This window comes from Gordonia prachuapensis (assembly GCF_036350515.1).
In the GTDB taxonomy this organism is placed as follows: Bacteria; Actinomycetota; Actinomycetes; order Mycobacteriales; family Mycobacteriaceae; genus Gordonia; species Gordonia prachuapensis.
In genome coordinates this window covers 1-57671 of record NZ_JAZDUE010000006.1, presented here as the reverse complement: position 1 = coordinate 57671, position 57671 = coordinate 1, and the positions used below count along the sequence as shown (strand labels likewise).

53 protein-coding genes and 1 pseudogene (1 of these 54 running past the window's edge) are annotated in these 57671 nt (G+C 66.8%); 43 read left to right on the top strand and 11 right to left on the bottom strand.

Annotated features, from left to right (window positions below):
- From hisD to V1Y59_RS08435, 25 genes are all read left to right on the top strand, one after another.
- Window positions 1–875: the 3' portion of a histidinol dehydrogenase gene (gene hisD / locus V1Y59_RS08555; RefSeq protein WP_330504402.1), read on the top strand. 466 nt of this gene lie to the left of the window's left edge; the window shows 875 of its 1341 coding nt (coding positions 467–1341); its start codon lies beyond the left edge, outside the window; it ends in the stop codon at window positions 873–875.
- Window positions 872–2011 (top strand): histidinol-phosphate transaminase, encoded by a 1140-nt coding sequence (locus V1Y59_RS08550; RefSeq protein ID WP_330504401.1) that lies wholly within the window; start codon window positions 872–874, stop codon window positions 2009–2011. The genes hisD and V1Y59_RS08550 overlap by 4 nt, the downstream gene beginning before the upstream one ends.
- A complete protein-coding gene (gene hisB / locus V1Y59_RS08545; RefSeq protein ID WP_330504400.1) occupies window positions 2008–2634 on the top strand; it encodes an imidazoleglycerol-phosphate dehydratase HisB in 627 nt (208 codons plus the stop codon). The genes V1Y59_RS08550 and hisB overlap by 4 nt, the downstream gene beginning before the upstream one ends.
- Window positions 2634–3278 (top strand): imidazole glycerol phosphate synthase subunit HisH, encoded by a 645-nt coding sequence (gene hisH / locus V1Y59_RS08540; protein ID WP_330504399.1) that lies wholly within the window; start codon window positions 2634–2636, stop codon window positions 3276–3278. Before hisB ends, hisH begins: the two co-directional genes overlap by 1 nt.
- A complete protein-coding gene (locus tag V1Y59_RS08535) occupies window positions 3275–3604 on the top strand; it encodes a hypothetical protein (RefSeq protein WP_330504398.1) in 330 nt (109 codons plus the stop codon). The genes hisH and V1Y59_RS08535 overlap by 4 nt, the downstream gene beginning before the upstream one ends.
- Window positions 3597–4340 carry a bifunctional 1-(5-phosphoribosyl)-5-((5-phosphoribosylamino)methylideneamino)imidazole-4-carboxamide isomerase/phosphoribosylanthranilate isomerase PriA gene (priA, locus tag V1Y59_RS08530; RefSeq protein ID WP_330434772.1) on the top strand — a complete coding sequence of 248 codons (744 nt, stop codon included), beginning with the start codon at window positions 3597–3599 and terminating at the stop codon, window positions 4338–4340. The genes V1Y59_RS08535 and priA overlap by 8 nt, the downstream gene beginning before the upstream one ends.
- Before the next feature lie 44 nt (window positions 4341–4384).
- Window positions 4385–5233 (top strand): inositol monophosphatase family protein, encoded by an 849-nt coding sequence (locus V1Y59_RS08525; RefSeq protein ID WP_431309131.1) that lies wholly within the window; start codon window positions 4385–4387, stop codon window positions 5231–5233.
- Entirely contained in the window at window positions 5230–6003 is a 774-nt protein-coding gene (gene hisF, locus V1Y59_RS08520) for an imidazole glycerol phosphate synthase subunit HisF (RefSeq protein WP_330504396.1), read from the top strand. The genes V1Y59_RS08525 and hisF overlap by 4 nt, the downstream gene beginning before the upstream one ends.
- A complete protein-coding gene (gene hisI, locus V1Y59_RS08515) occupies window positions 6003–6395 on the top strand; it encodes a phosphoribosyl-AMP cyclohydrolase (RefSeq protein ID WP_330504394.1) in 393 nt (130 codons plus the stop codon). The genes hisF and hisI overlap by 1 nt, the downstream gene beginning before the upstream one ends.
- A 37-nt stretch (window positions 6396–6432) precedes the next feature.
- On the top strand, window positions 6433–6612 hold the full coding sequence (locus V1Y59_RS08510; RefSeq protein ID WP_062393159.1) for a tautomerase family protein: 180 nt from the start codon (window positions 6433–6435) through the stop codon (window positions 6610–6612).
- Window positions 6609–8195, top strand: a complete 1587-nt coding sequence (locus V1Y59_RS08505) for an anthranilate synthase component I (protein ID WP_330504393.1) — start codon at window positions 6609–6611, stop codon at window positions 8193–8195. Before V1Y59_RS08510 ends, V1Y59_RS08505 begins: the two co-directional genes overlap by 4 nt.
- On the top strand, window positions 8192–9064 hold the full coding sequence (locus V1Y59_RS08500; RefSeq protein WP_330504392.1) for a TIGR02234 family membrane protein: 873 nt from the start codon (window positions 8192–8194) through the stop codon (window positions 9062–9064). The genes V1Y59_RS08505 and V1Y59_RS08500 overlap by 4 nt, the downstream gene beginning before the upstream one ends.
- Before the next feature lie 77 nt (window positions 9065–9141).
- The gene (trpC, locus tag V1Y59_RS08495; protein WP_330504391.1) at window positions 9142–9960 is read left to right on the top strand and encodes an indole-3-glycerol phosphate synthase TrpC; all 819 of its coding nucleotides are present in this window, start codon (window positions 9142–9144) and stop codon (window positions 9958–9960) included.
- Between the two features lie 46 nt (window positions 9961–10006).
- A complete protein-coding gene (gene trpB, locus V1Y59_RS08490) occupies window positions 10007–11326 on the top strand; it encodes a tryptophan synthase subunit beta (protein ID WP_330504390.1) in 1320 nt (439 codons plus the stop codon).
- Window positions 11323–12147, top strand: a complete 825-nt coding sequence (gene trpA / locus V1Y59_RS08485) for a tryptophan synthase subunit alpha (protein WP_330504389.1) — start codon at window positions 11323–11325, stop codon at window positions 12145–12147. The genes trpB and trpA overlap by 4 nt, the downstream gene beginning before the upstream one ends.
- 64 nt (window positions 12148–12211) lie before the next feature.
- The gene (lgt, locus tag V1Y59_RS08480) at window positions 12212–13705 is read left to right on the top strand and encodes a prolipoprotein diacylglyceryl transferase (RefSeq protein WP_330504593.1); all 1494 of its coding nucleotides are present in this window, start codon (window positions 12212–12214) and stop codon (window positions 13703–13705) included.
- A gap of 211 nt (window positions 13706–13916) precedes the next feature.
- Window positions 13917–18488, top strand: coding sequence for a glutamate synthase large subunit (gltB, locus tag V1Y59_RS08475; RefSeq protein ID WP_330504388.1), 4572 nt, complete (start codon window positions 13917–13919; stop codon window positions 18486–18488).
- Window positions 18481–19986: a glutamate synthase subunit beta gene (locus tag V1Y59_RS08470; RefSeq protein ID WP_330504387.1), complete on the top strand. Its 1506-nt coding sequence runs from the start codon at window positions 18481–18483 to the stop codon at window positions 19984–19986. The genes gltB and V1Y59_RS08470 overlap by 8 nt, the downstream gene beginning before the upstream one ends.
- A gap of 83 nt (window positions 19987–20069) precedes the next feature.
- Window positions 20070–21503, top strand: a complete 1434-nt coding sequence (gene pyk, locus V1Y59_RS08465; RefSeq protein ID WP_330504386.1) for a pyruvate kinase — start codon at window positions 20070–20072, stop codon at window positions 21501–21503.
- Window positions 21504–21787: 284 nt separating this feature from the next.
- Window positions 21788–22663 carry an acyl-CoA thioesterase gene (locus tag V1Y59_RS08460; RefSeq protein WP_330504384.1) on the top strand — a complete coding sequence of 292 codons (876 nt, stop codon included), beginning with the start codon at window positions 21788–21790 and terminating at the stop codon, window positions 22661–22663.
- Between the two features lie 75 nt (window positions 22664–22738).
- A complete protein-coding gene (locus V1Y59_RS08455) occupies window positions 22739–23221 on the top strand; it encodes a hypothetical protein (RefSeq protein WP_330504383.1) in 483 nt (160 codons plus the stop codon).
- 96 nt (window positions 23222–23317) lie between these two features.
- Window positions 23318–25225, top strand: coding sequence for an ABC transporter ATP-binding protein/permease (locus V1Y59_RS08450; RefSeq protein ID WP_330504382.1), 1908 nt, complete (start codon window positions 23318–23320; stop codon window positions 25223–25225).
- 143 nt (window positions 25226–25368) lie between these two features.
- Complete coding sequence (locus tag V1Y59_RS08445) at window positions 25369–27204, top strand: AMP-dependent synthetase/ligase (RefSeq protein WP_330504381.1); 1836 nt, start codon at window positions 25369–25371, stop codon at window positions 27202–27204.
- 111 nt (window positions 27205–27315) lie between these two features.
- Window positions 27316–27744, top strand: a complete 429-nt coding sequence (locus tag V1Y59_RS08440; RefSeq protein WP_330434799.1) for a DUF6325 family protein — start codon at window positions 27316–27318, stop codon at window positions 27742–27744.
- Window positions 27745–27809: 65 nt separating this feature from the next.
- Window positions 27810–28118, top strand: a complete 309-nt coding sequence (locus tag V1Y59_RS08435; protein ID WP_330434801.1) for an SHOCT domain-containing protein — start codon at window positions 27810–27812, stop codon at window positions 28116–28118.
- A 6-nt stretch (window positions 28119–28124) separates the two neighbouring features.
- Here V1Y59_RS08435 and V1Y59_RS08430 read toward each other — a convergent pair whose 3' ends face one another.
- Entirely contained in the window at window positions 28125–29762 is a 1638-nt protein-coding gene (locus V1Y59_RS08430; protein ID WP_330504380.1) for an MFS transporter, read from the bottom strand.
- Between the two features lie 200 nt (window positions 29763–29962).
- On the opposite strand from V1Y59_RS08430, the gene V1Y59_RS08425 reads away from it, so the two are divergent.
- Genes V1Y59_RS08425 through V1Y59_RS08415 form a run of 3 tightly spaced genes read left to right on the top strand, consistent with a single transcriptional unit; the run spans window position 29963 to window position 32362 of the window.
- The gene (locus V1Y59_RS08425; RefSeq protein ID WP_330504379.1) at window positions 29963–30217 is read left to right on the top strand and encodes a BatC protein; all 255 of its coding nucleotides are present in this window, start codon (window positions 29963–29965) and stop codon (window positions 30215–30217) included.
- Between the two features lie 10 nt (window positions 30218–30227).
- Window positions 30228–31475: a cupin domain-containing protein gene (locus V1Y59_RS08420; protein ID WP_330504592.1), complete on the top strand. Its 1248-nt coding sequence runs from the start codon at window positions 30228–30230 to the stop codon at window positions 31473–31475.
- On the top strand, window positions 31472–32362 hold the full coding sequence (locus V1Y59_RS08415; RefSeq protein WP_330504378.1) for a ferredoxin family protein: 891 nt from the start codon (window positions 31472–31474) through the stop codon (window positions 32360–32362). Before V1Y59_RS08420 ends, V1Y59_RS08415 begins: the two co-directional genes overlap by 4 nt.
- 2 nt (window positions 32363–32364) lie before the next feature.
- On the opposite strand, the gene V1Y59_RS08410 is transcribed toward V1Y59_RS08415, so the two are convergent.
- Window positions 32365–34500: a glucose PTS transporter subunit IIA gene (locus tag V1Y59_RS08410; protein ID WP_330504377.1), complete on the bottom strand. Its 2136-nt coding sequence runs from the start codon at window positions 34498–34500 to the stop codon at window positions 32365–32367.
- 230 nt (window positions 34501–34730) lie between these two features.
- Between V1Y59_RS08410 and V1Y59_RS08405 the strand changes: the two genes are divergently transcribed.
- Complete coding sequence (locus tag V1Y59_RS08405; protein ID WP_330504376.1) at window positions 34731–35135, top strand: YchJ family protein; 405 nt, start codon at window positions 34731–34733, stop codon at window positions 35133–35135.
- A gap of 3 nt (window positions 35136–35138) precedes the next feature.
- Here the strand turns inward: V1Y59_RS08405 and V1Y59_RS08400 are convergent, their stop codons facing one another.
- Window positions 35139–35765: a DUF2461 domain-containing protein gene (locus tag V1Y59_RS08400; protein WP_330504375.1), complete on the bottom strand. Its 627-nt coding sequence runs from the start codon at window positions 35763–35765 to the stop codon at window positions 35139–35141.
- Between the two features lie 136 nt (window positions 35766–35901).
- Between V1Y59_RS08400 and V1Y59_RS08395 the strand changes: the two genes are divergently transcribed.
- The gene (locus V1Y59_RS08395) at window positions 35902–36564 is read left to right on the top strand and encodes a phosphoribosyltransferase (RefSeq protein ID WP_330504374.1); all 663 of its coding nucleotides are present in this window, start codon (window positions 35902–35904) and stop codon (window positions 36562–36564) included.
- A gap of 16 nt (window positions 36565–36580) precedes the next feature.
- Here the strand turns inward: V1Y59_RS08395 and V1Y59_RS08390 are convergent, their stop codons facing one another.
- Window positions 36581–37081 (bottom strand): hemerythrin domain-containing protein, encoded by a 501-nt coding sequence (locus V1Y59_RS08390; RefSeq protein WP_330504373.1) that lies wholly within the window; start codon window positions 37079–37081, stop codon window positions 36581–36583.
- Window positions 37082–37185: 104 nt separating this feature from the next.
- Here V1Y59_RS08390 and V1Y59_RS08385 point away from each other — a divergent pair, with 104 nt between their 5' ends.
- Together V1Y59_RS08385 and V1Y59_RS08380 are read left to right on the top strand one after the other, a co-directional pair.
- On the top strand, window positions 37186–38805 hold the full coding sequence (locus V1Y59_RS08385) for an SLC13 family permease (protein ID WP_330504372.1): 1620 nt from the start codon (window positions 37186–37188) through the stop codon (window positions 38803–38805).
- A gap of 107 nt (window positions 38806–38912) precedes the next feature.
- Window positions 38913–39347, top strand: a complete 435-nt coding sequence (locus V1Y59_RS08380) for a DoxX family protein (RefSeq protein WP_330504371.1) — start codon at window positions 38913–38915, stop codon at window positions 39345–39347.
- A 23-nt stretch (window positions 39348–39370) separates the two neighbouring features.
- Here V1Y59_RS08380 and V1Y59_RS08375 read toward each other — a convergent pair whose 3' ends face one another.
- Entirely contained in the window at window positions 39371–39964 is a 594-nt protein-coding gene (locus V1Y59_RS08375; RefSeq protein WP_330504370.1) for a hypothetical protein, read from the bottom strand.
- Between the two features lie 550 nt (window positions 39965–40514).
- Between V1Y59_RS08375 and V1Y59_RS08370 the strand changes: the two genes are divergently transcribed.
- Window positions 40515–41291: a glutamine amidotransferase gene (locus V1Y59_RS08370; RefSeq protein WP_330504369.1), complete on the top strand. Its 777-nt coding sequence runs from the start codon at window positions 40515–40517 to the stop codon at window positions 41289–41291.
- A 50-nt stretch (window positions 41292–41341) separates the two neighbouring features.
- Here V1Y59_RS08370 and V1Y59_RS08365 read toward each other — a convergent pair whose 3' ends face one another.
- On the bottom strand, window positions 41342–41764 hold the full coding sequence (locus V1Y59_RS08365; RefSeq protein WP_330504368.1) for a DUF1801 domain-containing protein: 423 nt from the start codon (window positions 41762–41764) through the stop codon (window positions 41342–41344).
- A 4-nt stretch (window positions 41765–41768) separates the two neighbouring features.
- Window positions 41769–42209 carry a MarR family winged helix-turn-helix transcriptional regulator gene (locus tag V1Y59_RS08360; protein ID WP_330504367.1) on the bottom strand — a complete coding sequence of 147 codons (441 nt, stop codon included), beginning with the start codon at window positions 42207–42209 and terminating at the stop codon, window positions 41769–41771.
- A 60-nt stretch (window positions 42210–42269) separates the two neighbouring features.
- Here V1Y59_RS08360 and V1Y59_RS08355 point away from each other — a divergent pair, with 60 nt between their 5' ends.
- On the top strand, window positions 42270–43187 hold the full coding sequence (locus V1Y59_RS08355; protein WP_330504366.1) for an alpha/beta fold hydrolase: 918 nt from the start codon (window positions 42270–42272) through the stop codon (window positions 43185–43187).
- Between the two features lie 4 nt (window positions 43188–43191).
- On the opposite strand, the gene V1Y59_RS08350 is transcribed toward V1Y59_RS08355, so the two are convergent.
- On the bottom strand, window positions 43192–45783 hold the full coding sequence (locus V1Y59_RS08350; RefSeq protein WP_330504364.1) for an AMP-binding protein: 2592 nt from the start codon (window positions 45781–45783) through the stop codon (window positions 43192–43194).
- A gap of 280 nt (window positions 45784–46063) precedes the next feature.
- On the opposite strand from V1Y59_RS08350, the gene V1Y59_RS08345 reads away from it, so the two are divergent.
- The 7 genes from V1Y59_RS08345 to V1Y59_RS08315 all read left to right on the top strand — a co-directional run bounded on the left by V1Y59_RS08345 (window position 46064) and on the right by V1Y59_RS08315 (window position 53281).
- A complete protein-coding gene (locus V1Y59_RS08345; RefSeq protein ID WP_330504363.1) occupies window positions 46064–46354 on the top strand; it encodes a hypothetical protein in 291 nt (96 codons plus the stop codon).
- Window positions 46351–47175, top strand: a complete 825-nt coding sequence (locus V1Y59_RS08340; RefSeq protein ID WP_330504362.1) for a hypothetical protein — start codon at window positions 46351–46353, stop codon at window positions 47173–47175. Before V1Y59_RS08345 ends, V1Y59_RS08340 begins: the two co-directional genes overlap by 4 nt.
- A 58-nt stretch (window positions 47176–47233) precedes the next feature.
- Window positions 47234–49156, top strand: a complete 1923-nt coding sequence (locus tag V1Y59_RS08335) for a fumarate reductase/succinate dehydrogenase flavoprotein subunit (RefSeq protein WP_330504361.1) — start codon at window positions 47234–47236, stop codon at window positions 49154–49156.
- A 37-nt stretch (window positions 49157–49193) separates the two neighbouring features.
- Window positions 49194–49940, top strand: a complete 747-nt coding sequence (locus V1Y59_RS08330) for a succinate dehydrogenase/fumarate reductase iron-sulfur subunit (RefSeq protein ID WP_330504360.1) — start codon at window positions 49194–49196, stop codon at window positions 49938–49940.
- A gap of 174 nt (window positions 49941–50114) precedes the next feature.
- Entirely contained in the window at window positions 50115–51488 is a 1374-nt protein-coding gene (locus V1Y59_RS08325; RefSeq protein WP_330504359.1) for an ammonium transporter, read from the top strand.
- The gene (locus V1Y59_RS08320; RefSeq protein WP_330504358.1) at window positions 51489–51707 is read left to right on the top strand and encodes a hypothetical protein; all 219 of its coding nucleotides are present in this window, start codon (window positions 51489–51491) and stop codon (window positions 51705–51707) included.
- 71 nt (window positions 51708–51778) lie between these two features.
- Complete coding sequence (locus V1Y59_RS08315) at window positions 51779–53281, top strand: amino acid permease (RefSeq protein ID WP_330504357.1); 1503 nt, start codon at window positions 51779–51781, stop codon at window positions 53279–53281.
- Here V1Y59_RS08315 and V1Y59_RS08310 read toward each other — a convergent pair.
- Window positions 53274–53897, bottom strand: a complete 624-nt coding sequence (locus V1Y59_RS08310; protein ID WP_330504356.1) for a GNAT family N-acetyltransferase — start codon at window positions 53895–53897, stop codon at window positions 53274–53276. The two genes, V1Y59_RS08315 and V1Y59_RS08310, sit on opposite strands and share 8 nt — an antisense overlap.
- A 237-nt stretch (window positions 53898–54134) precedes the next feature.
- Window positions 54135–54707: a TetR/AcrR family transcriptional regulator gene (locus V1Y59_RS08305; protein ID WP_330504355.1), complete on the bottom strand. Its 573-nt coding sequence runs from the start codon at window positions 54705–54707 to the stop codon at window positions 54135–54137.
- 117 nt (window positions 54708–54824) lie between these two features.
- Between V1Y59_RS08305 and V1Y59_RS08300 the strand changes: the two genes are divergently transcribed.
- Window positions 54825–56093 (top strand): oxygenase MpaB family protein, encoded by a 1269-nt coding sequence (locus V1Y59_RS08300; RefSeq protein WP_330504354.1) that lies wholly within the window; start codon window positions 54825–54827, stop codon window positions 56091–56093.
- 157 nt (window positions 56094–56250) lie between these two features.
- Window positions 56251–57416: pseudogene (locus V1Y59_RS08295) on the top strand (IS256 family transposase).
- A 103-nt stretch (window positions 57417–57519) separates the two neighbouring features.
- Here V1Y59_RS08295 and V1Y59_RS08290 read toward each other — a convergent pair.
- The gene (locus V1Y59_RS08290; RefSeq protein WP_330504590.1) at window positions 57520–57654 is read right to left on the bottom strand and encodes an IS3 family transposase; all 135 of its coding nucleotides are present in this window, start codon (window positions 57652–57654) and stop codon (window positions 57520–57522) included.
- Window positions 57655–57671 lie beyond the last annotated feature (17 nt).

Here is a 57671-nt window from a genome sequence, read left to right as displayed (position 1 = left end):
TCGTCATCGCCTCGCCGCCGCAGAAGGAGTTCGGCGGGTGGCCGCACCCGACGATCCTCGCCGCCTGTGCGCTGCTCGACGTCGACGAGGTGTGGGCGGTCGGTGGCGCCCAGGCCGTCGCACTGCTCACCTACGGCGGTGCCGACACCGACGCCGCGGATCAGCCCGGATCGGTGCTCGATCCGGTCGACCTCATCACCGGACCCGGCAACATCTACGTCACCGCCGCCAAACGACTCTGCCGCGGGGTGGTCGGCATCGACTCGGAGGCCGGCCCCACCGAGATCGCGATCCTCGCCGACGACAGCGCCGATGCGGGCATCCTCGCCTCCGATCTGATCAGCCAGGCCGAGCACGACGTCCTCGCCGCATCGGTCCTCGTCACCGACAGCGCCGCACTGGCCGACGCGGTCGACGCGGCACTCGACGAGCAGGTGGCCGCCACCAAGCACCGTGAACGCGTGACCACCGCGCTGTCGGGCAAGCAGTCCGGGATCGTGCTCGTGGACGACCTCGACGCCGGCCTCGCCGTCGTCGACGCCTACGCCGCCGAACACCTCGAGATCCAGACCCGCGATGCCGCCACGGTCGCCGACCGCGTGCACAACGCCGGCGCGATCTTCGTCGGCCCGTACGCCCCGGTGAGCCTCGGCGACTACTGCGCCGGGTCGAATCACGTTCTGCCGACCTCGGGTTCGGCGCGGTTCGCATCCGGGCTGTCGGTGCAGACCTTCCTCAAGGGTGTCCACGTCATCGACTACGACGAGGCCGCCCTGCGCGACGTCGCCGACCACGTCGTGACCCTCGCCGATGCGGAAGACCTTCCGGGACACGGTGATGCCGTGCGTCAGCGATTCGTCGGGGGACGGGCGTGAGCACTCCGCAGACCGTGGTCCCCGGGCTCGGCGTGACCATCGACGACCTGCCGTTGCGTGAGAACCTGCGGGGCAAGAGTCCCTACGGTGCACCGCAACTCAAGGTCGCCGTGGTGCTCAACACCAACGAGAATCCGCATCCGCCGTCGGAGGCGTTGATCGCCGATGTCGCGGACTCGGTGCGTGCCGCCGCCGCGGAACTGCACCGCTACCCCGACCGCGACGCAGTGGCGTTGCGCGCCGACCTCGCCGAGTACCTCACCGAGGCGACCGGGGTGCAGCTCACCACGGAAAATCTGTGGGCGGCAAACGGTTCCAACGAAATCCTGCAGCAGCTGCTGCAGACCTTCGCCGGGCCGGGACGCAGCGCACTGGGGTTCGTGCCGTCGTATTCGATGCACCCGATCATCTCCGACGGCACCGACACCACCTGGCTGCACGCGGTGCGGGCGTCCGATTTCTCGCTCGACGTCGACTACGCGGTCGCCGAGGTGACCAATCGGCGGCCCGACGTCGTCTTCGTGACCTCGCCGAACAATCCCACCGGCGGATCGATCGGCAACGACGAGCTGCGCGCCATCGTCGAGGTGGCACCCGGCATCGTGATCGTCGACGAGGCCTACGGCGAGTTCTCCGACCAGCCCAGCGCGGTCGAACTCATCGACGAGTACCCGACGAAGGTCGTCGTCAGCCGCACCATGAGCAAGGCCTTCGCGTTCGCCGGCGGCCGGCTCGGGTATCTCGCGGCATCACCGGCCATCGTCGACGCGTTGCAGCTCGTGCGGCTCCCGTACCACCTGTCGGTGCTCACGCAGGCGGCCGCGCGAGCGGCGCTCCGCCACCGCGACGACACCCTGGCCGGCGTGGCCGCGATCATCGCCGAACGCAAACGGGTGGCCGCCGAACTCGACGCACTCGGGTACCGGGTGATCGACTCCGACGCGAACTTCCTGCTGTTCGGCCGATTCCGGGACGCGCCGGCCACCTGGCAGCGCTACCTCGACGACGGCGTGTTGATCCGCGACGTCGGAATCGCCGGACATCTGCGTGTCACCATCGGACTGGCGACCGAGAACGACGCCTTCCTCGACGTCAGCCGCACCCTGGCCGCAACCGACCTGGAGAAGACTCAGTGACCACCACGACCGCACCCCGCATCGCGCGCGTCGAACGCACCACCAAGGAGTCGTCGATCACCGTCGAACTCAACCTCGACGGCACCGGCGTCACCCAGATCTCCACGGGCATCGCGTTCTTCGACCACATGCTCACCGCATTCGGTCAGCACGGCAGTTTCGACCTCACCGTCGAGGCCACCGGCGACGTCGAGGTGGAGGGACACCACACCATCGAGGACACCGCCATCGTCCTCGGCCAGGCGCTCGGCGAGGCCCTCGGCGACAAGAAGGGCATCCGTCGCTTCGGGGACTGCTTCATCCCGATGGACGAGACCCTCGCGCACGCCGTCGTCGACGTCTCCGGGCGGCCCTACTGCGTCCACACCGGCGAACCCGAGCACCTGCTCACCGCGGTCATCGGCGGGTATCCCGGCGTGCCGTACTCGACGGTGATCAACCGCCACGTCTTCGAGTCGATCGCGCTCAACGCACGGATCGCGTTGCACGTGCGCGTGCTCTACGGCCGCGACCAGCACCACATCACCGAGGCGGAGTTCAAGGCCGTCGCACGGGCCTTGCGCGCCGCCACCGAACGCGACCCGCGGGTGGCCGGCGTGCCGTCGACGAAGGGAGCTCTCTGATGGCGGGCGCTCCCGCGGTCACCATCCTCGACTACGGCTCCGGAAACCTCCGATCGGCGCAGCGGGCGCTGGAGCGCGCGGGCGCCGACGTCACCGTCACCGACGACCGCGACACCGCGATCGAGTGCGACGGCCTGGTGGTCCCCGGCGTCGGTGCCTTCGCCGCCTGTATGGAAGGCCTGACCGCGGTCAAGGGTGAACGCATCATCGACCACCGCCTCGCCGGCGGACGCCCCGTCCTCGGGATCTGCGTGGGCATGCAGATCCTGTTCGAACGCGGCGTCGAGTTCGGTGTCGAGGCCGACGGCTGCGGCGAGTGGCCGGGCACGGTCAGTCGGCTGCCCGCGCCCGTGCTGCCGCACATGGGGTGGAACACCGTGCAGGCCCCGGCCGAATCGGTCCTGTTCGACGGCCTCGACGCCGACACCCGCTTCTACTTCGTGCACTCCTACGCCGCGCAGAGCTGGGAGATGGACAACGACGGAACGCCCTTGGCGGCACCGAAACTCACCTGGTCCCACCACGGCGGACCGTTCTTGGCCGCGGTGGAGAACGGGGTCCTCGCCGCCACCCAGTTCCATCCGGAGAAATCCGGCGACGCCGGGGCCCACCTGCTCCGGAACTGGGTGCGGTCGCTGACATGACCGCCGACGGGCCGCGATTCTCCTTCGGCAGGCTCGTGCTCTTCTCACTGGGCGCGGGCGTGCTGGTGCTCGTGGTGTCGATCCCGATCATCCTGCTGGTGGCGCAGTGGTCACCGGTCGCAGGCCTCGTCGTGGCACTGATCGCCGTGTTGGCGATGGTCGCCGCGATCGGTACGGTGTCTCGCCGGATGATCTCGACCGCCGAACGGGAGATCCTCGCCGCCCGTGCAGCCGAGGAAGACGCGGCACATCAGCAGCCACCGCCCCACGAACCCGGCACCCACAAGGTCGAACCGACAGACAGGAACACTCCCACCGATGGGTAACACCCTTGAACTCCTTCCGGCCGTCGACGTCGCCGACGGCCAGGCCGTTCGCCTCGTGCAGGGCGCGGCGGGCACCGAGACGTCCTACGGCTCACCCCGCGACGCGGCCCTGGCCTGGCAGACCGACGGTGCCGAGTGGATTCATCTGGTCGATCTCGACGCGGCGTTCGGTCGTGGCAACAATCGTGAGCTGCTGGCAGGTGTCGTCGGAGAACTCGACGTGAAGGTCGAACTCTCCGGCGGCATCCGCGACGACGACTCGCTGGCCGCCGCACTGGCGACCGGCTGCGCACGGGTGAACCTCGGAACCGCTGCCCTGGAGAACCCCGACTGGTGCGCACGCGCCATCGACCGCCACGGAGACCGGATCGCGGTGGGCCTCGACGTCATCCGCGACGGCGAGTCGTACCGCCTGCGCGGGCGTGGCTGGGTCACCGACGGCGGAGACCTGTGGGAGGTGCTCGAGCGCCTCGACCGCGACGGCTGCGCCCGATACGTCGTCACCGACGTGTCCAAGGACGGAACCCTCGGCGGACCCAACCTCGACCTGCTCGCCGAGGTCGCCGCCGCCACGTCGGCGCCCATCGTCGCGTCCGGAGGCGTGTCCGCGCTCGACGACCTGGTGGCGATCGCCGGCCTCGTGGATCGGGGAGTGGAGGGTGCCATCGTCGGCAAGGCCCTCTACGCCGGCCGCTTCACGTTGCCCGACGCGCTCGCCGCCGTCGCCGCATCGTGACTGACCGCGCCCCCATGAACCGCGCCCCGATGAACCAGGCCCTCATGAATCACACCGAACTGCTCCAGACCGCGGGTGACATCCTCGACTCCGCCGTCGACGACTTCGTCGCCGGTCTCGGGGCGCCCAGCGCCGTGGCGAAGGGCGCCACCGACTTCGCCACCCAGGTCGACCTCGACCTCGAACGCCGCATCGCCACCGAACTGGTCGAACGCACCGGAATTCCGGTCCACGGCGAGGAGTTCGGCGGCCCGTCGGTCACCGAGGGCACGGTGTGGGTGCTCGACCCGGTGGACGGCACCTACAACTACTCGACGGGTATGCCGCTGGCCGCGATCCTCCTCGGTCTCCTCGTCGACGGCGAACCCGTGCTGGGACTGACCTGGCTCCCGCTGCTGGGACGACGATTCGCCGGACACGTCGACGGACCGCTCCTCGTCGACGGCCACCCGGTGCCCCCGCTGGATCGCCTCGACCTGCAGGCCGGGGTCATCGCATACGGTCCGTTCAACGCCGCATCGCAGGGTCGCTATGCCGGCGCCCGACGTGTCGACGTGGTGCGCGCGCTCAGCTCACGGATCGCGCGGCTACGGATGACCGGCAGCACCGGCGTCGACATGGCCTACACCGCCGCCGGCGTGTTCGGCGGCGCCGTCGCATTCGGCCGGCACGCCTGGGACAACGCGGCCGGGGCGGCGCTGGTGCGGGCCGCGGGCGGTGTGGCGACCGACCTCGGCGGAACCCCGTGGACCGCGACGTCGACATCGCTGGTGTGTGGCGCACCCGGATTGCACGAGGAGCTGATGGCGGTCATCGGAGACGTCGTCGGCGACGAATGGGGCACCGCGCCAACACAACCCGGAACAAACGAGGCGACAGGAGGGCGACCATGACTGTGGCGGTACGCGTCATCCCCTGTCTCGACGTCGACGCCGGTCGCGTGGTGAAGGGTGTCAACTTCCAGAACCTGCGCGACGCGGGTGACCCCGTCGAGCTGGCCGCCCGCTATGACGCCGAAGGCGCCGACGAACTCACCTTCCTCGACGTCACTGCGTCGAGCTCCGGTCGCGCGACGATGATCGACGTCGTCACACGCACCGCCGACCAGATCTTCATCCCGCTCACCGTCGGCGGCGGCATCCGCACCGTCGACGACGTCGACACGATGCTGCGGGCCGGCGCCGACAAGGTCGGCGTCAACACCGCGGCCATCGCCCGACCGGATGTGCTCGCCGAGATGAGCCGACGATTCGGGTCACAGTGCATCGTGCTGTCTGTCGATGCGCGGACCGTGCCCGAGGGCGAGCCACCCACCCCATCCGGGTGGGAGGTCACCACACACGGCGGTCGCCGCGGCACCGGCATCGACGCGGTCGAGTGGGCCGTTCGGGGCCAGGAGCTGGGGGTGGGGGAGATCCTCCTCAACTCGATGGACGCCGACGGCACCAAGCAGGGCTTCGACCTGCGGATGCTCACCGCGGTCCGGGCGGCTGTCGACGTCCCGGTCATCGCCAGCGGTGGCGCCGGCGCGGTCGCCGACTTCGCGCCCGCCGTGCAAGCCGGAGCCGACGCGGTGCTCGCGGCGTCGGTCTTCCACTTCGGTGAACTCACCATCGGCGACGTCAAGGCGGCGATGGCGGACGAAGGGATCACGGTGCGCTGATGGCCCTCGACCCCGAACTCGCCGCCCGCCTCAAACGCAACGAGGACGGACTGTTCGCCGCCGTCACGCAGGAACGCGGCACCGGGACGGTGTTGATGATGGCGTGGATGGACGACGCCGCCCTGGAACAGACCCTGACCACCCGCCGGGCCACCTACTACTCGCGGTCGCGACAGCAGTACTGGGTGAAGGGCGAGACCAGCGGCCACACCCAGTACGTCCACGACGTCCGTCTGGACTGCGACGGCGACACCGTCCTGCTCGTCGTCGACCAGACCGGCGCGGCGTGTCACACCGGCAATCACAGCTGCTTCGACACCCCCTCGTTGTTGCCGGTCACCGGCGACCCGACCCCGGGTATCGGTTCGAACCCGGGCGACGCGCGAGAATGAAGTCCGGCCCACGACCAGAAAGGCGGTGACGGCGCACATGCCCCTCATCCAGATCTCGCAGACACCCGGCCTCTCCGACCGGGTCAAGCGCGAGACCATCGCGGCGGTGACCGACGCCTATGCCAAGGCGACCGGAAAGAACCCGGACTCGGTGTGGGTGACGATCACCGAGGTGCCCCGCCAGCAGTGGGGCGTCGGCGGCGAGCCGCTGGGATGAGTGCCGCCGGAAAGAGTGCGCCCGGCACCCACGCCGGCCAGACCACGCTCGAGGAGTTCCTCGATCTCGCGGCCGACCATCGGGTGGTCCCGGTGACCCGAAAGGTGCTGGCCGACTCCGAGACACCGTTGTCGGCCTACCGCAAGCTGGCCGGCGACCGCGAGGGCACGTTCCTCCTCGAGTCGGCGGAGAACGGGCGATCGTGGTCGCGGTGGTCGTTCATCGGGGCGCGTTCGCCGTCGGCCCTGACCGTCGTCGACGGCCAGGCCCGCTGGTGGGGTGAGGTGCCCAACGGTGCACCGGTGGGAGGCGACCCGCTGCAGGTCCTCGCCGAGTCGCTGGAGCTGCTCGCCACCGACCCGTTTCCCGACATGCCACCTCTGACCGGTGGGTTCGTCGGATTCTTCGCCTACGACATGGTGCGCCGGCTGGAACGCCTCCCCGAGACGACCGTCGACGACCTGGGCCTACCGGACATGATGATGCTGCTGGCGACCGACCTCGCCGCGGTCGACCACCACGAGGGCACCATCACCCTCATCGCCAACGCGGTCAACTGGGACGGCTCCGACGACCGCGTCGAGGAGGCCTACGCCGACGCGGTTGCCCGACTCGACCGCATGACCGACGCCCTCGCCGCACCCGCCCCGTCGACCGTGTCCCACTTCGACCGGCCCGCGCCCGACTACTCGGCACAACGCACCCTGGCCGAGTACAGCGACATCGTGACCGACCTCGTCGGCGACATCGAGGCCGGCGAGGCGTTCCAGATCGTCCCGTCGCAGCGCTTCGAGATGGCGACCGACGCCGACCCGATCGACGTCTACCGGGTGCTGCGCGCCTCCAATCCGAGCCCGTACATGTACCTGCTGCGCATGCCGGGCGCGTTGGGTTCGGGTCCGGTCGGCGGCGGGCCGTTCACCATCGTCGGTAGCAGTCCCGAGGCGCTGGTCACCGTCGCGGACGGGGTCGCGACCACGCACCCGATCGCGGGTACCCGCTGGCGTGGCGCCACCGAAGAGGAGGATCAACTCCTCGCCAAGGGCCTCGTCGAGGACGACAAGGAGAACGCCGAGCACCTGATGCTCGTCGACCTCGGCCGCAACGACCTCGGTCGGGTGTGCCGGCCCGGGACGGTGAAGGTCAGCGACTACCGCCACGTGGAGCGCTACAGCCACGTCATGCATCTGGTGTCGACCGTCTCCGGCACGCTGCGCGACGACAAGCATGCGCTCGACGCCGTCACCGCGTGCTTCCCGGCGGGCACCCTCACCGGAGCGCCGAAGGTGCGGGCCATGGAACTGATCGACGAGCACGAACTCACCCGGCGCGGCCTGTACGGCGGCATCGTCGGCTACCTCGACTTCGCCGGGGACGCGGACACGGCCATAGCGATCCGGACCGCGCTGATGGCCGACGGACGCGCGTTCGTGCAGGCCGGCGGCGGGGTCGTCGCCGACAGCGAACCCGAGTACGAGTACAACGAGGCCCGCAACAAGGCCACCGCCGTACTCAACGCCGTGGCCGCGGCAGGCACCATGCGCCGGGTCGGTTCGGCCGACGAGTCGGCGGCGTCGCGATGACCGCGTCAGACGATCCGTCCGCATCGGGATCCGTGGCCTCCCCGACGGTCTCCGAAGCCGCCACGAAGTCCTACCTGCGCCGGCGTCAGATGCTCGCCGCGGTCCTGTTGGCGGCCTCGGCGCTGGCCTTGTGGTCGGCGTCGCGGCTGGTCTGGTGTCGTGTCCTCGCCTCGGACGGACTGGCACCGCCGCGCACGTTCGAGGTCAAGGGCGCCGACTGGAGTCCATGGCTGACCCCGCTTGCCCTGGTCCTGCTCGCCGCCATCCTCGCCGCCTTCTCGATCCGCGGGTGGGGTCTGCGGCTGCTCGCCATCCTCATCGCCGCCGCCGGCGTGTTGTCGGCGATCCCGGCGCTGTCGTTGATCATCGACGGGGCCGAATCGGGTTACGCCGCCGAGGCCGCCGAGATCCCCGGGCGGTTCCAGCCCTTGCTCATCACGACCAACTCCTGGGCCGCCGCGGTCGTCCTCGTGGGCGCGGTGTGCGCCGTGATGGCCGGGATCCTGCTCCTGCGGGTCGCGGGCGGCGCCTCCGGGATGTCGTCGAAGTACCAGACACCCGGAGCGCGACGCGCGGAACTCGAGCGCCAGATCTTCGCCGAACACGAGCGGCGCACGGCCACCCGATCGGACGCGGCCGGGACCGACGGACATGAGGCCGGCACGACCGGGTCCGACCCGAACGGGGCTGCCGACCGCGACACCGCTGCGACGCCGGCGGCCGCCGACGGTAACGAAGAACCCACGACCAACGAACGCATGATGTGGGACGCGTTGGACACCGGAATCGATCCCACCGACGTCGACGATTCCTCCGGCCCGGACGCCACACCCGATGACCCCGAACCGCGCCGCGAACACGGTGCCTGATCGGCCAACCCGAACACAGCCCAGATCCGGCGCCGGTCTACCCTGAGAACACACGAACACCGAAAGGGGGCCACTGCGTGAGTACGCCGACTGTCCTCGACTCCATCATCGAGGGAGTGAGAGCCGACGTTGCCGCGCGTGAGGCCGTCGTCGACTATGCGGCCGTCAAGGCGGCCTCGGCCAAGGCCCCTGAGGCCAAGGACGCGATGGCCGCCTTGCGTCAGCCCGGCATCGGTGTGATCGCCGAGGTCAAGCGGGCGAGCCCGTCGCGTGGCGATCTGGCCGCGATCGGTGATCCCGCCGAACTCGCCAGTGCCTACGAGGCCGGCGGCGCGCGCATCATCAGCGTCCTCACCGAGGAGCGTCGCTTCCGTGGTTCGCTGGCCGACCTCGACAGCGTGCGCGCCGCGGTGAACATCCCGGTGTTGCGCAAGGACTTCATCGTCGGGCCGTATCAGATCCACGAGGCCCGTGCCCACGGCGCCGACGTCATCCTGCTGATCGTCGCGGCCCTCGAACAGAACGTGCTCGCCGCCCTGCTCGACCGCACCGAGAGCCTCGGCATGACCGCCCTGGTCGAGGTGCACACCGAGGAGGAAGCCGACCGCGCCCTGGAAGCGGGTGCGTCGGTGGTCGGCGTCAACGCCCGCAACCTCAAGACCCTCGAAGTGGACCGCGACTGTTTCGCCAGGATCGCGCCCGGTCTGCCCACCCAGGTGATCCGAGTGGCCGAGTCCGGGGTGCGCGGCACCGCCGACCTGCTCGCCTACGCCGGCGCCGGCGCCGACGCGGTCCTGGTCGGGGAGGGCCTGGTCACCAGCGGTGACCCGCGCGCCGCGGTCTCCGAGCTGGTCACCGCGGGTACCCACCCGTCCTGCCCGAAACCGGTTCGCTGACGGCCGTTCTCCGTCCCCCGAACCCGCTAGCGACGACGAGAGAACCGTGACCGCGAACACCGACAGCTCAGGCGTCAGCACCTACCCGGCCGCGAGCGCCGGCCTTGCCTCCCGCACGTCCATCGAACCCGACCAGGGTGGTCATTTCGGCGTCTACGGCGGCCGGCATGTCCCGGAAGCGCTGATGGCGGTGATCGACGAGGTCACCACCACCTACGAGAAGGTCCGCGCCGACGACGACTTCCTCGCCGAACTCGACCGGCTGCAGCGCGACTACACCGGTCGGCCCTCGCCGCTGTACGAGGCCGTGCGGCTGCGCGAGGCCGCCGGCGGGGCCCGCATCTTCCTCAAGCGCGAGGACCTCAACCACACCGGTTCGCACAAGATCAACAACGTCCTCGGGCAGGCCCTGCTCGCGCAGCGGATGGGCAAGTCGCGGGTCATCGCCGAGACCGGGGCCGGTCAGCACGGGGTCGCGACGGCGACGGCCTGCGCGCTGCTCGGCCTCGAATGCGTTGTCTACATGGGCCGGGTCGACACCGACCGTCAGGCGCTCAACGTCGCCCGGATGCGGCTGCTCGGCGCCGAGGTGATCGCCGTCGACAACGGTTCGGCCACCCTCAAGGACGCCATCAACGAGGCGATGCGCGACTGGGTCACCAACGCGCACAACACCTATTACTGCTTCGGCACGGCCGCCGGGCCGCACCCGTTCCCGACGATGGTGCGCGATCTGCAGCGCGTCGTCGGTCTCGAGGCCCGCGCCCAGATCGTCGAACAAGCCGAACGTCTGCCCGACGCCGTCGTGGCCTGCGTCGGCGGCGGCTCCAACGCCATCGGCATCTTCCACCCGTTCATCGACGACCCCGACGTGCGCCTGGTGGGCTACGAAGCTGCCGGCGACGGCGTCGAGACCGGACGGCACGCAGCCACATTCACCGGTGGGACGCCGGGCGCCTTCCAGGGCGCCTACTCCTATCTGCTGCAGGACGAGGACGGCCAGACGATCGAGTCGCACTCGATCTCGGCCGGACTCGACTATCCCGGCGTCGGCCCTGAGCACGCCTACCTCAAGGACACCGGCCGAGCCGAGTATCGGCCGATCACCGACTCCGAGGCCATGGATGCGCTGGCTCTGTTGAGTCGGCGCGAGGGCATCATCCCGGCCATCGAATCCGCACACGCGGTCGCCGGCGCGCTGAAGCTCGGTCAGGAACTGGGCGAGGGGGCGATCATCGTCGTCAGTTTGTCCGGCCGCGGCGACAAGGACGTCGACACCGCCGCCCGATGGTTCCACCTGTTCGACAAGCCGCCCTCACAGGACGAGGCCGCGGCCGGAGGCGAGCAGACAGGGGAGACGACATGAGCGCCGCGCCGATCGCCAAGACCGCGCCCTCACGGCTGGGGCCGACCTTCGCGCGTTGCCGCGACGAGGGCCACAGCGCCCTCATCGGATATCTGCCGGTCGGATACCCCACGGTCGACGAGTCCGTCGACTTCTTCCGGACGATGGTGGCGGCCGGCTGCGACATCATCGAGGTCGGCGTGCCGTACTCCGACCCGGTGATGGACGGCCCGACCATCCAGGAGGCCGCCGACACCGCGCTCAGCAACGGTGTGCGGGTGCGAGACGTGATCACCGCCGTGGCCGCGATCGCCGACGCCGGCGGGCAGGCCGTCGTGATGAGCTACTGGAACCCGATCCTCCAGTACGGAGTCGACCGCTTCGCGCGTGATCTGTCCAACGCCGGCGGAGCCGGCATCATCACCCCCAACCTGATCCCCGAAGAAGGGGCCGCCTGGCATGCGGCGTCGGACGAGCACGACCTGGACCGCATCTACCTGATCGCGCCGTCCTCGACCGAGGAACGCCTGGCGATGACCGTCGATGTCTCGCGGGGCTTCATCTATGCCGCATCCACCATGGGTGTCACCGGAGCACGTGATGCCGTCTCCGACGCCGCGCCGGAACTCTGTGCCCGGGTCCGCGCCCACTCCGACATCCCGATCGGCGTGGGGCTCGGGGTACGCAGCGGCGCCCAGGCGGCGGAGATCGCTGGCTATGCCGATGGTGTCATCGTGGGGTCCGCGCTGGTGAGCGCTGCCAAGACCGGCACCGACGCCTTGGGATCGCTGGTCGCCGAACTGGCCGACGGGGTACGCTCTCCGGCGCCGGCGGCACCCTGATCTCCGACGTCTCACCGTCGGCTAGGGTGGCAGCGTGACGGTGCCGACACCCCTTGCTGGGCCGATGATCGACGGAACGACACATTCGACAGCGGCCATTCTGGCCTACATCCCCAGCCCTCCCGAAGGGGTCTGGAATCTGGGTCCGTTCCCGATCCGCGCGTATGCGCTGTGCATCATCGCCGGAATCATCGTCGCCGTCTTCTGGGGCAATCGTCGCTGGAAGGCCCGCGGAGGCCAGGAGGGTGAGGTCCTCGACGTCGCGATCTGGGCGGTCCCGTTCGGTTTGATCGGCGGTCGGCTGTATCACGTCGCCACGGATTGGCAGACCTACTTCGGTGACGGTCCCAAGGAGCCGATCGATGCGCTCAAGATCTGGGACGGCGGTCTCGGCATCTGGGGCGCCGTGGCTTTCGGTGCGCTCGGCGCATGGATCGGGGCGCGTCGGCACGGCATCAAACTGCCGCCGTTCGGCGACGCACTCGCCCCGGCCATCCTGCTCGCACAGGCGATCGGCCGTCTCGGCAACTACTTCAACCAGGAACTCTACGGCGCGGAGACCACGCTCCCGTGGGGTCTGGAGATCTACGAACGGGTCGACTCCAGCGGGTTCGCCGATCCGGGCCTGATCGCGGGCACATCCAACGGGGTCGTCGTCGCGGTCGTCCACCCGACGTTCCTCTACGAGATGCTGTGGAACATCTTCGTCGTGATCGTGCTGGTCCTCGTCGACCGGTACTTCCGCATCGGGCACGGCCGTTTGTTCGCTCTCTACGTCGCCGGTTATTGCGTCGGACGGTTCGGCATCGAGCTGATGCGGACCGACCCGGCGACCCACATCTTCGGCACCCGCATCAACGTGTTCACGGCCGTGTTGGTCTTCGCCTGCGCGGCAGCCTACTTCGTGCTCGCCCCGCGGGGGCGTGAGCAGGGGCTCTCGATCTATCACCCGGAGCGCGCAGCGGAGCTGGAAGCGCTCGGCGCGATCGGGTATGTCGACGACCGCGAGGACGGGCCGGACCACGACGTCGAGGCCGAGGCGCAGGCCGCCGGCCGGACCTCGAGCGCCGCAGAGGCGGCGCTCGCCGCCGCGATCGCCCGCCACACCCCCCGCGACGCGCAGGGCGAACCCCTCGAATCGTCGAGTTCCTCCGACGCGTGGGTGCTCGAATCCGACACCCCCGATGCCGACGGAACCCCGGATGACGCCGACGGCACCCCGGATGACGCCGACGGCACCCCGGATGACGCCGACGGCACCCCGGATGATGACGCCGACGGAACCCCGGATGATGACGCCGACGGAACCCCGGATGATGACGCCGACGGCACCCCGGATGATGACGCCGACGGCACCCCGGACGATGACGCCGACGGCACCCCGGACGATGACGCCGACGGCACCCCGGACGATGACGCCGACGGCACCCCGGATGATGCCGACGGCACCCCGGATGATGCCGACGGCACCCCGGATGATGCCGACGGCACCCCGGATGATGCCGACGGCACCCTCGATGACGCCGACAGCACCCCCGACGACACCGACCGCACCTAGCGCCACCCACGTCACCGGAATCACACCACCTCCGGCATCGATCGCCTCGCAGTAGACGGCATTGCCTGATTCGGTCGGATAGAGTGGTGAATCACGGTGCGCCGGATCAGCCCATCCGACTACAGCCACCGACATTGCTCCACGGGCCAGCGTTGTCCCTGAGGACAATCGAGCATTTGCGATTCGTCAGCGAGTCGAGTGGAGGTTCGAGATGTTGTTTTCAGCGTTGCCGGCCAAGCAGGGGCTGTACGACCCCGCCGCAGAAGTCGATTCGTGCGGCGTCGCGATGGTCACCGACGTGTACGGACGGCGGTCGCATTCGATCGTCGCCGACGGTCTCCTCGCCCTGGAGAACCTGGAGCATCGTGGTGCCGCAGGCGCCGAGGTGAACAGCGGTGACGGCGCGGGCATCCTCATCCAGCTCCCCGACGAACTACTCCGCGCGGTGGTCGATTTCGACCTGCCCGCGCCGACCTCGGCCGGCGAGAACACCTATGCCGCCGGCAACTGCTTTCTCCCGGCGGACCCGGCCCTGCGTGAGCGTGCAATCGAGCGGGTGACCGCACTCGCCGACGACGAGGGGATCACCATCCTCGGATGGCGCGAACTGCCCGTCGACGTCGAGGGTGCCGACATCGGCGAGACCGCGCTCGGCTGCATGCCCTACATGATGCAGTTGTTCGTCACCGTCGATCCGGCCGACGGCGAGCGCCGGATCGGAGGACTCGACCTCGACCGCTTCATCTATCCGTTCCGCAAGCAGGCCGAGCGTCTGACACCGGAGATCGAGGAGGCAGGCACCGGTCTGTACTTCCCGTCGCTGTCGAGCCGCACCATGGTCTACAAGGGCATGCTCACGACGATGCAGCTCCCACTCTACTACGACGACCTGCGCGATGACCGCTGCCACAGCGCGATCGCCATCGTCCACTCGCGCTTCTCGACCAACACCTTCCCCTCGTGGCCGCTGGCCCACCCGTTCCGGTTCGTCGCACACAACGGGGAGATCAACACCGTGCGCGGCAACCGCAACCGCATGCGTGCCCGCGAGGCCCTGCTCGAGACCGATCTCATCCCCGGCGACCTCAAACGCGCCTTCCCGATCTGCACGCCCGACGCCTCGGACTCGGCGTCGCTGGACGAAGTGCTCGAACTGCTGCACCTCGGCGGGCGCAGCGTGCACCACGCCGTGATGCTGATGGTCCCCGAGGCGTGGGAGAACGTGCCGGTGATGGATCCGAAGCGGCGGGCATTCCTGCAGTTCAACGCGTCGCTGATGGAGGCGTGGGACGGTCCGGCGTGCGTTACCTTCACCGACGGCACGGTCGTCGGGGCGGTGCTCGACCGCAACGGTCTGCGTCCCGGTCGGTGGTGGCAGACCCGCGACGGTCGGGTCATCCTCGCCTCCGAGTCCGGCGTCCTCGACATCCCCGTCGACGACGTGGTCGCGAAGGGCCGGCTGGAGCCCGGTCGTATGTTCCTCGTCGACACGCAGCAGGGACGCATCATCCCCGACGAGGAGATCAAGGCCGACCTGATCCACGCCGAGCCCTACGACGAGTGGCTGCATGCCGGCCTGCTCGACATCGCGACGCTCCCCGCGCGCCCCGTCTACAAGCCCAACCACAACACGGTGGTGCGTCGGCAGCTGTCGTTCGGATACACCGAGGAGGATCTGCGCGTCCTGCTCACCCCGATGGCGGCGGCCGGATACGAGCCGCTCGGTTCGATGGGCACCGACACCCCCGTCGCCGTCCTCTCCAAGCGGTCCCGCCTGCTCTACGACTACTTCGTCGAACTGTTCGCGCAGGTCACCAACCCGCCGCTGGACGCCATCCGCGAAGAGATCGTGACCTCGATGGCCCGCGTGATGGGGCCCGAGCAGAATCTGCTGGCGCCGACCGCGGCCTCGTGCCGGCAGATCCTGCTGCACTGGCCGGTCATCGGCAACGACGACCTCGCCAAACTCGTCCACATCAACGACGACGGGGACAACCCGGGCCTGTCGGCGAAGGTGCTGCACGGCCTGTACGAGGTCGCCGAGGGCGGTCAGGGTCTCGCCGACGCTCTCGAGGATCTGCGGATGCGGGCCAGCCAGGCGATCGCTGAAGGCCACACCACGCTCGTCATCTCCGATCGGCACACCGATCGTGAGCATGCGCCGATCCCGTCGCTGCTCGCGACGTCGGCGGTGCATCACCACCTGGTCCGGACCAAGGAACGCACCAAGGTCGCCCTCGTCATCGAGTCCGGCGACGCCCGCGAGGTGCACCACATCGCCCTGCTCATCGGCTTCGGCGCCGCCGCGGTCAATCCCTACCTGGCACTCGAGACGATCGACGACCTGATCGGCGAGGGCGAACTGATCGGTGTCACACCGTCGAAGGCCGCGCGAAACTATCTGGAGGCGCTCGGCAAGGGTGTGCTCAAGGTGATGAGCAAGATGGGCATCTCCACCATCAGCTCCTACACCGGCGCGCAGGCGTTCGAGGCGGTGGGACTGTCCTCGGCGGTCGTCAAGGAATACTTCACCCGGACCGTCTCCCGGATCGAGGGCGTGGGCCTCGACGAACTCGCCGAAGAGGTGCGGATCCGTCACCACCGCGCGTTCCCGGAGAACCCGACCGAGCAGGTCTACCGCCGCCTCGATGTCGGCGGCGAGTACCAGTACCGCCGGGAGGGCGAACTGCATCTGTTCACCCCGGAGACGATCTTCCTGCTGCAGCACGCCACCAAGACCGGTCAGGCGGAGATCTTCCAGAAGTACTCCGACGAGGTCGACAAGCTCTCCCGCGAAGGCGGCACGCTGCGCGGCCTGTTCGATTTCGATCTGTCCGCCCGGGACCCTATCCCGCTCGAGGAGGTCGAGCCGGTCGAGGCCATCATGACCCGGTTCAACACCGGCGCGATGAGCTACGGGTCGATCTCGGCGGAGGCGCACGAGACGATCGCGATCGCGATGAACCGGATCGGTGGACGCTCCAACTCGGGTGAGGGCGGCGAGGACGTCGACCGCCTCTACGACCCGGAACGTCGCAGCGCCGTCAAACAGGTGGCATCGGGACGGTTCGGGGTCACCAGCGACTATCTGACCAACGCAACCGACATCCAGATCAAGATGGCGCAGGGCGCGAAACCCGGTGAGGGCGGCCAACTCCCGGCGTACAAGGTGTATCCGTGGATCGCCAAGACGCGTCATTCCACGCCGGGTGTCGCGCTGATTTCGCCGCCGCCACACCACGACATCTACTCCATCGAGGACCTCGCCCAACTCATTCACGACCTCAAGAACGCGAACAAGGATGCGCGCATCCACGTCAAATTGGTGAGTGCCGTCGGGGTCGGCACGGTGGCCACCGGCGTGTCCAAGGCGCACGCCGACGTCGTCCTCATCTCCGGCCACGACGGCGGAACGGGTGCATCGCCGTTGACGTCGCTCAAGCATGCCGGCACACCGTGGGAGATCGGCCTGGCCGATGCGCAGCAAACGCTCATGCTCAACGGTCTGCGTGACCGCATCACCGTGCAGTGCGACGGCGCCCTGCGTACCGGGCGCGACGTCATCATGGCGGCGCTGCTGGGGGCCGAGGAATACGGCTTCTCGACCGCGCCGCTCATCGTCGCCGGATGCATCATGATGCGTGTCTGCCACCTCGACACCTGCCCGGTGGGCGTGGCCACGCAGAATCCGGTGCTGCGGTCGCGGTTCACCGGGCAGGCCGAGCACCTGGTCAACTTCTTCCGGTTCATCGCCGAGGATGTCCGGAAGTATCTGGCGCAGTTGGGTTATCGCACTCTCGACGAAGCCATCGGGCAGTCGCAGCGGTTGCACACCGACGAGGCGGTGGCGCACTGGAAGAGCAAGGGCCTCGACCTCACGCCGATCTTCCGCAAGTTCGAGGACAAGGGTCCGACGCGGCGCCTCCGCGGCCAGGACCACGGCCTCGACCGTGCCCTCGACCAGACGTTCATCCAGCTCGCCGAGGGCGCCCTCGAAGACGCGCATCCGGTGACGCTGGAACTTCCGGTACGCAACGTGAACCGGACGGTCGGCACGTTGCTCGGCGCCGAGGTCACCCGCCGCTACGGGGCCGAAGGTCTCGCCGAGGACACCATCACCGTTCAACTGACCGGGTCGGCCGGCCAGTCGCTCGGCGCGTTCCTGCCGCCAGGCGTCACCATCAAGCTCTCCGGTGACACCAACGACTATGTCGGCAAGGGGCTATGCGGCGGGAAGATCATCGTCGCACCGAATCCGGACGCATGGTTCATCGCCGAGGACCAGGTGATCGCGGGCAACACCATCCTCTACGGCGCGACCTCCGGCAAGGTGTATCTGCGGGGACGGGTCGGCGAACGGTTCTCGGTGCGCAACTCGGGCGCCACCGCGGTCGTCGAGGGTGTCGGTGACCATGCCTGCGAATACATGACCGGCGGTCGCGTGGTGATCCTCGGACCGACCGGCCGAAACTTCGCAGCCGGTATGTCCGGCGGCATCGCGTACGTGTACGACCTCGACCCCGGCAAGGTCAACACGGCGATGGTCGAACTCCTCCGCCCCGACCCGGACGATCTGCAGTTCCTGCACGACACCATCGCCACCCACACCGAGCTGACCGGGTCGGCCATCGGCGCGTCGATGCTCGCCGACTGGCCACGGCGATGCCTGGCCTTCACCAAGGTGATGCCGAGCGACTACAAACGAGTTCTCGACGCCGCGCGGATGGCAGAAGCCGAAGGGCGCGACGTCGATTCAGCGATCATGGAGGCGGCACGTGGCTGATCCACGCGGATTTCTGGAAGTCGGGAAGAAGGAGTCCAGGTACCGGCCGGTCGGGGAGCGGGTGCAGGACTGGGGCGACGTGTACGCCCATCCCGACAACCCGATGCTCGAGTTGACCGAGGTCTCCGAGCAGGCCCGCCGGTGTATGGATTGCGGCATTCCGTTCTGTCACTCGGGGACTGCCGGCTGCCCACTGGGCAATCTGATCCCGGAGTGGAACGACCTGGTGCGGCGGGGACGATGGGACGCGGCGAGCGCGCGACTGCACGCGACGAACAATTTCCCCGAGTTCACCGGGCTGGTGTGTCCGGCACCGTGTGAGGCGGCGTGCGTGCTGTCGATCTCGGAGGCCACCACCGGCGGCAGTGTCACGATCAAACGCGTCGAGAAGACCATCGCCTACGAATCGTGGGCCGAAGGGATCATCGGTCCCGAGCCGCCCGCGGCCACAACGGGCAAATCGGTCGGCGTGGTGGGTTCGGGGCCGGCCGGTCTCGCGGCCGCGCAGCAGCTCACCCGTGCAGGACACGAGGTGACGGTCTACGAGCGCGACGACCGGCTCGGCGGACTGCTGCGCTACGGCATCCCGGAGTACAAACTGCCCAAGTCCGACGTCGACCGTCGCGTCGCGCAGATGCGTGCCGAGGGCACGGAATTCGTCACGAGCTGCGACGTCGGCGTCGATCTGTCGGTGGACGACCTGCGCTCACGCCACGACGCCGTCGTGCTCGCCATCGGGGCCATGGAGGCCCGCGACAACCCGGTTCCCGGCCGCGACCTCAATGGTGTCCACCTGGCGATGGAGCACCTCGTCCCGGCGAACAAGGAATGTGAGGGTGACGGCCCGACGCCGATCACCGCAGCCGGCAAGCATGTCGTCATCATCGGCGGCGGTGACACCGGCGCCGACTGCCTGGGGACCGCGCATCGCCAGGGGGCCGCCTCGGTGGTGCAGCTCGACTACAACCCGGCGCTCCCGGAGGACCGCGACGACGACCGATCCCCGTGGCCCACCTGGCCGCTCGTGATGCGGACGTCGTCGGCACACGCCGAGGGCGGTGTGCGTAAGTACGAGGTGGCGGTGCAGCGGTTCGTGGGTGACAGCGACGGCAACGTGACCATGATGGTGCTCGCCGAGGTGCAGGTCTCCCGTGAACCCGACGGTCGCCGGGTGGTCACACCCGTCGGCGACGAGTTCGAGATCCCCTGCGACATGGCGCTTTTCGCGATCGGCTTTGCCGGCGTCCGCGGTGGCCCGCTGCTCGACGACCTTTCGTTGGAGCCCAACCGCAGGGGAGTCCTGTCGTGTGGAAGCGATTGGCAGACCGATGCGCCCGGCGTGTTCGTCTGTGGTGATGCGCACCGCGGCGCCTCCCTCGTCGTGTGGGCGATCGCCGAAGGGCGGTCGACAGCTCGGGCCGTCGACGAGTTCCTGATGGGTGGCTCGGATCTGCCGTCGCCGGTCCGGCCGGCAGCTTTGCCGCTGTCGGTGCGGTGACCATTTCGAATCCGACGTGGCGCTCAGGTGACCAATCGTCGCCGGGATAGAGATGGCGTGACAACCGGACTAGAGTGGCTGAAGTGACACGTCGAACAAAAATCGTCTGCACCCTTGGTCCGGCCACGAGCTCGGACGAGAAGCTCAAAGAGCTCGTCGAAGCGGGCATGGATGTGGCCCGGATGAACATGAGCCACGGTAGCCATGAGGTCCATCGCGAGACCTACGCCCGGGTCCGGAAGGCCAGCGATGCCGCCGGCAAGGCCGTGGGTGTGCTCGCCGACCTGCAGGGACCCAAGATCCGACTGGGCAAGTTCCGCGATGACGGAGCGCTGAATGGCCAGGTGATGTGGGAGACCGGTGACGAGGTCCGCATCACCGTCGACGACGTCGAGGGCACCCCGGACCGGGTGTCGACCACCTACAAGCAGCTCGCGGAGGACGCCTCCGTCGGCGACCGCCTGCTCGTCGACGACGGCAAGGTCGGCCTGACCGCGACCGCCGTCGACGGCAACGACGTGGTCTGCCGGGTCACCGAGGGCGGACCGGTCAGCAACAACAAGGGATTGTCGCTGCCCGGGATGAGCGTGTCGGTGCCGGCCCTGTCCGAGAAGGACATCGCCGACCTGGAGTTCGCGTTGAAGCTGGGCGTGGACATGATCGCCCTCTCGTTCGTGCGCAGCCCCGCCGACATCGAGCTCGTCCACGAGGTGATGGATCGGGTGGGCCGCCGGGTTCCGGTGATCGCGAAGCTGGAGAAGCCGGAGGCCATCGACAACCTCGAGGCGATCGTGCTGGCGTTCGACGCGATCATGGTCGCCCGCGGCGACCTGGGTGTGGAACTGCCGCTCGAGCAGGTCCCGCTGGTGCAGAAGCGGGCGATCCAGATGGCGCGCGAGAACGCCAAGCCCGTCATCGTCGCCACACAGATGCTGGAGTCGATGATCGAGAACTCGCGTCCGACACGCGCCGAGGCATCGGACGTCGCCAACGCGGTGCTCGACGGCGCCGACGCCGTGATGCTCTCGGGTGAGACCTCGATCGGCAGTTGGCCGATCGACGCGGTCCGCACCATGAACAAGATCTGCCACGCGGTGGAATCCGGTCCGCGAGACGTGCCGCCGCTCTCACATGTGCCGCGCACCAAACGCGGCATCATCTCCTACGCTGCCCGCGACATCGGGGAACGGCTCGAGGTCAAGGCGCTGGTGGCGTTCACCCAATCCGGTGACACCGTCCGCCGGCTGGCGCGACTGCACTCCCGGCTGCCACTGCTCGCGTTCACCCCGATGCAGGAGGTGCGGAGCCAGCTCGCATTGAGTTGGGGCACCGAGACGTTCATCGTCAATCACGTAGACACCACCGACCACATGATCGATCAGGTCGACCACCAGCTGTTGAAGATCGGGCGACTCGACGAAGGCGACGTCGTGGTGATCGTGGCGGGCGCTCCCCCGGGAACCGTCGGTTCCACCAACATGATCCACGTGCACCGCATCGGCGAACAGGACCACTGACCCCACCCCGGTCCCTGAGGAGCCTCGCGAGGAACGAGCGATGCGTCACGAAGGGCCGCCCGAGTAGCCACCGAGCGCTCCCCTTCCGCTGGTCGAGTAGCCGACGAGCGGCAGCGAGGAGGCGTATCGAGACCCGAGACCCCACCCCGGTCCCTGAGGAGCCTCGCGAGGCGTCCCCACCCCCGGTCCCTGAGGAGCCTCGCGAGGAACGAGCGATGCGTCACGAAGGGCCCGCCGCAAGCCGCGCTCGGTGACGCGACCCCGAACACATAGGGTGTGCTCTCATGACCGCACAATCCGAGGACCTCGGCAAGCTGCTCGCCCTGCTCGACGTCGAACAGCGTGACGACGACCTCTTCATCGGGCAGCACCCCGAGCAGAAGACGGCCCGGACGTTCGGTGGACAGTTGCTGGGACAGGGCGTGGTCGCCGCGTCACGCACGCTCACCCGGGGTACCCCACCTGTGCACGCACTGCACGCGCACTTCATCCGCGGCGGCGACGTCAACAAGCCGATGGAGTACCACGTCGCCCGGTTCCGTGACGGCAAGGCGTTCGCGAACCGCCAGGTGACGGCGATGCAGGACGGCGCCGAGGTGTTCACCATGCTCGTCGCGTTCCAGGACAACGCGGCCGGACTCGAGCACGCGGTCGAGATCCCGCAGGTCCCGTACCCGGAGGAACTGCCGCCGCTCGGCGAACACTTCAAGGGCTACGAGGATCGGATCGCCACGTTCGTCAATGCCCTTCACCCGATCGACATCCGGTTCGCCAACGACCCGACGTGGAAGATGCGGGACGCGGGAGAGAAGCTCAAGGACAACCGGGTGTGGATGAAGGCCGACGGCGCGATGCCCGACGACCGGATCCTGCACGTCGCGGCCATGTGCTACGCCTCGGACACCACCGTGCTCGACTCGATCATCACCACCCACGGTCTCTCCTGGGGTATCGACCGGCTGTTCGCCGCCACCGTCAACCACTCGATGTGGTTCCACCGCGAGTTCCGGTTCGACGACTGGATGCTCTACGCCACCCGGTCGCCGGTGGCCTCCGGCTCCCGCGGCATGGGGTCCGGGCGCTTCTGGATGCGTGACGGCACCCTCGCGACCTCGGTCGTCCAGGAAGCGCTCATCAAGTACTTCCCGCCGAAGAAGTGACGTGTCCGGTGGTCGCTTAGCTCGTCGAGAGCACGGCCACCGGTACATCTCGTCGCCAATGGCACACTGGTCGCCATGACCTCCGCCGAGCCACCCCGGCCCGACGGCGCGCACCATGCGCCCGCGCGGCCCGCGTACTGGCTGCCCTCGGGACCCATGCGGCCGCAACGCACCTGGCAGCGTCGCACCCGCTCGCCGATCATCATCGTCAGCGCCGTCGCGGGACTGGCGCTGGCCGCCGTCGCGGTCGTCGCGCTCGGGATCGGCTCCGTCAACGCCGCCATGTTCACCGCCCGGGGTGTGGTCGTGTGCCCGACCGGCCAGGGGCAGATCACTCCCGGTGCCGCGGTTCGCATCTACGACGAGACCGGCGAAGATCTCGCCACGACGGCGCTGGGTCCGCGGCGCACCGAGGACGGCCGCTGCGAGATGCCGTTCACCGCCGACGAAGTGCCGTCCGCCCGTGGAGGATACGTCGTCCGCGTCGGAGATGCCTTCCAGGAGACCGTCTCCGAATCGGCGCTCTCCCAAGGAGTGGTGCTGCGCCCGTTGCCGTGACCCAGCGCAGTTGCCGGGTGTGAAGCCCGCCCACGGGTTACACTTCGGCGATCTTCGATCGGCGGCTGATACCGCGGTGTGCATGGAGGGGGACGCGTGGGCGAGAGTATCGACTGGGGCAGCGAGCTCCTGGCTTCCCTGCGGTGGATCGGGATTGTCTACGGCATTTCCCTTGTCGGCCTGTTGCTGGTCGGTTTTCTATTGGCGAGGTTCACGAACTGGGGCCGCGGCTACTGGCGAGTGGCCGGCGGCTTTTTTGTCGACCGTCACACACGTGTGCTGGCCTGGGCGCTGGTCGCGGTCTTGCTCTTCCTGACCGTTGCCGGCGTCCGCCTGACCGTATTGTTCTCCTACCAGGGCAACGACATGTTCGCGTCGCTGCAGTTGGCGGCCGAAGGTCTGGCCAGCGGTGACCAGGCGGCACTCGATGCAGGTCAGTCGGGCTTCTGGACCGCCATGGGGATCTTCGGAATCATCGCCACCGTTCACGTCGTGCGGACATTGGTCGAGCTGTACGTGGGCGCCGCATTCGAGATCAAGTTGCGCGAGTACATGACGGCGCGGACCACAGCCGACTGGCTGGGCGGTAAAGCGTTCTACCGGAACAGGTTTGTCGACAGCAGGTCAGACGGTCCCGACTCCGCGATCCAGCCCGGAGTCGACAACCCGGACCAGCGGATCGAAATGGACATCACCAACGTCGCCTCGTCGAGCAGGCAGTTGGTGTTCGGATTCGGAGGTTCGTCGACCAATGGGGTCATCCCCGCGATCATCACGATCGTGTCGTTCACGAAGATCCTCTGGGATCTCAGCGGCCCGATGTCGGTTCTCGGCACCGAGGTCCCGCGCGCGATGGTCTGGTTCGTGTACATGTTCGTGTTGGTGTCCACGGTCGTCGCCTTCTGGATCGGCAGACCGCTGATTCGGTTGTACTTCCTCCGTGAACGATTGACCGCGAACTTCCGTTATGCACTCGTGCGCGTGCGCGATGGAGCTGAGAACGTCGCGTTGTACCACGGCGAGGGCGTGGAGCGTTTCGGGTTGTTGGCACGCTTCGGTGATGTGGTGCACAACTTCTGGCGAATCGTGTTCCGGACGCTGAAGTTCAACGGGTGGAACTTCGTCGTCAACCAGACGTCGGTCGTGTTCGCCTACATCATCCAGGCCCCACGGTTCTTCTCCGGAACCATCACCCTCGGTGACATGAACCAGACAGCCGTCGCGTTCGGAAACGTCCACGATTCGTTGTCGTTCTTCCGCGAGGCCTACGACAACTTCGCCGACTTCCGTGCGTCGCTGATCCGACTCAATGGCCTGGAGAAGGCGAACCGGGAGTCGCGGGAGATGCCGGCCATGTCGACGACCGACCGAGATCGCGCGGTTCGGCTCACCGACATCGACATCACCACCCCTGACGGCAATCAACTGATCAACGACCTGAACCTGTCGCTGGATCCGGGCGATTCGCTCGTTGTCAAAGGGCGTTCGGGGTCCGGGAAAACCACGCTCCTCCGTGGTCTCGCGGGCCTGTGGCCGTTCATCGACGGTGACTTCGCACGTCCCTCCGGCGACCGCACCCTCTTCCTCTCCCAGATCCCCTACATCCCGCTCGGCGATCTGCGGACCGCGGTCGCCTACCCGTCCGCACCCGATGACGTCGGCGACGACGCCATCAGATCCGCGCTGCAACGCGTTTTCCTACCGCATTTGGTGGATCGCCTCGACGAGGAGGAGGACTGGTCGAAGGTGCTGTCGCCGGGGGAGCAACAGCGGGTGGCGTTCGCGCGCATCCTGCTGACCCGCCCCGAGGTGGTGTTCATGGACGAGGCGACGTCGGCGGTCGACGAGGGTCTCGAGTACTCGCTCTACACCCTGATCCGGGAGGAACTGCCCGAGATGATCCTGGTGTCGGTCAGCCATCGCAGCACCACCGACCAGCATCACACCGAGGTTCTCGAGTTGACCGGCGGGGGCGCGTGGGAGACCCGCCCGGTGAGCGTCTGACGACGAGTTCGTGACGCGAGAACGTCACGCTGACAACCGTTTTTTACTTCCCGATTACCAATCTCGTCGAACCCTGTTCAGGGCGCTGCGCGCTGGGTACTGTGATCCCGACCACCGAGACGGGACTAGCGAGGACACCGGTCATGACGCACACAGAACTGATCACCTTTCCGCACGAGAGCGGCGCACAGGTCGCGACGCTCCCTGAGGCGTTTCAACAGTCGATCACCATCCGTCCCGGAGCTGTTGCGTTGCGGACGGTCGGCGGCATCCAGGAGATCACCTGGGCCGAATACGGAAAACGGGTCGAGGCGATCGCCCGCGGCCTGGCCGCGCTCGGGGTGGGACACGGCGACACCGTCGGCATCATGCTGACCAATCGCCCGGAGTTCCACCTCATCGACACTGCGGCCCTGCACCTGGGAGCGATTCCGTTCTCGATCTACAACACCAGCGCCCCCGACCAGATCGAGTACCTGTTCGGCAATGCCGAGAACACCGTGGTCATCACGGAGCAGGTGTTCCTGCCGGCGATCAAGGCGGCCAACACCAATGTGACCACGACGATCGTGGTGGACGGCTCGTCCGGCGACGCGATGTCGCTGGCCGACCTCGAGCAGTCCGCAGCTCCCGAGGGGTTCGACTTCGAGGCCGCGTGGAAGGCCGTGCAGCCCGACGACCTGGCCACCCTGATCTACACATCGGGCACCACCGGCCCGCCCAAGGGCGTCGAGATCACCCACCGCAACATCATCGCCGAGCTGGCCGCCCTCGAGAAGCACGTCAAGGCGAGCTTCGACGACAGGGTGATCTCCTACCTGCCGGCCGCACACATCGCCGACCGGGTCTCCTCCCACGCGGCCAACATGGTGCGCGGCATCCAGATCACCACCGTGCCCGATCCACGGGAGATCGCCGCCGCATTGCCGGAGGTGCGGCCCACCTTCTTCTTCGGCGTCCCGCGCGTCTGGCAGAAGATCCGCGCCGGCATCGAGGCGAAGATGTCCGAGGAGTCGAGCCCGGTCAAGAAGAACCTCGCCGCGTGGGCGCTCGGCGCAGGCGCCGCCTCCGCGCGTGCGCAGCTCGAGGGCCGCTCTCCCGGCCGTGTCGATGGACTCCAGCACGGGCTGGCGGACAAACTGGTCCTGAACAAGGTGCGCACCGCGATCGGCATGGACCAGGTCCACTTCGCCGGGTCGGGTGCCGCCGCCATCCCGGCGGAGGTGTTGGAGTTCTTCCTCGGACTCGGCATCCCCGTGCTCGAGGTGTGGGGTATGTCGGAGACCACGGGTGTGTCCACCATGACCACGTCGGAGAACCTGAAGATCGGGACGGTCGGCAAGACCGTGACCGGTGTCGAGGCGAAACTCGGCGACGACGGTGAGTTGCTCATCCGTGGCCCGGTGGTGATGCGCGGGTACCGCAAACAGCCCGACAAGACCGCGGAGACCATCGACGCCGACGGCTGGCTGGCCACCGGCGACATCGCCAAGATCGACGACGAGGGCAACGTCACCATCGTCGATCGCAAGAAGGAACTGATCATCAACGAGTCGGGCAAGAACATGTCGCCCACCAACATCGAGAATGCGATGAAGGCGGCGTCGTCGTTGATCGGTCAGGTCGTGGCCATCGGCGACGGCAAGCCGTACATCTCGGCGTTGATCGTGCTCGACCCGGATGCGGCCGCAGCCCGTGCGAAGCATCTCAACATCCCCGATGCGGACATGGCCACCCTGTCGAGCCGGCGCGAGATCGTCGACGAGATCACCGCTGCGGTGCGCGAGGGCAACCAGAAGCTGTCGCGGGTCGAGCAGGTCAAGCGGTTCACCATCGTGCCGGTCGCGTGGGACCCGGGCGGTGACGAACTGACTCCGACGATGAAGTTGCGGCGCAAGCCGATCGCGTCGAAGTACGCCGAGCAGATCACCAAGCTCTATGACGACGCCCCGGACGACGAGGTGGTGGACCTCCGGTAAGCGCACCAGGTTTCGTCGGTTCCCACTACGATCGTGTCGGGACGGTCGTGCATTGCGTCATGCGACGATCGGCCCTCACCTTGTCAATCGCGACGCAGCGAGGAAGCCGTCATGACCGAAGAAGTCGTTCAGGACATCGGACCCATCGATTACATAGTGCTGGAGTGGAGCGGTCAGCAGCCGACCGGGGAGGCGATCCCGTACCTCGTTGAACTGGTCGATCGGGGGATCATCCGCATCATCGACCTCGCCTTCGTCCAGAAGGGTGAGGACGGAACGCTGGTCGAGCTCGAACTCGACCAACTCGGAGTGGATTTCGAGGTTCTCGACGGCGCGGCGAGTTCGTTGATCGGCGACGACGATCTCGCCGAGGCCGCATCGGTGCTCGAGCCGGGCACCGCCGCGGCGATCCTCGTCTACGAGAACGCCTGGGCGGCGCCGTTCGCGTCGGCCCTGCGCCGCAACGGCGCCCAGATGGTGGCGTCGGGCCGAATCCCGATGGACGCCTTCGTCGAAGCCCTCGAGGCCGCGGAAGCCTGATCCGGCGGGGCGGCGCGCATACGGCCGCTCCGCCTCCACCACCGACATCCACGAAGGAGAACACCATGCCCGGACTCATCCGCGCGGCCGCACGTACCGCGGTCATCGCCGGCACCGCCACATCGGTCAGCAACCGCGTCTCACGGCGGCAGGCCAACCGTTGGGCACAGCAGGAATACGACAATCAGCAGCGGTACGCACAACCGGCTGCGGCGCCCGCACCTCCGCCGCCGCCCCCCGCTCCCGCACCGGCTGCCGCGGCGCCCGCGCAGGATCCCATCGCGCAACTCAAGGAACTCGGGGCGCTGTATCAGCAGGGCATTCTGACCGAGCAGGAGTTCGCGGCGCAGAAGGCGAAGATCCTCGGAAGCTGAACTACCTCACGCATCCTGTGTTCGGCGGCTGCCGTCGGGATTCGGATCGCCGAGTTCGGCGCCCGGAATCCGCGGCAGCCGTCGTGCTATCACCAAGCCGATCGCGCCCAGGAAGATCACCAACAGGATGGCACCCTTGATCGCGGAGATCTGGGCGTCCACGTAGCCGTCGACCAGCGTCTGCACCTCCGCCTCCGGGATCGCGTTCTCCTGGGCCACGGATTCCAGCTGGTCCATGCTGATGATCTCGATGCCGTCTTCGGATGCCTGGGCGATGCGACTTTTGGTCTGCGCCGACAGGTCCGGATCGGACTGCGCCGCCTGATTGAAGCCGGCGCTCAACGAGGCCACCAACAGCGCGCCGAGCATCGCGACACCCACCGACGTACCGATGTTCTGGGCGGTGCCCTGCAGCCCACCCGCCTCGCCGCGGTCGCGTTCGCTCGCCGACGACATGATGACGTTGCCGAGTTGCGACGCGATGAAACCGAACCCGGCACCGAACACCGCCATCCCGATCGCGAACGGCACGCTCTCCAATTGCGGATCGATGGTGCTCACCAACGTGCACGAGCCGACGATGACCAGGATCAGTCCGATCGTCACCATTCGTCGCGGCGACTGTGTCGCAGCCAGTTTCGGACTGGCGAACGCGGCGATCAGCATCGCGACGGACATGGGCGCCAACGTGAGACCTGTGTCGAAGGCGTCCTTGAGCAGCACGTACTGCAGATAGATCGGGATGATGAAGAACATGCCGCCGATGATGGTCTGCTGCGCGATCAGCATCACCAGACCGTTCCGCAGATGCAGCGTCCGCAGGAGCTTCGGGTGCATCAGCGGTGTGCCCCCGCGGTCGATGACCCGATTCTCCCATCCGACGAACCCGATCAGGACGAAGATCCCGGCGGCGATCATGAAGGGCACCACCGAGAATCCGAACGGGGTGATCTCGGTGCCCGCGATGGTGAGGGCGCCGGACGGTCGGATGAAACCCCAACTACCGGCCTGCAACAGGGCGATGACGATCAGGCCGAGGCCGATCGCCGACAGCGCGGTACCGCCCCAGTCGAGGCGACGGGAGTCGGACGGCCTGGTGTCCGCTATCACCCGCACACAGGCGATGACGATGATGCACACCACCGTCTCGGCGGCGAAAACCACACGCCAGGTGAATGTCTCGGTGACCCACCCGCCGATGAGCGGGCCCGCGGCCGCGCCCGCCGCAGCGATTCCACCCAGCGCGCTGTACGCGGTCGCACGGTCGCGGCCGTCGTAGTTGGCCGCGGTCAGCGAGATGATCGCGGGCATCACGAGCACCGCCCCGGCCCCCTCGACGAACGACCAACCGAACAGCAGCACACCGATGTTCGGACTGAACGCGGTGATGAGCGAACCGGTGCCGTAGACGAGGAGACCGACCGCGAACACCCGTCGGCGGCCGAACAGGTCGCCGAGTCGTCCACCGAACAGCATGAACGACCCCATGACGAGTGTGTACAGGGTGATCGCCAGCTGGACCTGGGTGAGAGTCGTGTCGAGATCGTCGACGACACTGGACACCGACACGTTCATGACGGTCGTGTCCAGCACCATGATGAACTGTGCGGCGCACAGGATGAGCAGGACACTCCACTTTCTCATCGACGTAACGGTACGCGCGAAACCACCCGGACCGAATGTTTGCCGGGGCCGACGGCGGGGAATCATCCGAAGCGGGTGACGGCAGCGTCGCGCCCGCGGCGGTGGAACAGTCTGTCGAATCCGCGGCGGGCCGATGCCATAGTGCCCATAGTGGAAGGGGAGTCGCATCCCGCATGGCTCCTCAGAGGAAAGGATGACCGATGGCACTCGACGACGACGACATCACCACCTCCGACGCCGGCGGGGAAGGGGTCGCCGACGGCGGCTCGAACCCCGGTGGGCACGACGGTGGCGCCGACGGCACCGCGGACGCCGGTGAAGGACCGGCCGACGGTGGTTCGAACCCGGAGGGGCATGACGGTGGCGCCGACGGCACCGCGGACGCCGGTGAAGGACCCGCAGACGGTGGTTCGAACCCGGAGGGGCATGACGGAGGGGCCGACGGAACCGCGTGAGCGCGACGCGATGCTGAGCCGCTGCATCTCGACGGATGCCGACGTCTTCGCCCGCGAGCACTGGGGTCGGCGCCCGCTGCTCAGCCGCTCGGCATTGCTACCACGGGACTTCGACGACCTGCTGTCACCGCAGGCCGTGGACGAACTGCTCACCGAACGTGGCGTCCGTGCACCGTTCATCAGGATGGCCAAGGACGGCAGCCTGCTGGCCCGGGACTGGTACCTGGGACCCGGTGGGTTCGGGGCGGAGGTCACCGATCAGGTGGACTCCGCAAAGGTTATGTCGCGGTTCGCTGACGGGTCGACGATCGTGCTGCAGGGATTGCATCGCTTGTGGCCGCCGGTGACCGACTTCGTGCGCGGACTCGTAGATGACGTCGGACATCCGGTGCAGGCCAACGCCTACATCACCCCGCCGGACAACCGCGGGTTCGACCCGCACTATGACGTCCATGACGTCTTCGTCCTGCAGATCTCGGGTCGAAAGCGCTGGCTCGTGCATGAGCCGGTGCATCCCGACCCCCTGACCGGTCAGCCGTGGACGGAGCACCGGGCTGCCATCGACAACCGAGCGCAGCAACCAGCGTTTCTGGACACGGTGCTGATGCCCGGGGACGCCCTGTATCTGCCGCGCGGCTGGGTGCATTCGGCACAAGCGATGGGAGAGACGTCGATCCACCTGACGGTGGGCGTCGCACCTGTCACCGCCCACGACGTCCTGAAGGCCGTCGTCGAGGAACTCGGCGACGATGCTGCCATGCGTCAGTCGTTGCCCTTCGCCCTCGATCTGGCCGATGCCGATCAGACCTCCGCCGTTGCGGCGAAGGTGATGTCGTCCATCGTTGACGTGATGCGCACGCGCTCAGACGATCTCGCCGACGGCGTCGCCGCTCGGATGGCGCGGGTCCACGCCGAACGGACCAGACCGGTTGCGGTACCGCCGCTGGCGACCCTCGACACGATCGCCGACATCGATGCGACCACGACCGTCGCGTGGCGCGCCGGACTCATCGGGTCGCTGCGTCGCCGCGCAGCGCGCGTCGAACTGATCCTCGCCGACCGGACCATCACCTTCCCCGCATCCTGCGCGAACGCACTCGACATCATCCGGACCGGGCGCCCCGTCCGGCCGGATTCGCTGCCCGGACTCGACACCGCCGACGGCACGGTCCTGCTGCGAAGGCTGCTGCGCGAGGCGGTCGTCGTGCCGGTGGACCATGAGGGTGCGGGGCACGTGTCGCCGGGCGGGCGCGGATGACGGACCTGCGTCCGTGCAGCGATCAGGCCCGCGATCGCGACGACCCGATGTACGGCACCGCCTCGGCGGGGTTTCGCTGGGTATTACTCGAATTGTGCGGCGCCTGGGGGCCGTCGGCGTTCCTGCAGTCGCCCAAGATCATCGACCCGGCCTTGGGACGTGCGGTCGTCCGCCGCGTCGAGACCGAGGCGATGCGCATCGTCGCGATCCGACGCCCCGGCCGACGTCCGACGTCGCCACGGTGGCGGTGGTTCATCGTCGACGCACGACCGGGAACCGAGGCCGTGTACCGCGGGGAGGTGACATCGGCCGAGGGCTACCTCGATCTGGCCCTCGACGGTTCCGACGGCGAACTCGTCACCGACCCGGTCGTGGCGGTGTGCGCGCACGGTAAGCACGATCAGTGCTGCGCGGTGCGTGGCCGCGCCGCCACCTCGGCGATCGCAGCCGCGTACCCGGAGTGGACATGGGAATGCTCGCACCTGGGTGGGGACCGGTTCGCCGCCACGATGCTCGTGCTTCCACACGGGTTGTGTTATGGGGCAGTGGATTCCGCGGACGATCCGGCAGAGATCATTCGTCTCTACACCGAGGGGCGCCTCGACAACGCGCTGCTGCGGGGGCGTACCTCTCTGCCGCATGCGGTGCAGGCCGCGCAGTACTTCGTGCGCCGCGCCACCGGCGACGACCGGATCGACGCGCTCGCTCCGCTGGACGTGCAGCGTGGCGAACACCGCATCCACGTGGTGCTCGACGGCCCGCGTGGACCGATCGAGGTGACCCTCGCCGAGCACATGTCCGATCCGCTGCACTCGACCTGCAACGCGTCGGTCGCCGGTCGGGTACGACAGTTCGTCCTCGTGTCGATCGAGGGTCCCTCGAGCTGAAGTCAGCCGGCCGCAGGCGGCTTCGGCTTGGCCTCCACGGCGATCACCGGGTCACCGACCGACGTTGTTCCCTCGGCGATCTGTTCCACCGACGCGAACTTCTTGGTGTTCATCACCACCACCGGTGTGATGATCGGATACCCGGCCTTGTCAATGACCGACCGGTCGAAGGTCACCAGCGGTGTGCCCGCTTCCACCTTCTGCCCGGCCTTGACCTTGACGTCGAAGCCCTCGCCCTTGAGTTGGACGGTGTCGATACCGACGTGGATCAGCAGTTCGATGCCGCCGTCGAGGACCAGCCCGAAGGCGTGGCCGGTCGGTTGTGCGGCGACGACCATACCGTTCGCCGGCGCGTAGACCGTGTCGCCCGACGGTTCGATCGCGACGCCGCCGCCCATCGTGCCGCCGGCGAAGACCGGATCCGGAACCTCGGACAGCGCAACGACGGTGCCCTCCAGTGGTGCCCCGATCCGGGTGACCGCACCCTTCTCGGTCGGTGCGCCGGCATCCTCGGTGGCGACCTTCTCGGTCGCCAGGTCCGCCGTCGTCGTCTCCGGTGCGGCGGCGACGGCCGTGGCGGTGCCACCACCACCCGACGGCACGGCGGCGGCTGCCGCGGCGGCCGCGACCCCGTCGGCGGAGTCGTCGAGCGGGATGGCCCCCGGCGACTCCAGGCCGGCGTCCCGCGCGGCCTCGAACTGGGCCTGCTGTTCAGGGGTCCGGTAGCCGGACATGACGACGAGCGCCATCGCGACCACGAACGCTGCGGCCACCGCGATGCCGTACAGCACGATGCTGTCGAATGCGGGGATGGTCAGCAGCGAGGTGAACACGAATGCGTTGGTGGTGACGCCGCCACCGATACCGATGATGAGACCGCCGACGAAACAGCCCACCAGCATGCGCGGATATATTCGTTTGAACCGCAGATGGATGCCGTACAGCGAGGGCTCGGAGATTCCGCCGAGCAAACCGGCGGCCAGCGCGCCGGTCGACGTCTGACGCATCTGCATGTCACGTTCTCGCCAGGCGATGAGCAACACACCGGCCGTCGCGCCGAAGCAGGCGAAGTTCCACGCGCCCATCGGCCCCTGGATGAAGTCGTAGCCGATCGTCTGGATGTTCAGCAGCATGATGGCGTTGATCGGCCAGTGCAGACCCAGCGGCACCATGAAGGGGTACGCCAGCGGGATCACGATGGCGAAGATGAACGGTGAGAAGTCGTTGATGGACTTCAGGACATCCGCGAGACCGGCACCGACGTACACGCCGATCGGGCCGATGAGGAACGCCGTCAGCGGGATCATGATCAGCATCGCCAGGAACGGCACGAAGATGAGCTGGACGTTGTCGGGGATGAGCTTCTTGAGGTACTTGTACAGCGGGCCGAGGACCGCCGCCATCAACAGCGGCGGGAAGACCTGAGAGCTGTAGTCGAACACGGTCAGTGGCACACCGAAGATGTCGACCGTCTGCACCTCGAATCCGAAGATCGAGTGGGTCTCGGCGACGTCCATCAGCGCGGTGAATCCCGGCAACATGAGGACGGCCATGATGGCGAACCCGACCCACGGGTCCGCGTCGAGCTTCTTGGAGGCGTTGTAGGCGATCATCAACGGCAAGAAGACGAACACACACTGCCAGCACAGGTTGACGAACTGCCAGGACGGCGACAACTCGGTACGCGGATCGGCCCAGTTGCCGATCACGTCGAGCGTGCTCATCAGCGACATGAACGTGATGAACAGCGAGGCACCGAGCAGGGCACCGAGGATCGGACGGAACGAGTCGGACAGGTACTCAAACAGCGAGTCGAGCCAGGCGTTCTTGCCGCGCGGGCCCTTCGCGCGCGCCGCTGCCTTGATGGCCGCCGCGTCGCCGCCGGCGTTGGCCATCTCCGGCAACGCCATGATCTCGTTGTAGACGGTCTGAACAGCACCGCCGATGACGATCTGGTAGCGGTCACCTGCCTGCGGGACGGCGCCCATGACACCGTCGATGGACTCCAGCGTTGCCTGTTCGACTCCCGAGGCGTCGTGCAATTGGAAGCGCAGGCGCGTAGCGCAATGTGTCAGGCTCTCGATGTTGCCGGCGCCACCTACGCCGGCGACGATCTCCGATGCCGAATTGGTAGACATGCATCTCCCTAACTATCCGTCTGGAGTTGTGCGCATCGTCCGAACGTCGCTGGCAACTGACGCCAGGGCAGCGTTCCGCCGACGACGGTGTCTCGGATGCTATCCCGCATTCCCGGCTTGCGTGCGCGGATCAGCGAGCCGATGACGAACGGTGACCTCGCGTGAACGCAGAGTTCATCTCAGACCGCCGCCGTCTCCGTTCAACCCTCCGAGGGCCTATTGTCGCGACCATGGGTGATGCGACCGATGAGTCAGACGGGCGGCGATGCCCGTGTACCTCAGGGTTGACGTTCGGGGAGTGTTGCGGGCCGATCCTGGCGGGGCAGCGCCGGGCCGCGACCGCCGAGGCCCTCATGCGATCACGGTTCACCGCCTTCGCTATGGGCGACCGCGACTACATCCTCGACAGCTGGCACCCGAGGACCCGACCGCGACAGCTGGTGCTCGACGACGACACGGCGTGGTACCGCCTGGACGTCGAGTCGACCTCCGGCGGAACACCGTTCGACACGACCGGCGAGGTGATCTTCACCGCCCACTACCGCACCCCCGGTGGGCGGGAGGCGATGCGCCAACACAGCAGGTTCGAAAAGCGCGACGGCAGGTGGGTGTACGTCGACGGGGTCACCACGTGACCATCAGCCGTGGCGGCTCACCCAGTCGATGAGGGGTGTGGCGGCTCGCCAGTCCTCCCGGATGCGATCCACGAGTGCCGGTGTGTGGATCAGGTCGTCGAACCCGTAGTCGCGGGAGATGGTCAATGACTTGTGGCGCAGGAGTTCGATGCGGGGGTGATCGGCGGACCACCCGCGTGGTGCGGTTTTCAGGGTGTCGCCGCCGATTTCCCACCCGGCCGATGCGTATTTCTTGAGGAGTTGTTCGAGTTCGGCGCCGTGGATGTTCTCGTCGATCGCGGTCCGGATGGCGGCCAAGCGCTCGGCGGACGCCTCGTAGAAGCCTGCCGCGACCATCACACCGGGGGCGCTGATCTGCACGTAGTACCCGGTCGACGGGCCGACGCCGACGAACGCGCCCTGGTGGGTCTTGTAGGGCGTCTTGTCCTTGGCGAAACGGACGTCGCGGTAGGGCCGGAAGATCTTGGCCTGGCCGAACTCGTCGGCCAGGTCGTCGGTGAGTTCGCGCATCGGTCCGGCGACGGCCGTGCGATACACCTCTTTGTGCTTCTCCCAGAACACCTTGCTGTTGTCGATCTCGAGGTCGTCGTAGAAGTCCAGCGCAGCCTCGGGGAATCCGGTGAACGCCATGCTCAGACCCTACGCCGGGCGAAGCAGCAGACCGTGGGGTGTTTGGCGGGGCGCGGACCGGGGTAGCACTGGACGTCAACGTCTTGCGGCCACAGACAACCGGTCGTCCGTCATCGACATGGGAGATGAGGTTGTCATGAGCCACCACATATTCGCCGGCCGTCACTACCGCAACCGCGTTCACGCCGGTCGCATCCTTGCCGACCACGTCGAGCGCTGCCGCGAGAGCGGACGGGTGGTTGTCCTGGCCCTTCCCCGGGGCGGGGTGCCGGTGGCCCGACAGGTCGCCGAACACCTCGACGTCCCTCTCGACGTCTTCCTCGTTCGCAAGGTCGGCGTCCCCGATCAGCCCGAGTTGGCCGCCGGTGCCATTGCGAGCGGTGGGGTGGTGGTGCTCAATGACGAGGTCATCCAGGGCACCGGGATCACCGACAGCGAGTGGAACACCTTGATGCGCGACGAGACGGCCGAGCTCGAGCGTCGCGCGGACATCTATCGAGGTGCGTGCGAACCCGTCGATGTCAGCGGCGCAACGGTCATCATCGTCGACGACGGGATCGCGACCGGGGCGACGATGCGTGCCGCTGTCCGAGCGCTACGGCAACTCGGACCGGCTGCCGTGGCCGTCGCCGTGCCCGTCGGTCCGCCCGGCGTCGAAGAGCAGTTCCCCGAGGCCGATCGCGTGATCTGTCCGACCGTCGTCGAGTCCTTTCGGGGAGTGTGCGCTGCGTACGACGACTACGAGCCACTCAGCGACGCGGATGTCCGGGAGATGTTGAGTCACCCGCGTTGTCGGTGAGTCGGATCGTCGGGGTTCACTTGACGATCGCGTCGAGCGTCTTCTTGAGCGCCGACGGCTGCGCGGGGCTGGTCGGCGCCTTCTCCTTCAGTTCCAGAAGATGCTCGCCGATCTCTCGGAGTTGTTTGCGGCCAAGTGCCTCACGCACTTTGGGGAACCACTCGTCTTCCTCTTCGTGAATGTGGTGCTCGACATTCTCGATCAGCACCGTCATCTTGGCGTCGAAGCGCTCGGCTTCAGGAGACATCGTGGCGAGCTCCATGACGAGCAGATCGGCGACGTGGTGCTCCTCGTAGGACTCGAGTATGTCGCTTTCCAACTCCGGGACGCATTCGCGGACTTGGGGATACATTCCCTCGTTCTCGATATAGGTGTGCACGGTCAGGGCCGCGATGATCTTGTCGGCGATCTGACCCTTGCGTTTGACGGCGTTCGGGCCGGCCTTCTCGAAGTCGCGGAACAGTTTGCGGATGGACTTGTGGTCGTCGCGGAGCAGAACGATTGCATCGGTCGACATGGCGGAACTCCTGGGATCGTGGGCTGGGCAATCCGGAGTTGTGGTAATTCCGCACCGCATGCCGAATGAAACATGTCATGGTGGGCGAACACGAGGAGGTTCGCATGGCGCAGGCCGGAGGCAGTGAACGCAACGGTTCCCGGTCGGGGCCGCAGGATTACGACGAGGTCGACCAGAAATCGGCAGGCGAACGTGCCGAGACCGTCAAGCCGGGCAGACGGAGACGGCAATGGATCGGACTCGGCGCGGGAATAGCGCTCGCCTCACTCGTCTACGTGATCCTGCCCTCCGATGTGGACCATCCGGCACGACTGACCGCCGCCACCGCCGTCCTCATGGGTGTGTGGTGGATGACCGAGGCCATTCCCATCCCGGCGACCGCGCTGTTGCCACTCGTCATCTTCCCGGTGCTCGACTCGGAGGTGTCGGTCAACGACGTCGGCGCGTCCTACGGAAACAACATCATCTTCCTGTTCATGGGCGGCTTCCTGATCGCTCTGGCGATGCAGCGATGGAATCTGCACCGTCGCATCGCATTGCTCACCGTCAGTGCCATGGGCACCAAACCGACCATGGTGATCGCCGGGTTCATGATCGCCACCGGGTTCCTGTCGATGTGGGTGTCCAACACCGCCACCGCCGTCATGATGATCCCGATCGGGGTATCGGTGCTGGTGCTGGTGCTCGACCTCGGAAAAGAGACCGGAGCCCGCGCCGCCGCGGAGGAGTCGGCGCGGTCGGACGACGTCGACGCGGACGACGAGATCACCGAGGCGGTCATCAAGAGCAATTTCGGTACCGCGCTCATGCTCGGCATCGCCTACGCCGCGTCGATCGGTTCGCTGGGCACGATCATCGGGACGCCGCCCAACACCCTGCTCGTCGGATATCTCGAGGGCGAGGGCATCGACATCGGGTTTCTCGAGTGGATGATCGCGGGCGTGCCACTGGCGGTGGTGTTCCTGCTCATCGCGTGGTTCCTGCTGACCCACGTGCTGTTCAAACCCGAGATCGACGACATTCCCGGTGGCCGGCGCCTCATCCGCGGTGAGCTCGAAGCGCTCGGCCCGATGTCGCAAGGCGAGATCCGGGTGGCCGCGATCTTCGCCCTGGCGGCTACCTCGTGGATCGCCGTGCCGCTGATCTGGGACGAGGACCCACCGATCTCCGACACCGGGATCGCGATGACCGCGGCGGTGCTGTTGTTCCTGCTTCCCAGCGGCGTGAAGCCCGGCGTGCGCCTGCTCGACTGGGAGACCGCGGTCAAGCTGCCGTGGGGAGTTCTGCTGCTGTTCGGTGGTGGCCTCGCGCTGTCCGAACAGTTCGATGAGAGCGGGTTGACGGACTGGATCGGCGAGGTCGCGGGCGGACTGGATGCGGTGCCGGTGATCGTGATGATCATCGTGGCCACCGCCGCGATCATCTTCCTGACCGAGATCACCAGCAACACGGCCACCGCGGCGACGTTCCTACCCGTCGCCGGAGGCGTCGCGATGGGTATGAGTCTGGACCCACTGGTCCTGACCGTGCCGGTGGCCCTGGCGGCGACCTGTGCGTTCATGCTGCCGGTCGCCACTCCGCCCAATGCCGTGGCCTACGCCAGCGGCTACGTCACGATCGGCCAGATGATCCGCGGTGGCATCTGGCTCAACCTGATCGGCATCGTGCTCATCACGGCGGCGGCGTACACGTTGTTCGCGTGGTCTCTCGGAATATCGTACTGACCTTCTGTTGTGCACAACGTTGTTGTGCACAACAGAAGATCCCGCTAGCGTTGGTGGTGGGCCGCGACTGATCCGCCGTGGCTGTCACGAACTGCCCGGGGGGACCAATGCTGTTGACACCGAACACCACTCGCCAACCTCGACTCCGGGCTTTCGCCCGCATCGCGCTCGGCGTGATCCTGGCCATTGCCGGTATCGGCCATCTGACCGCACAGCGGGACGAGTTCCAGGCGCAGGTGCCCGACTGGGTTCCGTTCGACAAGGACTTCGTCGTCCTCGCCTCGGGCGTGGTCGAGATAGGGCTGGCGATCGCGCTCATCGCGCTCCCGCGTTACCGGAAACTGGTTTCGTGGGTCGTGGCCGCGTTCTTCGTGGCCGTGTTCCCGGGCAACATCCATCAATACGTCGAGCACATCGACGCATTCGGACTCGACACCGATGCGGAACGCCTGGCGCGCCTGTTCTTTCAACCGGTGCTGGTGATCTGGGCGATCGTCGCCGGCACCGACGGCCGCAGAGCGGAACCCCGCGACGACCGCTGACGAGATATCCCGGGCGGGACGGGTCAGGACGAGAAGATGTCCTCCACGCTGCCCCACGGGTTGGGCTTGTCCGGATCACCCGGGTCCCCGCCGCCGTTCGACTCGGGGCCGATGCGGAAGCCGGAGAAGTCCTCGTCCTCGGTGCTGGAGTTGCCGACGGTGTCCGGGCTCTCGCATTCGACGTAGCCGGCGTAGGACGCGGCCACTGTGGTGGGCGTGAATTCGACCACGTCGCTGGCCCCGGCGCCAACGGTCCGCTGCTCGCTGAACAGCGCTGCGCTGGTCGGCGGTAGCACGGTGTCCGCAAACGCGAGGGCATCGTTCAGTGGCAGTTGATTGTTCATCGCATACGCGGCGAATGCGATGTTCTTGAGTGCCGCGCCGGTGACCACGTTCGCCACCTGGTCGGCGGGGAACACGTATATGCCGCAGTTGATCGTCTCGCCGGTGTTGTTCTCGAGGAAGATGGCGATCTCGTCGTTCGTGATGAATCCGGAGCCGACGTTCTCGCCGCCCGGATCGTTACCCCATGCGCCCGCCGACCCTGCGGAGGCTGCCGTCGCAGCGACCACCGCGGCCGCCGCGGTGGCGCTCATCGCCCACGCTCGTACTCGCATTTGGCACAGTCCTCTCATTGAATGTGATCTATCTCATAGCAATAGGGACGTCATCAGCGGATCTTGTTCGAGATCGAGAATTCGGGCACTTACGTTTCGTTAGTCCTGAACTTGCGATTCCAAGAATGAGAAACTCGTCCGTCGGATCACGCCTGGGTGCGTCAGTCGGTGGTGGTGACGAACCGACGACGATGACGTGGGGACGCGGGCAGCGAAGCCGGCGACGATCATCGGTCGACGTGATCACGTTGCATCCCCGCAGAGCCGGCTGCAGAGCGCTGAAGATGGCGGAGTGGGACATGTCGAGACCTCTCTGTTCATCTGTACCCGGCCACCTCGTCGCGACCGGAACCCCGATTTCGGAGTTACTGAGTACTCTCGCCGGATGCCATGAGGTCACCATGGACCGATCATGAGTAAATCTTCATGTGCGCCAGTGCTCGTGACGGCTTCGTCTCCTGGCCAACCGCGGGCGTCGGTAAGGTGCTGGTTTGGCGACGACAGTGCAGGCGTGGACCACAATGGATGTGGTCCCGACGGCGAGAGGCTCATGGAGAACACACGAACCCACCGGCCGTTTCTGCTGCTGTCGATCCGAGCCGAACCGCAGGCGGCCGACGACGAGGAGAGCTCGGTACTGCGTCTCGGTGGTCTCGCAGCAACAGATCTCTGTACGCTCAACGTGTCTCGGCAGGAGCTCGGTCACGTCGACCTCGACGACTGGTCGGGCATCATCCTCGGAGGTGGGCCGTTCAACGTCAGCGATCCGACGCCGACCAAGACCGAGACCCAGCTGCGGGTCGAGAACGAACTGCTCGACCTGATGTCGCGGGTCGTCGACGCCGACTTCCCTTTTCTCGGTTGCTGTTACGGCGTGGGCACGCTGGGCTCGGTGATCGGGGCGCGGATTGACCGGACGTACGGCGAGCCGGTGGGGGCGGTGGGAATCACGCTCACGTCCGACGGCAGGGCCGATCCGTTGTTCGCCGACGTGCCCGATACCTTCGACGCGTATGGCGGTCACAAGGAGGCGGCGTCGACGTTGCCGGAGACCGCTCTGCGTCTGGCGTTCTCACCCACGTGTCCGGTCCAGGCGTTTCGGGTGGGCGAGAACGTCTACGCCACACAGTTCCACCCCGAACTCGATGCGGCCGGCCTTGCGACGAGGATCGACGTCTACCGCGACTTCGGGTACTTCGCGCCGGAGGAGGCGGACTCGTTGAAGGTCGCGGCACGTGCACGCGATGCGCGGTATCCCGCGGCGATCCTGGCCAGGTTCGTTCAGCGCTATCGTCGCCCGCGGTCGGGTGAGGCCGGATTGCGGTGACGTCTCAGCGTCGAACCCCCCGCCCGCTCGAACGGAGGCGCAGTCATGGGTCAGGGGAGCGGGTCATCGCCCCGGCTGAACGCGATGCGGATGAGCCGACGAAGCACTGTGAGGTCGATCTGATCCAACCGTTTCACGTAGACGCAGCCCGCCCCCTCCGTGTAGGTGCCGAGCTCGGGGAGTAGGGCGGCGCCGTCCGGGAGGTCCTTCAGCCCGTAGAACGATATCGCCGACTTGCGGGGCGAGAATCCAACTTTGGGCCAGTCGCCCTGTGTCCGAGAGGTTTTCGATGGCGACACATACCGGTAGGTGCCGTAGCCGACGATCGACGGCCCCCACATCACACCCTCGACGCCGGTCTCGGCCCGCATGATCTCGTCGATCTGATGTCCTTCGTCCACGCGGCGGGCAGGGGATGCGGAGTCGAAGAACTCGGGGACCGAGGCGTCGGTGGGCTGGGTCTTGATCGCCATGAACTCACCCTACTGCCGCATTCATCCGGCCGATGAAGGATCGGATCACGTCGAGTTCGTCCTCCGGGTAGCTGTTCAGGACGTCGAGTGTTCGGTCGATGACCGGGCCGAAAAACTGCCACCCAAGCTCTGATGCCTTGTCCGTCACGGTCAGGACCACGCGCCGCCGATCGGCCGGGTCCCTCTCGCGCGCCACGAGTCCGGCCTGCTCGAGGCGATCGACGAGTGCGGTCACCGTGGCGCTGTTGAGATGCAGTTCGGCACCGAGCCATCCAGGTGTCGCCACCTGGCTGTGGCGCTGCGCGTCGAGTAGGGCGATCAGGGCGCGCACGTCGGTCGGGTGCATCCCGATCTGGTGGGCGAACTCCGCACCGAGAAGGTTGACGCGGATGCTGAGTGCGCGGATCTGGTGGACGAGGTCGATGTTCGACCGACGATCGGGCATGTCGAGGATTCCCTTCGATTTATCTTGACAATCAAGATACTCAACTGTTGAGATAAATGTGTGGCGAACAAGCTCGCACTCTCAGATTTTCCCGGCACCGACCTGGGTCGGCGATTCTCGAGCGCCTACGATTGGCTGCTCGCACGCTGGCCCGATGGCGCGACCAGTCGGCAGGTCACCGACCGGTTCGGCGTCACGCATGTGACCGTCGCCGGCCCGGACGCCGGCCCTCCGGTGCTGCTGCTCCATGGCGGCGGGGCGACGTCGATGGCCTGGACCGCATTGATCGAGCGGATCGGCGGAACCGGTCACCGATTCATCGCGCCGGACCTGATCGGGGACCCCGGCCGGAGTCGCAACACCGGCGACCGTCTCCGAACCGTCGATGATCTGTGTGCGTGGGTGAACACCGTTCTCATCGAAACATCATGTGAGCGGGTGGATGTGGTGGCCCACTCGTACGGAGCGATGCTCGCGCTCGCCTACGCGGTGCGCTTCCCCGAGCGTGTGGGTCGGCTGATCCTGCTCGATCCCAACTCGTGCTTCGCCGGAATCAGCCCGCGGTACCTGATGCACGCATTACCGATTCTGCTGCGTCCCAACGAGCGTCGTGAACGCAGGTTTCTCGGTTGGGAGACCGATGGCGCAGCGCTCGACGCCGATTGGGTCGAGCTCGTCGCGTCGGGTGCCGAGGGGTTTCCGTCATCTCGGACGATTGTTCCCCGCCGGCCCGGCCGAACGGACCTCGCGGGACTGGATGGTCACCGGGTCACCGTCGTGCTCGCACCGGGGAGCCGAGTTCACCGCCCGCCTCGAATTGCAGACCGGGTTGCCGACCTCATGCCGGCCGCATCGGTGGTGATGCTGTCCGCGGGAACCCATCACACGCTTCCGATGTCACCGTCCGACGAGCTGGCCGGTGTGGTTCGCAGCGCGCTCGACGAAGGGCTACGTGACCAGCGACAGGCTCTGCATTGACCGGTCAGCTGACCCCCGACGCCGCCGGCGCCGGCCCGAGAGCCGATTCCATCGCACCAGCGGTCTGGCTGACGTGCGGCACCCGGATCATCGAATTGTGATCGGCGTCGATGTCGACGGTCCGCACCGGACCGGTGGTGAAGAATCCCCAGAGTTCGGGTCCGTCGGTGTTGGTGCGGGCGCGCACCACTGTGATCGCACCCGAGTACGGGCTCGGACGGTGACGGCGGATCATGCGGGTCCCGAGGTTGAAGAACACCACCCACTGCAACACCGGGGGTAGGCGGACGAGTCCGGACAGATGGACGAGCACCCGCTGCCCGACCTGCTGCAGCACGCGCGCCGGGAGCGGGGCCGTGGGGGTCGGGTTCTCGTCACCGGTTCGGTCCGGCAGGACCTCGTCGGCACTGCTCAGCGAACTCCGCCGGAACGGCAGTCGGGACAGCAACCCGAAACGACCCGCTCGCAACCGATCAGCAAGGATCGGGTCGATCACCGAGTCGAGCACGATCACCTCGTCGCAGACCTGTCCGTCGCGGGCGAGCTGTGCCGCGGCCTCCACCGCCAGGAATCCGCCCAGCGAATACCCACCGATCTGGTAGGGGCCGTCCGGCTGGACAGATCGGATGTCGGAGACCGCACGCGCCGCCGCTTTTCGTACGGATCGATCTGCGCGAGCACGCTTCTCGATACCGCGCGCCTGGATGGCCACGACGGGGCGATCCGTGTCGAGGGCGCGCGCGAGCGGGGTCAGGCTGGTCCCGAGACTACCGGCGCCGGCGATCAGGAAGATCGGCCGGGCGGTGCCCGGACGCAACTGGACGATCGTCGCTCCGGTGGCGTTCTTCGATCGTTCCTTGCTGGCGGTCTCGATCGACGCGGCGAACTCCGCGATCGTGGGGCCCTCGTTCAGCATCGCCGTGGTGACCTCGACCTGCAGATGCTCGCGCACCTCGGTGACCATCGTGGCCGCGGCGAGCGAGTCGCCGCCGAGCGCGAAGAAGTCGTCATTGCGACCGACCGATTCGAGCCCCAGGACCTCGCACCACAGCATGTGCAGCCCGCGCTCCGTGAGTCCCCGAGGCGGTTCCGGCGTGGACGGCGGGGCCGGGGTCGGCAGCGCCGCCCGGTCGACCTTTCCGCGTTCGTTGCGGGGGATCTCGGTAACGATCACGATGTCCTGCGGAATCATCCACGCCGCCAACGACTTCCCGAGTTCCTTGCGGATCTCTGCCGTTGACGGGCTCCACTTGGCCGGATCGATCGCGATGTACGCGGCGAGGCGGGCGGCGTCGCGGTCCGCGGTGACCGCGGCGTCGACCGTCCAAGGAAGCGAACGGACCGCGGCCTCGACCTCGAGCGGTTCGACGAGATATCCGCGGATCTTGATGGCGTCGTCTCCGCGGCCGAGGAGCTGGAGGCGGCCGGATTCGTCGAAGCGTCCCAGATCGCCGGTGCGGTAACGCGTCCGGCCATCGTCGATGCGACTGAACCGGCGCGCGGTCATCTCGGGATCCCCGTGATAGCCGAGGGCGATGTGCGCGGACTTCACGATGACCTCACCGATGGAACCGGCGGCCACGTCGTCGTCGTTCTCGTCGATGACGCGAATCTGCTTGTCGGTGGCGGGAAGACCGGCGCCGAGGACGCCCGTCGGTACTTCGCGGTCCGGGTCGAACACGTTGAATGCCAGGTCGCCGACCTCGGAGGCGCCCGCCCACACGCAGAACGTTCCCTCAGGCGCCAGTTTCGTACGGAACAATTCGACGTCGCCGCTGTAGGACGGTTCGCCACATGTACTCAGCAGGCGGACGCTGTCCACCGTGTTCTCGGTGGCGAGTTCACCCAGCCAGGACCGCAGCAGCGACGGGGTGCAATGCACTGTGGTGACCTGCTCGGTGTCGAGCCAGTCCCGCAGCCCGACGGCGGTTCGTCGGCGCACGTCCCACAGGTGCATCGAAGCGCCGTTCAACAGACTCATCGACATCCCGTCGAGCCCGCCGCCGAAGCTCAACGGCAGCAGGACCGCGGCCCGGTCACCCGGTCCCAGTCCCATGAAGTCGCGGCCGTCCTGGGCGTGGTTGGGTTGCATCTTCTGTGACAACACGACGCCCTTCGGCGTTCCCGTCGACCCTGAGGTGAAGATCAGCACCGCCGGATCCTCGGGGGCCGGCTCGGGTGCCGGTGCGGCCGCGGGCGGCAGGGCAGCGATGTCGCCGGGTCCCAGGTGGATCGCGTCGCTGAGGCGGAGGATGTGCGCCCGACGGTCGGCCGGCAGAAACGGGTCCAGCGGCACCAGAGGGTGGCCCGAGCACACGACGGACAGCATCGCCACCACCGAGTCGACGTCGCACTCGATGTCGACGGCGACCGGCCGGGCCGGATCGTCGACGAACGCGGCAATCGCGCGCGCCTGGGCCTCGACGAGAGCCGCAGCCCGGCCGAAGGTGATCGACGACTCCGGCGTGCAGATCGCGACTTCGTCGGTATGCGTGGACGCGATCTCACGCCACCGCGCGGCGGCTGTCGAACTCGCAGGGCCACCTGGCGTGGGCGTGTGCGGCTGCGCTGGCGCCATCTCATCGAAACTACTCATCGGACCTCCTCCGGGAGACCTGGGACTGTGGGCGGGCGGCTCCGGGCTGTGGGGCGGCGACCGCGATGCGACCAGCCCGTCATCGACGCCGTCGTCGTCGACCACGACCGTTCGAGACGGGCATGGAACTCTCCCTCAACCTATATCGGATGGGGTTGACGGGCCGATCGCGCGGTCGTCGGCCGGGCCTGTGCGAGGCGGACACGTTCGGTCAAAGACGTTGACTGAAGGGTCCCTGCCAGTACTGTGGTGCATATCACACACCCTTGGAGGGAACGCCATGATGACGGCCGAGATGAAGGATCTTCATCGCAACATCGGAGCGCTGCGGCATCACATCGAGACGTTGAAGTCGCTGTACGGGGACGTCGACGCCGTTCGTCGGATGACCAACGACCTCGACCGGCTCGAGATCGACCTGCACGACTTCGAGCACGCACCACCGCCCCTGCGTAAGACTGTCAACAAAGACGACGTCGTCTATGTACCCGACAGCAAGTCGGACGAGGCGGCCTGGCTCGGTGCGCAGGATGAAGGGCTGGGCTTCCACTCGCGCGAGCGAACGAAGTGAGCGCCCCCGCGTCTGAGCGGGAGGCTACCGGGGTTTTCTCTCCGGGGCGGGCGCGCATTCTGGCGCGAACCCTTCGAGTGGACAGATGGTGGCTGTCGCCGCTGCTGACGACCCTCGGGCTGGCGACCTTCATCGTCTACGCGACGGTGCGTGCGTTCGTCCGCAGTGCCTACTGGGTCGAGGAGTATCACTACCTGACCCCGTTCTACTCGCCGTGTCTCAGTGAGTCGTGTGTGCCGGGATCGAGCCACTTCGGGACACCGTTCCCGGAACTCCCGATGTGGATTCCCCTCAATTTCCTGATCCTGCCGCTGCTCCTCGGCTTCCGCGTGACCTGCTACTACTACCGCAAGGCCTATTACCGTTCGATCTGGCTGTCGCCGCCGGCCTGCGCCGTGGCCGAGCCGCACGGCCGGTACACCGGGGAGACCCGCCTGCCGCTGATCATCCAGAACGCGCACCGCTACTTCTTCTATGCCGCCGTCATCATCTCCCTGATCAACACCTACGACGCGATTCTCGCGTTCCACGGTGAGGGCGGAGGCTTCGGATTCGGTCTGGGCAACGTGATCCTCGTGGTGAACGTGACCCTGTTGTGGGCGTACACGCTGTCGTGTCATTCGTGTCGACATGTGACCGGCGGCCGATTGAAACACTTCTCGGCACATCCGGTCCGGTATTGGATCTGGACTCAGGTGTCGAAGCTCAACACCCGGCACATGCAGTTCGCCTGGATCACGCTCGGCACATTGATGCTCACCGACTTCTACGTCATGCTCGTCGCCAGCAACACGATCTCCGACCTGAGATTCGTGGGCTGATCCGATGCCCTTGTACTTCTTGTCGCACAAACGATTTCATGTTGGGAGCCTCCGCTAGATGACCGAACCGGAACGCCACAAATACGACGTCGTCGTCATCGGAGCAGGTGGTGCGGGTCTGCGGGCGGTCATCGAGGCCCGCGAGAAGGGCTACTCGGTCGCGGTGGTCTGCAAGTCGCTGTTCGGCAAGGCCCACACCGTGATGGCCGAGGGCGGGTGCGCCGCATCGATGGGCAACGCCAATTCGAAGGACAACTGGCAGACGCATTTCAAGGACACGATGCGCGGCGGCAAGTTCCTCAACAACTGGCGAATGGCCGAACTGCACGCCAAGGAGGCGCCGGACCGGGTCTGGGAGCTGGAAACCTATGGCGCGCTGTTCGATCGCACCGACGACGGACGAATCGCCCAGCGCAACTTCGGTGGCCACACCTACCCGAGGCTGGCGCACGTCGGCGACCGGACCGGCCTGGAACTGATCCGGACCATGCAGCAGAAGATCGTCTCGCTGCAGCAGGAGGATCACGCCGCCACCGGCGACTACGAGTCGCGCATCAAGGTGTTCGCCGAATGCACCATCACTGAGCTGCTCAAGGACGGCGATCAGATCGCCGGAGCCTTCGGCTACTGGCGCGAGTCAGGCAGATTCGTCGTCTTCGAATCGCCGGCGGTGGTGCTCGCGACCGGCGGTATCGGCAAGTCGTTCAAGGTGACGTCGAACTCCTGGGAGTACACCGGCGACGGCCACGCGTTGGCGTTGCGGGCCGGTGCGAGCCTCATCAACATGGAGTTCGTCCAGTTCCATCCGACCGGAATGGTGTGGCCGCCCAGTGTCAAGGGCATCCTGGTGACCGAAGGGGTGCGCGGCGACGGCGGGGTCCTGAAGAACACCGAAGGCAAGCGGTTCATGTTCGACTACATCCCGCCGGTCTTCAAGGGGCAGTACGCCGAATCCGAGGACGAGGCCGACAAATGGCTCGCCGACAACGACAGCGCCCGCCGCACCCCCGATCTGCTGCCCCGCGACGAGGTCGCCCGCGCGATCAACGAAGAGGTCAAGGCCGGTCGCGGCACCGAGCACGGCGGCGTATACCTCGACATCGCCTCCCGCCTGCCCGCCGACGAGATCATGCGCAGGCTGCCCTCGATGCACCACCAGTTCAAGGAACTCGCCGACGTCGACATCACCGCCGAACCCATGGAGGTCGGACCCACCTGCCACTACGTGATGGGTGGGATCGAGGTCGATCCGGACACCGCGGCGTCGAGCGTGCCGGGCCTGTTCGCCGCCGGCGAATGCTCAGGCGGCATGCACGGCTCGAATCGGTTGGGCGGCAACTCATTGTCGGACCTGCTGGTGTTCGGGCGGCGTGCCGGCCTCGGCGCGGCCTCCTACGTCGGGTCGCTACAGGACCGGCCCGCGATCGCCGCCGACGCCATCGAGCGGGCCGCGGCGTTCGCGTTGGCGCCCTTCGAGCCGGTCTCCGACGGTACCCCGGAGAACCCCTACGGCCTCTACACCGACCTCCAACAATCGATGAACGACCTGGTGGGCATCATCCGGAAAGAGTCCGAGGTGCAGGAGGCCATCACCGTCCTCGAGGACCTGCGCGGCCGACTCGGTTTCGTGCAGGTGGAGGGTCATCGCCAGTTCAATCCCGGCTGGCATCTGGCACTCGACCTACGAAACATGTTGCTGGTCTGCGAATGTGTCGCCAAGGCGGCGCTGCTACGCACCGAGAGCCGCGGCGGTCACACCCGCGACGACCACCCCTCGATGGACTCGAACTGGCGCAACACCCTGCTGGTCTGTACCGCCGACCGAGACGACGATTCACCCGTTCCGGAGGTCTCGGTGGTCACCGAGGAACAGGTCCCGATGCGTCCGGATCTGTTGGAGCTGTTCGATTTCCCCGAGGTCGAGAAGTACTACACCGCCGGTGAGATCGCCGGGCACCCCGACGCCGGGGGCGAGAGCTGACCGCGACGGGGAGAGCTGACCGCGACAAGGAGAGCAGATGGGCTACGACGCGAAGTTCCGGGTCTGGCGAGGTGACAGTGATTCCGGTGAGCTCCGGGACTACACGGTGCTCGCCAACGACGGCGAGGTGGTGCTCGACATCATCCACCGGCTGCAGGCGACACAGACGCCCGACCTCGCCGTGCGCTGGAACTGCAAGGCCGGCAAGTGCGGATCCTGCTCGGCAGAGGTCAACGGGCGCCCCAAACTGCTGTGCATGACCCGGATGTCGACCTTCACCGAGGACGAGGTGATCACGGTGACCCCGATGCGGACGTTCCCGGTGATCCGCGACCTGGTCACCGACGTCTCGTTCAACTATGCGAAGGCCCGCGAGATCCAGTCGTTCACGCCTCCCGAAGGACTGAAGCCGGGGGAGTACCGGATGAAGCAGGTCGATGTGGCGCGGTCGCAGGAGTTCCGCAAGTGCATCGAGTGCTTCCTCTGTCAGGACACCTGCCACGTGATCCGCGATCACGAGGACAACAAGGAGAACTTCGCCGGCCCTCGCTACCTGATGCGGGTGGCGGAGCTCGACATGCATCCGCTCGACGTGGCCGAGCGGCGCGATTCCGCGCAGGCCGAACACGGTCTGGGACTCTGCAACATCACCAAGTGTTGTACGGACGTGTGCCCGGAGCACATCAAGATCACCGACAACGCGCTGATCCCGATGAAGGAACGCGTGGTGGATCGCCGCTACGACCCGTTGGTGTGGCTGGGCAACAAACTCTTTCGTCGCTAGCAAAGAAGATCACCACTGGTGTGGACGTCGTGGCAGGCGACAACGAGCGATTTACGTCGCATTAACCATCGAGGAACGCGACGAAACGTTCGCTAACTTAAGGTCAGACCTGCGTACACCGATAGTGCGCGCCGAACACTGTTGCGAAACACTCCTGCCAGCGGAGGTCTGCCCGTGCCACCAGACGTCGAGGACGCCATCACCACGATGGGGTCGGTCAACAACGAGTTTTTCTACTGGATGTCCATCGCCCTGATGATGCTGATCCACGCGGGATTCCTCGCCTACGAGATCGGTGCGTCACGCTCCAAGAACGTGCTCGCCACAGCGATGAAGAATCTGCTCGCCTTCGCGACCATCATCGCCTCGTTCTTCTTCGTCGGCTGGTTCCTGTACAACGCGATGCCCAGCGGGTACATCGAGATGTCGGACGCCGCGCAGGCCGCGCTGCCGTGGAGCGACAACATGGGGCCGAACACCGCGGACTCCGCGAGCGGCATCTTCTGGGGTGCGTTCGCACTGTTCGCCGCCACCACCGGCTCGATCATGTCCGGTGCCGTGCTCGAACGCATCCGCACCAGCGCTTTCCTCGTGCTCACCGTCCTCGTCGGTTCGGTCGTCTGGATCATCGGCGCGGCATGGGGCTGGCACGGCGCGGGCTGGATGCTCACCGAACTCGGCTTCCACGACGTGGGAGCCGCCGGTTGCGTCCACATGATCGCCGGATTCGCAGCACTCGGCATCCTGATCAACCTCGGGCCACGTCGGGGCCGGTTCCTGCCCGACGGCACACCGGTCACCATCCGGCCGCACAACCTGCCGCTCACGATGCTCGGGCTCTTCCTGATCTTCACCGGCTTCTTCGGGTTCCTGATGGGTTGTGTCATCTACAGCAACGAGGGCTACGCCACCATCTACGGCAGCCCGACCACGCTGTCCGCCTTCGCCTTCAACACCCTGATGGGCCTCGCCGGCGGCATCATCGGCGCCTACATGACGTCTCGCGGCGAACCGTTCTGGACCATCTCCGGTGGTCTCGCCGGAGTGATCGGCGTGGCTGCGGGTCTGGACCTGTACCACCCGGCGCTGGCGTTCCTCATCGCACTGGGAGCCGGCGCACTGATCCCGTTCATCGGAAAGCTGTTGGAGAAGTTCAAGATCGATGACGTGGTGGGTGCCGTGTCGGTGCACGGTGGCATCGGCCTGTACTCGCTGACGATGGCCGGAATCTTCTTGGCCGGTTACCCCAACACCGACGGGAATCCCTCGATCTCGCTGTGGGGTCAGCTCGTCGGGGCCGCGGTGTTCGCCGCGCTCGGCTTCATCCCGGCCTACCTGGTGTCCCTGGCGTTGAAGAAGGCCGGACTGTTGCGCATTCCGCCCGAGGTGGAAGAGCAGGGTCTGGACCTCAGTGAGGTTCCGGCGACACCGTATCCCGAGGGCATCCCGGTGACCCTCATGCGCGGGGACACCGGCGACATCGTCGCCGTGCCGACCGAGGACGCCGACGCCGACGCGGTGGTAGTTCCGACAGAAGAGGTGAAGTAGATGTTCAGCCCTATCGATTCCTATGACGAACTCGGCGTGGTGTTCACCTTCGGTGGATTCTCGGTGGGTGTGTGGATCGTCTTCCTGCTGGCGGTTGTGCTCTTCGTCGGATTCTTCGTGGCGATGGTCCGCCACGAGAACCACGCGTACAAATCCATCATCGAGCACACGCCGATCGAGAAAGGCCCTGCGGCCGAAGGTGAACCGCCGGTGTACTGAGCCGGTGCCCCGCCGTCGCGGATGATCGCGATCACCGGGCCGAGTGACTGGACACCCGTTAAAATCTGCGGGTGTCCAGTCCTCTGGGGATCACCCCCGACGAGTCCCTGCGCAAGGGGCTGCGAACGCGTCACATCAGCATGCTCGCCCTGGGCGGTGCCATTGGTACCGGTCTGTTCGTGGCGTCGGGCGCCACCATCGCCGACGCCGGTCCTGGTGGCGCCATCACCGCGTACCTGCTCATGGGGTGCATGGTCTTCTTCCTCATGCAGAGTCTGGGCGAGATGTCGGCGTACATCCCGTGCAGCAACCCTTTCGAGGAGTACGGAAAGCGTTTCGTGAGTGAATCATTCGGCTTCGCGGCCGGATGGAACTATTGGTTCAACTGGTCGATCACTCTGGCCGCCGAGGTCGTCGCGGCCGGCCTGATCATGAAGTTCTGGCTGCCCGACGTACCGTCGTGGATCTGGTCGGTGGTCTTCCTCGGTGGCCTGCTCGCGCTGAATCTGTTCGCGGTCAAGGCGTTCGGCGAGGCCGAGTTCTGGTTCGCCTCCATCAAGGTGATCGCGGTGGTGATCTTCCTGATCGTCGGCACGCTGTTGGTGCTAGGTGTCGTCGGCGATCAACCCTCGCCGGGGTTCAGCAACTGGACCATCGGCGAGGCGCCATTCGTCGACTTCCCGCTCGGCATGCTGTCGGTGTTCCTGCTCGCCGGTTTCGCATTCCAGGGCACCGAGATGATCGCGGTCGCCGCGGGTGAGGCGCTGGAGCCGAAGAAGGCGATCCCGCGTGCGGTGCGCACCGTCTTCGTCCGGATTCTGCTGTTCTACGTGGGCACGCTCACCATCATCGCGTTCCTGATCCCGTACAACGATCCGAATCTGCTCAATGCCTCCGAGGAGAACATCGCGATCGCCCCGTTCACCCTGGTGTTCTCCGAGGCGGGTATCGCCGTTGCGGCGTCGATGATGAACGCGGTGATCCTGATCGCCATCCTGTCCGCGGGCAACGCCAGTCTGTTCGCCGCGACCCGCGCGCTGTACGGGCTGTCCGTGCAGGGCAGCGCCCCTCATCTGTTCAGCCGGGTCACCCGCTCGGGCGTCCCCATCTTGGCGGTGGCCGCGACCGCCGCGATCGGAGCGCTCTGCTTCCTGGCCAGCAGGGTGGGCGACGGGCGGGCATACGTATGGCTGGTGACCGCGTCGTCGGTGGCCGGTTTCGTCACGTGGATGGGTATCGCCTGGGCGCACTACCGTTTCCGGCGTGCCTGGAACCTGCAGGGTCGCCCGCTAGACGAGCTTCCGTACAAGGCGTGGCTGTATCCCGCCGGGCCGGTCATCGCGCTCGGCATGTGCATCCTCGTGATCGCCGGCCAGAACCTCGGCGCCATTCGTGACGGCACCGCCGCGGATCTGGAACTGTGGCTCACCGCCTATGGCGCGCTGATCGTGTTCCTCGGGCTCTGGTGGGGCCACAAACTGATCACCCACTCGCCGACAGTGGATCTGCGCACCGCGGATCTGTCACCCACGTCCGCGGCGTCCGCCCACCATGACGCCGAGCTGATCAGCTGACCGAACTCGGCCGGTACATGGGCCACACCCGTGGCCCGTCGAAGGGCAACGTGATCTCGCCCGTCACCTGGAAGCCGAAGCGCTCGTACAGGGGGATGTTGCGCTCATTGGAACTCTCGAGGTAGGCCGGGCCCTCGATATCGGCGAGCCGGGCCTCCAGCAGTGTGGTGCCGATGCCTTGTCCGCGTTCGGGCGCTCCGATCTGTCCGAGATACCAATGTGGCTCCTTTGGTCGGTGCTTGGCGAATGCCAGCTCCATGGCGATCCCGCGCCGTGTCCGCGGCCCCAACGCCCGGGCCATGGCGATCGTGGACGCCACGTGACTGCGTGCGGTGATCCGGTGACTCGGCGGGTCCCAGGCCGCAACGCCCACCGGGCGACCGTCGCGGGTCGCGAGGTCCAGGCAGGCCTGCGGGCCGTGGAGGTACTTCAGCACGATGTCGAAGAGCACCGCCTGACGTCGGGTGTCCGGCTGCATCCACACCATCACCGGGTCGTCGGCAAAGGCCTGGGTGAGGAGAGCGCCGGCGATGGCCAGATCGGTCGTCGGGGCGACGTCGACGGGGACAGCGCTGTGTGGGTTGTGCATGTTGTCTGGGTTGTGAATCAGTGTCATGCCGAACACGCTCACATCCGGATCTCTCAACCCGCTCTCAGAACTGTCTCAACGCCGACGGCGGCTGCGCGCCTCACTATGTGGCGCCCGTACAGAAACCGCTGCGGTACAGGGCGCCGCGCAACTCCTGTTCAGAAGAGGTTCGGGCTCAGTGAGCTGCAATGGATGACAGTCGGCGACTGTCCGGCCACCAGCTGAACCGTTGGAATCCTTCTTGCCGAATAGGTCTGGCCCCGATCAGCCGGACTCGAAGCCATGTGGCGGGGCGATCAGTCGTGGGACGCTGTACGCGAAGAACTCTCGTCGCTTTTCGGGATCATCGAAATCGGTGGTGGCCGCCTCGCTGAGCACGCTCGAGAGTGTCAGCCGGATCAGCGCCTCGGCGGCCAACGTCGCGTCGGTTCGGGCCATCCCGAAGTGTTCGTCGAGCAGGCCGACGGTGACCTCGATCGCCGGCCGCATCAGAGTTGCGGCCCCGGTTGTCAGGAATGGCGCGAGTGCCTGGGGTTCGGTCTCGACGAGCCGTTGCAGTAGTTGATCCTGGCGGAGCAATGTCACGACGGTTGTCAGGGCGTCGATCATCGCGTCGAGTGGATCACTGGCGTCGGCATAGAGCGTGGTGACGCTGTCGATGACGCGTTGAGCGTCGCGCCCGATGAGGGCACGTACGACGGCATCACGGTTGTCGAAATGCCGGTAGAGCCACTTACGTGAAATGCCGGCGTCGGCGGCGAGTTCCGACATCGTCGTTCGGCTGATGCCCTGCGCGGCAAAACGAATGCGCGCGGCGTCGAGAATTTTCGCGGCCATCTCTGTAGAGGGCGCTGCCGGGACTATCGGGCCCCACGGGGTCATATCAGCGGGGTCGTCATCTGCCACGACTCTCACAGTATACAAATCAGAGGAATATGTGTACGGTAACAAATTATGACAAAGTGTGAACAGTCGGATCGTGACCGCTGGTTCATCTTGGCTGATCCGCGGCGCGCGGAACGAGCGCGAGCCGCCCGCTTACTTCACCCACCACACCTGGTCGACCTGGCGGTTGGGGGACTGTGCGAACACGACGAACTCGCATCTGCCTTGCTCGATGAGTTCGACCGGCTGCCGGCAACCCACGGACGACACCTCCTGGAGGCAGCCCTCGATGACGGTCTCGACGCGATTGCCGACGCGCCGTCCCGGGTGCGTGAGCTGGTGGCCGAGCTGATCACACCGCCGTCGTGGGTCGATCAGGACCTGTTCGACCGGGGCGCGGCCATGTGGTGGCGGATCAGCATGGTCAACAGCGTGGCGATGCTCGCCGCTCTGGTATCTGCCTACCAGTACGGCGATCTCGTCAAACCGTTGGTGATGAACGGCCGGTTCCGGCAGATGGGCGCCCGGCGCTTCGAAGAGACCGCTCGATGGACCATCGCGGCCGCCGCGCCGGGTGCGATGCTGCCTCGGAGCGAGGGCTTCCGCGAGACTGTGCGGTTACGCATGCTGCATGCCACGATCGGCCGCAACTTCGCGGCGTCAGGACGCTGGAACGAGCTCGCCTGGGGCGCACCGGTCAACATGACCGCAGCATCGCTGACGAACATCGGATTCTTCCTGGCGCCGCTGCGGGGGCTTCAACTGGCCGGAGTGCCACTGTCTGACGACGATTGCCACGCGATGGCCCACCAGTGGTCGGCCATCGGGTCGATGCTGGGACTTCCAGACCGGTTGCTTCCGGACTCGGTGGAGTGGGCCGACGAGTTCCGCCTCGCCGCATTCGCAGTGCTCGACGAGCCCGATGACAGCTCGAGAGAGATGGTGGCGTCTCTGCGCGAGAACGTGATCAGCCCGGCCGCGGCCTTCCCCGAATTCATCGAGATCCGGGCCGGCGCATCGATGCGCCGTGTCAGCTCACGCGCGTTGATGGCGATGAGCCGGCCATTCATCGAACAACACGTCAGCCGCGAAACCGCAGATCTCCTCGGTGTCCCCAACGGGCCGCTCACACACTGGATCAAGCTCGCGCGTCCATTCGTCAAGATGCGTGAAGCTGTTCGCCGGACCGGACTACTCGGATCCGATCTCGAGATCGGTGAACGCCAGCGGCGAGCGTTCGGCCGTCGTCTCGACCTCATGGGTGCAGCACACCGTCCGGCGCGAGTCGACGACATGCCTACTCCCGCACAACTTCGTGCCGATCCGCAAAGTCTGTGAAGTGCAGTTCGGCGCTAAGGTGAGTCCCCTCGGATGGTGGGATTTCGGGGCTGAGGTGACCTGGCACTGAGCGGGTCGGTGCCCGGTCGCGGCGGGCCATCGCGTAGTGGTCAGTGAGTTACCTACCAAGTGACTTAACATTAAGACACACAACGCGATGACCCACGACCATTCTCCCTTGCGCGCTCAGCTGGATGCACTCACCTCCGCCGCTTCTGGAGCGGTGTTCGCCGAGTTGCTCAGAGCGGGGTTACAAGCACTGATCGAGGCCGAGGCGACCGAGAAGATCGGCGCGAACCGTTATGTCGAGGTCAAGATAGGCAAGCTGCGAGCTGGGTCATTCTCCCGAGCCTGCTTGAACGACGCCGAAGCATAAACAAAGTCCTGCTCGTGGTGGTGATGGAAGCCTACGCCCACGGCGTGTACACCCGTAGCGTCGATGATCTGGTCAACGCCCTCGGCGTCGCCTCGGGCATCGCCAAGTCCGAGGTCTCGCGTATCTGCGCCGGCCTCGACAAGGACCGTGACCGCGTTCGGTGAACGCTCCCTGACCCACACCGAGTTCCCCTACGTGTTCGCTGATGCCGCTTTCTTCAAGGTTCGGGTCGGCGCCCATGCGGTGTCTCAAGCTTTGGTCGTGGCGACCGGAGTGTCGATCGAAGGCACCGGCGAGGTACTGGGCACCGCGGTCAGCGACAGCGAGTCCTTCGAGTTCTGGCGCGAGTTCCTCGCCTCGCTGAAGGCGCGAGGGCTGTCGGGAGCGCATCAGGTCGTCTCGGATGCCCACGCTGGGTTGAAAGCGGCTGTGGCCCAGCAGTTCACGAACTTCTCGTGGCAGCGTCGCCGAGTGCATTTCATGCGCAACCTGCACGGCGCGGTGTCAGCGAAGCAGGCACCGGTGGTAACCGCGGCGCTCAAAGCCATCTTCGCTCATACCGAACCGGCAGAGGTTGCCGCGCAGTGGGACCAGGTCGCCGAAACCCTCGAGGCGTCGTTCCCGAAGGTGGCACGATGATGGCCGAGGCCAAGCCCGGACGTGCTTGCGTTCACCGCATTCCCGAAATCACAATGGCAGAAGACCTGGTCGAACAACCCGATCGAACGGCTGAACAAGGAGATCAAACGCCGCGCTGATGTCGTGGACATCTTCCCCGATCCGCCGGCGGTTCTGGGTTGGCGACCGCCGTCGTGATCGAGGCCCATGACGAATGGCAGGTCACCCGCCGCTACCTGTCCGACATCAGCATGGCGGAACTGCGCAAGGTCATCGCCGCCAAACGCCAGACCGCAGAACTGGTCGACGCAGCACGCCAAATCGCCTAACACCCATCACGACTCGTCGATCACAACGCGTGGCTCAGGCCGATCCGAAGTCCACCACCGCACGGGGCACTGTGTGGTTCCCCCGGAATCGTGGAGGACTCCTCTATGCGGCTTTGGGTTCGGTGCGCGCGGCGTTCTCGTAGTCGACCGGGCTCACCATCCCGATCGCGCTGTGGCGGCGTTGGTGATTGTAGAAGCCGTAGCACCAGTCCAACACCACTGCCTGTGCCTGCATGATAGTGTTGAAATCGTTGC

Bases quoted from the DNA above. Each gene is read 5' to 3' on its own strand.
- V1Y59_RS08440 (WP_330434799.1), top strand. From the start codon at position 27,316: ATGACCGAAGAAGTCGTTCAGGACATCGGACCCATCGATTACATAGTG.
- V1Y59_RS08335 (WP_330504361.1), top strand. From the start codon at position 47,234: ATGACCGAACCGGAACGCCACAAATACGACGTCGTCGTCATCGGAGCA.
- V1Y59_RS08500 (WP_330504392.1), top strand. From the start codon at position 8,192: ATGACCGCGTCAGACGATCCGTCCGCATCGGGATCCGTGGCCTCCCCG.
- V1Y59_RS08345 (WP_330504363.1), top strand. From the start codon at position 46,064: ATGATGACGGCCGAGATGAAGGATCTTCATCGCAACATCGGAGCGCTG.
- V1Y59_RS08400 (WP_330504375.1), bottom strand. From the start codon at position 35,765: ATGGCGTTCACCGGATTCCCCGAGGCTGCGCTGGACTTCTACGACGAC.
- V1Y59_RS08510 (WP_062393159.1), top strand. From the start codon at position 6,433: ATGCCCCTCATCCAGATCTCGCAGACACCCGGCCTCTCCGACCGGGTC.
- hisF (WP_330504396.1), top strand. From the start codon at position 5,230: ATGACTGTGGCGGTACGCGTCATCCCCTGTCTCGACGTCGACGCCGGT.
- priA (WP_330434772.1), top strand. From the start codon at position 3,597: ATGGGTAACACCCTTGAACTCCTTCCGGCCGTCGACGTCGCCGACGGC.
- hisI (WP_330504394.1), top strand. From the start codon at position 6,003: ATGGCCCTCGACCCCGAACTCGCCGCCCGCCTCAAACGCAACGAGGAC.
- hisH (WP_330504399.1), top strand. From the start codon at position 2,634: ATGGCGGGCGCTCCCGCGGTCACCATCCTCGACTACGGCTCCGGAAAC.
- V1Y59_RS08305 (WP_330504355.1), bottom strand. From the start codon at position 54,707: ATGGCCGCGAAAATTCTCGACGCCGCGCGCATTCGTTTTGCCGCGCAG.
- V1Y59_RS08370 (WP_330504369.1), top strand. From the start codon at position 40,515: ATGGAGAACACACGAACCCACCGGCCGTTTCTGCTGCTGTCGATCCGA.
- V1Y59_RS08415 (WP_330504378.1), top strand. From the start codon at position 31,472: ATGACGGACCTGCGTCCGTGCAGCGATCAGGCCCGCGATCGCGACGAC.
- gltB (WP_330504388.1), top strand. From the start codon at position 13,917: ATGTTGTTTTCAGCGTTGCCGGCCAAGCAGGGGCTGTACGACCCCGCC.
- V1Y59_RS08385 (WP_330504372.1), top strand. From the start codon at position 37,186: ATGGCGCAGGCCGGAGGCAGTGAACGCAACGGTTCCCGGTCGGGGCCG.
- V1Y59_RS08320 (WP_330504358.1), top strand. From the start codon at position 51,489: ATGTTCAGCCCTATCGATTCCTATGACGAACTCGGCGTGGTGTTCACC.
- V1Y59_RS08390 (WP_330504373.1), bottom strand. From the start codon at position 37,081: ATGTCGACCGATGCAATCGTTCTGCTCCGCGACGACCACAAGTCCATC.
- V1Y59_RS08310 (WP_330504356.1), bottom strand. From the start codon at position 53,897: ATGACACTGATTCACAACCCAGACAACATGCACAACCCACACAGCGCT.
- V1Y59_RS08535 (WP_330504398.1), top strand. From the start codon at position 3,275: ATGACCGCCGACGGGCCGCGATTCTCCTTCGGCAGGCTCGTGCTCTTC.
- V1Y59_RS08405 (WP_330504376.1), top strand. From the start codon at position 34,731: ATGGGTGATGCGACCGATGAGTCAGACGGGCGGCGATGCCCGTGTACC.
- V1Y59_RS08430 (WP_330504380.1), bottom strand. From the start codon at position 29,762: ATGAGAAAGTGGAGTGTCCTGCTCATCCTGTGCGCCGCACAGTTCATC.
- V1Y59_RS08525 (WP_431309131.1), top strand. From the start codon at position 4,385: ATGAATCACACCGAACTGCTCCAGACCGCGGGTGACATCCTCGACTCC.
- V1Y59_RS08350 (WP_330504364.1), bottom strand. From the start codon at position 45,783: ATGAGTAGTTTCGATGAGATGGCGCCAGCGCAGCCGCACACGCCCACG.
- V1Y59_RS08380 (WP_330504371.1), top strand. From the start codon at position 38,913: ATGCTGTTGACACCGAACACCACTCGCCAACCTCGACTCCGGGCTTTC.
- V1Y59_RS08360 (WP_330504367.1), bottom strand. From the start codon at position 42,209: ATGCCCGATCGTCGGTCGAACATCGACCTCGTCCACCAGATCCGCGCA.
- V1Y59_RS08410 (WP_330504377.1), bottom strand. From the start codon at position 34,500: ATGTCTACCAATTCGGCATCGGAGATCGTCGCCGGCGTAGGTGGCGCC.
- V1Y59_RS08420 (WP_330504592.1), top strand. From the start codon at position 30,228: ATGCTGAGCCGCTGCATCTCGACGGATGCCGACGTCTTCGCCCGCGAG.
- lgt (WP_330504593.1), top strand. From the start codon at position 12,212: ATGATCGACGGAACGACACATTCGACAGCGGCCATTCTGGCCTACATC.
- V1Y59_RS08425 (WP_330504379.1), top strand. From the start codon at position 29,963: ATGGCACTCGACGACGACGACATCACCACCTCCGACGCCGGCGGGGAA.
- V1Y59_RS08375 (WP_330504370.1), bottom strand. From the start codon at position 39,964: ATGCGAGTACGAGCGTGGGCGATGAGCGCCACCGCGGCGGCCGCGGTG.
- V1Y59_RS08460 (WP_330504384.1), top strand. From the start codon at position 21,788: ATGACCGCACAATCCGAGGACCTCGGCAAGCTGCTCGCCCTGCTCGAC.
- V1Y59_RS08435 (WP_330434801.1), top strand. From the start codon at position 27,810: ATGCCCGGACTCATCCGCGCGGCCGCACGTACCGCGGTCATCGCCGGC.
- V1Y59_RS08330 (WP_330504360.1), top strand. From the start codon at position 49,194: ATGGGCTACGACGCGAAGTTCCGGGTCTGGCGAGGTGACAGTGATTCC.
- V1Y59_RS08395 (WP_330504374.1), top strand. From the start codon at position 35,902: ATGAGCCACCACATATTCGCCGGCCGTCACTACCGCAACCGCGTTCAC.
- trpA (WP_330504389.1), top strand. From the start codon at position 11,323: ATGAGCGCCGCGCCGATCGCCAAGACCGCGCCCTCACGGCTGGGGCCG.
- V1Y59_RS08455 (WP_330504383.1), top strand. From the start codon at position 22,739: ATGACCTCCGCCGAGCCACCCCGGCCCGACGGCGCGCACCATGCGCCC.
- V1Y59_RS08365 (WP_330504368.1), bottom strand. From the start codon at position 41,764: ATGGCGATCAAGACCCAGCCCACCGACGCCTCGGTCCCCGAGTTCTTC.
- V1Y59_RS08445 (WP_330504381.1), top strand. From the start codon at position 25,369: ATGACGCACACAGAACTGATCACCTTTCCGCACGAGAGCGGCGCACAG.
- V1Y59_RS08300 (WP_330504354.1), top strand. From the start codon at position 54,825: ATGACAAAGTGTGAACAGTCGGATCGTGACCGCTGGTTCATCTTGGCT.
- V1Y59_RS08505 (WP_330504393.1), top strand. From the start codon at position 6,609: ATGAGTGCCGCCGGAAAGAGTGCGCCCGGCACCCACGCCGGCCAGACC.